Source organism: Pedobacter duraquae (genome assembly GCF_004362245.1).
Lineage (GTDB): Bacteria > Bacteroidota > Bacteroidia > Sphingobacteriales > Sphingobacteriaceae > Pedobacter > Pedobacter duraquae.
This window is the reverse complement of record NZ_SNWM01000003.1, coordinates 806,794-864,464: the sequence shown is the minus strand read 5'-3', so window position 1 is coordinate 864,464 and position 57,671 is coordinate 806,794. Positions and strand designations below refer to the sequence as shown.

The 57,671-nt window shown below is 41.3% G+C and carries 52 protein-coding genes (2 of these 52 only partly in view); 19 read left to right on the top strand and 33 right to left on the bottom strand.

The window, feature by feature from the left end; all coding sequences use genetic code 11:
- Positions 1-405, top strand: partial view of an energy-dependent translational throttle protein EttA gene (gene ettA, locus CLV32_RS15465; RefSeq protein WP_133557084.1) — the end only. 1,275 nt of this gene lie to the left of the window's left edge; only the last 405 of its 1,680 coding nucleotides appear in the window; the start codon falls outside the window, past its left edge; its stop codon occupies positions 403-405.
- Between the two features lie 16 nt (positions 406-421).
- Here the strand turns inward: ettA and CLV32_RS15460 are convergent, their stop codons facing one another.
- The 4 genes from CLV32_RS15460 to CLV32_RS15445 all read right to left on the bottom strand — a co-directional run bounded on the left by CLV32_RS15460 (position 422) and on the right by CLV32_RS15445 (position 4,940).
- On the bottom strand, positions 422-3,052 hold the full coding sequence (locus tag CLV32_RS15460) for a TonB-dependent receptor (RefSeq protein WP_133557082.1): 2,631 nt from the start codon (positions 3,050-3,052) through the stop codon (positions 422-424).
- 61 nt (positions 3,053-3,113) lie between these two features.
- The gene (locus CLV32_RS15455) at positions 3,114-3,368 is read right to left on the bottom strand and encodes a DUF1456 family protein (RefSeq protein WP_133557081.1); all 255 of its coding nucleotides are present in this window, start codon (positions 3,366-3,368) and stop codon (positions 3,114-3,116) included.
- Positions 3,369-3,370: 2 nt separating this feature from the next.
- Positions 3,371-4,675, bottom strand: a complete 1,305-nt coding sequence (locus CLV32_RS15450; RefSeq protein WP_133557079.1) for a DEAD/DEAH box helicase — start codon at positions 4,673-4,675, stop codon at positions 3,371-3,373.
- Positions 4,676-4,718: 43 nt separating this feature from the next.
- On the bottom strand, positions 4,719-4,940 hold the full coding sequence (locus CLV32_RS15445; RefSeq protein ID WP_133557077.1) for a hypothetical protein: 222 nt from the start codon (positions 4,938-4,940) through the stop codon (positions 4,719-4,721).
- A 79-nt stretch (positions 4,941-5,019) separates the two neighbouring features.
- Between CLV32_RS15445 and CLV32_RS15440 the strand changes: the two genes are divergently transcribed.
- A complete protein-coding gene (locus CLV32_RS15440; protein WP_133557075.1) occupies positions 5,020-6,801 on the top strand; it encodes a glycoside hydrolase family 15 protein in 1,782 nt (593 codons plus the stop codon).
- Here CLV32_RS15440 and CLV32_RS15435 read toward each other — a convergent pair.
- Positions 6,798-8,975: a bifunctional alpha,alpha-trehalose-phosphate synthase (UDP-forming)/trehalose-phosphatase gene (locus CLV32_RS15435; protein WP_133557073.1), complete on the bottom strand. Its 2,178-nt coding sequence runs from the start codon at positions 8,973-8,975 to the stop codon at positions 6,798-6,800. The two genes, CLV32_RS15440 and CLV32_RS15435, sit on opposite strands and share 4 nt — an antisense overlap.
- A gap of 205 nt (positions 8,976-9,180) precedes the next feature.
- Here CLV32_RS15435 and CLV32_RS15430 point away from each other — a divergent pair, with 205 nt between their 5' ends.
- A complete protein-coding gene (locus tag CLV32_RS15430) occupies positions 9,181-9,654 on the top strand; it encodes a ribonuclease H-like YkuK family protein (protein WP_133557196.1) in 474 nt (157 codons plus the stop codon).
- Between the two features lie 74 nt (positions 9,655-9,728).
- On the opposite strand, the gene CLV32_RS15425 is transcribed toward CLV32_RS15430, so the two are convergent.
- Positions 9,729-10,775, bottom strand: a complete 1,047-nt coding sequence (locus CLV32_RS15425; RefSeq protein WP_133557071.1) for an outer membrane beta-barrel protein — start codon at positions 10,773-10,775, stop codon at positions 9,729-9,731.
- Positions 10,776-10,816: 41 nt separating this feature from the next.
- Positions 10,817-12,196, bottom strand: a complete 1,380-nt coding sequence (locus tag CLV32_RS15420; RefSeq protein ID WP_133557069.1) for an ammonium transporter — start codon at positions 12,194-12,196, stop codon at positions 10,817-10,819.
- A gap of 271 nt (positions 12,197-12,467) precedes the next feature.
- On the opposite strand from CLV32_RS15420, the gene CLV32_RS15415 reads away from it, so the two are divergent.
- On the top strand, positions 12,468-12,950 hold the full coding sequence (locus tag CLV32_RS15415) for an SRPBCC family protein (RefSeq protein WP_133557067.1): 483 nt from the start codon (positions 12,468-12,470) through the stop codon (positions 12,948-12,950).
- Here CLV32_RS15415 and CLV32_RS15410 read toward each other — a convergent pair.
- Positions 12,929-13,885 (bottom strand): TIGR01212 family radical SAM protein, encoded by a 957-nt coding sequence (locus CLV32_RS15410; RefSeq protein WP_133557065.1) that lies wholly within the window; start codon positions 13,883-13,885, stop codon positions 12,929-12,931. The genes CLV32_RS15415 and CLV32_RS15410 overlap by 22 nt on opposite strands.
- Before the next feature lie 219 nt (positions 13,886-14,104).
- Between CLV32_RS15410 and CLV32_RS15405 the strand changes: the two genes are divergently transcribed.
- On the top strand, positions 14,105-14,509 hold the full coding sequence (locus CLV32_RS15405) for a redoxin domain-containing protein (RefSeq protein ID WP_243732330.1): 405 nt from the start codon (positions 14,105-14,107) through the stop codon (positions 14,507-14,509).
- A gap of 4 nt (positions 14,510-14,513) precedes the next feature.
- On the opposite strand, the gene CLV32_RS15400 is transcribed toward CLV32_RS15405, so the two are convergent.
- The gene (locus CLV32_RS15400; RefSeq protein WP_133557061.1) at positions 14,514-15,938 is read right to left on the bottom strand and encodes an APC family permease; all 1,425 of its coding nucleotides are present in this window, start codon (positions 15,936-15,938) and stop codon (positions 14,514-14,516) included.
- 169 nt (positions 15,939-16,107) lie between these two features.
- Here CLV32_RS15400 and CLV32_RS15395 point away from each other — a divergent pair, with 169 nt between their 5' ends.
- The 3 genes from CLV32_RS15395 (at position 16,108) to CLV32_RS15385 (ending at position 20,657) form a co-directional block, all read left to right on the top strand.
- Complete coding sequence (locus CLV32_RS15395; RefSeq protein WP_133557059.1) at positions 16,108-18,360, top strand: sodium-translocating pyrophosphatase; 2,253 nt, start codon at positions 16,108-16,110, stop codon at positions 18,358-18,360.
- 144 nt (positions 18,361-18,504) lie between these two features.
- Complete coding sequence (locus tag CLV32_RS15390) at positions 18,505-20,013, top strand: amino acid permease (RefSeq protein WP_133557057.1); 1,509 nt, start codon at positions 18,505-18,507, stop codon at positions 20,011-20,013.
- 77 nt (positions 20,014-20,090) lie between these two features.
- Positions 20,091-20,657, top strand: coding sequence for a MarC family protein (locus tag CLV32_RS15385; protein WP_133557055.1), 567 nt, complete (start codon positions 20,091-20,093; stop codon positions 20,655-20,657).
- Positions 20,658-20,659: 2 nt separating this feature from the next.
- Here the strand turns inward: CLV32_RS15385 and CLV32_RS15380 are convergent, their stop codons facing one another.
- From CLV32_RS15380 to CLV32_RS15360, 5 genes are read right to left on the bottom strand one after another with little or no spacing between them, the layout of a single operon-like run.
- Positions 20,660-21,823, bottom strand: coding sequence for an RsmB/NOP family class I SAM-dependent RNA methyltransferase (locus CLV32_RS15380; RefSeq protein WP_133557053.1), 1,164 nt, complete (start codon positions 21,821-21,823; stop codon positions 20,660-20,662).
- On the bottom strand, positions 21,820-23,052 hold the full coding sequence (locus CLV32_RS15375; RefSeq protein ID WP_243732329.1) for an ABC transporter substrate-binding protein: 1,233 nt from the start codon (positions 23,050-23,052) through the stop codon (positions 21,820-21,822). The genes CLV32_RS15380 and CLV32_RS15375 overlap by 4 nt, the downstream gene beginning before the upstream one ends.
- A complete protein-coding gene (gene guaA, locus CLV32_RS15370) occupies positions 23,009-24,538 on the bottom strand; it encodes a glutamine-hydrolyzing GMP synthase (RefSeq protein ID WP_133557051.1) in 1,530 nt (509 codons plus the stop codon). Before guaA ends, CLV32_RS15375 begins: the two co-directional genes overlap by 44 nt.
- 8 nt (positions 24,539-24,546) lie before the next feature.
- On the bottom strand, positions 24,547-24,966 hold the full coding sequence (locus CLV32_RS15365; protein ID WP_133557049.1) for a deoxycytidylate deaminase: 420 nt from the start codon (positions 24,964-24,966) through the stop codon (positions 24,547-24,549).
- 34 nt (positions 24,967-25,000) lie between these two features.
- The gene (locus tag CLV32_RS15360; protein ID WP_133557048.1) at positions 25,001-26,608 is read right to left on the bottom strand and encodes an MFS transporter; all 1,608 of its coding nucleotides are present in this window, start codon (positions 26,606-26,608) and stop codon (positions 25,001-25,003) included.
- 173 nt (positions 26,609-26,781) lie between these two features.
- Here CLV32_RS15360 and CLV32_RS15355 point away from each other — a divergent pair, with 173 nt between their 5' ends.
- Positions 26,782-27,414 carry a LysE family translocator gene (locus CLV32_RS15355; protein ID WP_133557046.1) on the top strand — a complete coding sequence of 211 codons (633 nt, stop codon included), beginning with the start codon at positions 26,782-26,784 and terminating at the stop codon, positions 27,412-27,414.
- Between the two features lie 71 nt (positions 27,415-27,485).
- Here the strand turns inward: CLV32_RS15355 and CLV32_RS15350 are convergent, their stop codons facing one another.
- The 14 genes from CLV32_RS15350 to ubiE form a co-directional block, all read right to left on the bottom strand.
- Positions 27,486-29,387 (bottom strand): amidophosphoribosyltransferase, encoded by a 1,902-nt coding sequence (locus CLV32_RS15350; RefSeq protein WP_133557044.1) that lies wholly within the window; start codon positions 29,385-29,387, stop codon positions 27,486-27,488.
- Positions 29,388-30,028: 641 nt separating this feature from the next.
- Entirely contained in the window at positions 30,029-30,850 is an 822-nt protein-coding gene (murI, locus tag CLV32_RS15345) for a glutamate racemase (RefSeq protein WP_133557042.1), read from the bottom strand.
- 62 nt (positions 30,851-30,912) lie between these two features.
- Positions 30,913-31,503: an OmpH family outer membrane protein gene (locus tag CLV32_RS15340; protein WP_133557040.1), complete on the bottom strand. Its 591-nt coding sequence runs from the start codon at positions 31,501-31,503 to the stop codon at positions 30,913-30,915.
- Positions 31,504-31,546: 43 nt separating this feature from the next.
- The gene (locus tag CLV32_RS15335; RefSeq protein ID WP_133557038.1) at positions 31,547-32,077 is read right to left on the bottom strand and encodes an OmpH family outer membrane protein; all 531 of its coding nucleotides are present in this window, start codon (positions 32,075-32,077) and stop codon (positions 31,547-31,549) included.
- Between the two features lie 18 nt (positions 32,078-32,095).
- Positions 32,096-34,636 carry a BamA/OMP85 family outer membrane protein gene (locus tag CLV32_RS15330; RefSeq protein WP_243732328.1) on the bottom strand — a complete coding sequence of 847 codons (2,541 nt, stop codon included), beginning with the start codon at positions 34,634-34,636 and terminating at the stop codon, positions 32,096-32,098.
- A 62-nt stretch (positions 34,637-34,698) separates the two neighbouring features.
- Entirely contained in the window at positions 34,699-35,439 is a 741-nt protein-coding gene (locus CLV32_RS15325) for an isoprenyl transferase (protein ID WP_133557036.1), read from the bottom strand.
- A gap of 126 nt (positions 35,440-35,565) precedes the next feature.
- Entirely contained in the window at positions 35,566-36,351 is a 786-nt protein-coding gene (gene porG, locus CLV32_RS15320) for a type IX secretion system protein PorG (protein WP_133557034.1), read from the bottom strand.
- A 1-nt stretch (position 36,352) separates the two neighbouring features.
- The gene (locus CLV32_RS15315) at positions 36,353-37,234 is read right to left on the bottom strand and encodes an NAD kinase (protein ID WP_133557032.1); all 882 of its coding nucleotides are present in this window, start codon (positions 37,232-37,234) and stop codon (positions 36,353-36,355) included.
- An 8-nt stretch (positions 37,235-37,242) separates the two neighbouring features.
- Positions 37,243-37,905, bottom strand: a complete 663-nt coding sequence (locus tag CLV32_RS15310) for a CBS domain-containing protein (RefSeq protein WP_133557030.1) — start codon at positions 37,903-37,905, stop codon at positions 37,243-37,245.
- On the bottom strand, positions 37,905-38,669 hold the full coding sequence (locus CLV32_RS15305; RefSeq protein ID WP_133557028.1) for an alpha/beta fold hydrolase: 765 nt from the start codon (positions 38,667-38,669) through the stop codon (positions 37,905-37,907). Before CLV32_RS15305 ends, CLV32_RS15310 begins: the two co-directional genes overlap by 1 nt.
- A 159-nt stretch (positions 38,670-38,828) precedes the next feature.
- Entirely contained in the window at positions 38,829-39,272 is a 444-nt protein-coding gene (locus tag CLV32_RS15300) for a GatB/YqeY domain-containing protein (RefSeq protein WP_133557026.1), read from the bottom strand.
- Positions 39,273-39,288: 16 nt separating this feature from the next.
- Positions 39,289-40,050 (bottom strand): SDR family NAD(P)-dependent oxidoreductase, encoded by a 762-nt coding sequence (locus CLV32_RS15295; RefSeq protein ID WP_133557024.1) that lies wholly within the window; start codon positions 40,048-40,050, stop codon positions 39,289-39,291.
- Positions 40,051-40,095: 45 nt separating this feature from the next.
- Positions 40,096-40,854: a type IX secretion/gliding motility protein PorT/SprT gene (porT, locus tag CLV32_RS15290; RefSeq protein WP_133557021.1), complete on the bottom strand. Its 759-nt coding sequence runs from the start codon at positions 40,852-40,854 to the stop codon at positions 40,096-40,098.
- Positions 40,851-41,582 (bottom strand): bifunctional demethylmenaquinone methyltransferase/2-methoxy-6-polyprenyl-1,4-benzoquinol methylase UbiE, encoded by a 732-nt coding sequence (gene ubiE / locus CLV32_RS15285; protein WP_133557020.1) that lies wholly within the window; start codon positions 41,580-41,582, stop codon positions 40,851-40,853. Before ubiE ends, porT begins: the two co-directional genes overlap by 4 nt.
- 52 nt (positions 41,583-41,634) lie before the next feature.
- Here ubiE and yihA point away from each other — a divergent pair, with 52 nt between their 5' ends.
- The 4 genes from yihA to CLV32_RS15265 are packed head-to-tail and all read left to right on the top strand — an operon-like array spanning position 41,635 to position 46,852.
- Positions 41,635-42,264, top strand: a complete 630-nt coding sequence (gene yihA / locus CLV32_RS15280; RefSeq protein WP_133557018.1) for a ribosome biogenesis GTP-binding protein YihA/YsxC — start codon at positions 41,635-41,637, stop codon at positions 42,262-42,264.
- A 5-nt stretch (positions 42,265-42,269) separates the two neighbouring features.
- Entirely contained in the window at positions 42,270-43,130 is an 861-nt protein-coding gene (locus CLV32_RS15275) for a UbiA-like polyprenyltransferase (protein ID WP_133557016.1), read from the top strand.
- A 9-nt stretch (positions 43,131-43,139) separates the two neighbouring features.
- On the top strand, positions 43,140-44,855 hold the full coding sequence (locus CLV32_RS15270; protein ID WP_133557014.1) for a M3 family oligoendopeptidase: 1,716 nt from the start codon (positions 43,140-43,142) through the stop codon (positions 44,853-44,855).
- A 50-nt stretch (positions 44,856-44,905) separates the two neighbouring features.
- Positions 44,906-46,852: an amino acid permease gene (locus tag CLV32_RS15265; protein ID WP_133557012.1), complete on the top strand. Its 1,947-nt coding sequence runs from the start codon at positions 44,906-44,908 to the stop codon at positions 46,850-46,852.
- Positions 46,853-47,065: 213 nt separating this feature from the next.
- Here the strand turns inward: CLV32_RS15265 and CLV32_RS15260 are convergent, their stop codons facing one another.
- Together CLV32_RS15260 and CLV32_RS15255 are read right to left on the bottom strand one after the other, a co-directional pair.
- Entirely contained in the window at positions 47,066-47,614 is a 549-nt protein-coding gene (locus CLV32_RS15260; protein ID WP_133557010.1) for an ORF6N domain-containing protein, read from the bottom strand.
- A 268-nt stretch (positions 47,615-47,882) separates the two neighbouring features.
- Positions 47,883-49,835, bottom strand: a complete 1,953-nt coding sequence (locus CLV32_RS15255) for a KUP/HAK/KT family potassium transporter (protein ID WP_133557008.1) — start codon at positions 49,833-49,835, stop codon at positions 47,883-47,885.
- A gap of 147 nt (positions 49,836-49,982) precedes the next feature.
- Here CLV32_RS15255 and CLV32_RS15250 point away from each other — a divergent pair, with 147 nt between their 5' ends.
- The 4 genes from CLV32_RS15250 (at position 49,983) to bcp (ending at position 53,369) form a co-directional block, all read left to right on the top strand.
- On the top strand, positions 49,983-50,483 hold the full coding sequence (locus CLV32_RS15250) for a T9SS type A sorting domain-containing protein (RefSeq protein WP_243732327.1): 501 nt from the start codon (positions 49,983-49,985) through the stop codon (positions 50,481-50,483).
- Positions 50,484-50,575: 92 nt separating this feature from the next.
- Complete coding sequence (locus tag CLV32_RS15245) at positions 50,576-51,187, top strand: fumarylacetoacetate hydrolase family protein (RefSeq protein WP_133557006.1); 612 nt, start codon at positions 50,576-50,578, stop codon at positions 51,185-51,187.
- A gap of 4 nt (positions 51,188-51,191) precedes the next feature.
- A complete protein-coding gene (locus CLV32_RS15240; protein WP_133557003.1) occupies positions 51,192-52,904 on the top strand; it encodes a M23 family metallopeptidase in 1,713 nt (570 codons plus the stop codon).
- A 6-nt stretch (positions 52,905-52,910) separates the two neighbouring features.
- The gene (bcp, locus tag CLV32_RS15235) at positions 52,911-53,369 is read left to right on the top strand and encodes a thioredoxin-dependent thiol peroxidase (RefSeq protein WP_133557001.1); all 459 of its coding nucleotides are present in this window, start codon (positions 52,911-52,913) and stop codon (positions 53,367-53,369) included.
- Here bcp and CLV32_RS15230 read toward each other — a convergent pair.
- The 3 genes from CLV32_RS15230 to CLV32_RS15220 are packed head-to-tail and all read right to left on the bottom strand — an operon-like array spanning position 53,341 to position 56,473.
- Positions 53,341-54,312 (bottom strand): PorP/SprF family type IX secretion system membrane protein, encoded by a 972-nt coding sequence (locus CLV32_RS15230; protein ID WP_133556999.1) that lies wholly within the window; start codon positions 54,310-54,312, stop codon positions 53,341-53,343. The genes bcp and CLV32_RS15230 overlap by 29 nt on opposite strands.
- A 2-nt stretch (positions 54,313-54,314) precedes the next feature.
- On the bottom strand, positions 54,315-55,514 hold the full coding sequence (locus CLV32_RS15225) for a gliding motility-associated C-terminal domain-containing protein (protein ID WP_133556997.1): 1,200 nt from the start codon (positions 55,512-55,514) through the stop codon (positions 54,315-54,317).
- Positions 55,514-56,473, bottom strand: coding sequence for a collagen-like protein (locus CLV32_RS15220; RefSeq protein WP_133556995.1), 960 nt, complete (start codon positions 56,471-56,473; stop codon positions 55,514-55,516). The genes CLV32_RS15225 and CLV32_RS15220 overlap by 1 nt, the downstream gene beginning before the upstream one ends.
- A gap of 197 nt (positions 56,474-56,670) precedes the next feature.
- Here CLV32_RS15220 and CLV32_RS15215 point away from each other — a divergent pair, with 197 nt between their 5' ends.
- Complete coding sequence (locus tag CLV32_RS15215; protein ID WP_262711524.1) at positions 56,671-57,537, top strand: transketolase; 867 nt, start codon at positions 56,671-56,673, stop codon at positions 57,535-57,537.
- A 10-nt stretch (positions 57,538-57,547) separates the two neighbouring features.
- On the top strand, positions 57,548-57,671 hold the 5' end (the start) of the coding sequence (locus tag CLV32_RS15210) for a transketolase family protein (RefSeq protein WP_133556990.1). 833 nt of this gene lie beyond the right edge of the window; only the first 124 of its 957 coding nucleotides appear in the window; it begins with the start codon at positions 57,548-57,550; its stop codon lies off the right edge, out of view.

Below are 57,671 nucleotides of genomic sequence, written 5' to 3'. Positions count from 1 at the left end.
AATAAAGCGGTGAGTGGAAGAGCCTATGTTTCTAAGTTTAACTTTAACGGCGGCGATCAGCAAAAGAAAGTTGGCGTATTATCAGGCGGAGAAAGGAACAGGGTTCATCTCGCAATCACGCTGAAAAAAGGCGCAAACGTTTTGCTTTTAGATGAGCCAACAAACGATATCGACGTAAACACGCTACGTGCACTCGAAGAAGCGCTTGAAAACTTTGGCGGTTGTGCAGTAGTAATCAGTCACGACAGGTGGTTCCTTGACCGTATCTGTACACACATTATTGCATTCGAAGGCAATTCGCAGGTATACTTCTTTGAAGGTAACTATAGTGATTACGAAGAAAATCGCAAGAAACGTCTTGGAGACAGCACGCCACACCGTTTAAAATATAAAAAACTGGCTTAAGCCACATTTGCAAATATTAACCTCCAAACTGCTGGAGGTTAATATTTAAACTTAGCTGCAAATACCTCGTAATCTGATTGTTCTTACTATCAATAATCGAGTTATCAGAAACGCTTCTGATCAGATAATTTCCTTGATTAAGAATATCATAAGCTTGTAGTTTGATCGTTCCCTGATCACGTTTAAGAAAGGATTTCTCCAAGCTCAAATTAATTAATAAAGGATTTTTCGCTTCAATAGAATATCCAATATTAATTCTCTTAAGCGCATCAAAACCCATTGCATAGCGCTTGCCTAAAAATGTTTTCATGCTCAGGTTGAATTCATAAACCTGAATATCCTTTAGCTCCCCGATTGCAAGCGAGTATCTGTTACTATAGTAATTATAACTTGCATCACCCGTCATGATCAGCTTCTTTTTATTCATCCTCAGTAGTACCGCCTGAGAAAAATTAAAGCCCTTATTTTGGTTTAAAATATAATCTGAGTAGGAAACAGTATTGGCAAATCCGACGTTCCCCCTAAACTCCAGGTTATACGTATTTTCTACAAAAGGCTGCGACCATGAATACAGCGTTTCAAAGCTGTATGCGCCATTCGCATTCAGAAAATTCGTTTCCTGCTTAAGACTATTCAGTGTATCCGTAACCAAGATCAGATTCGTAACCACCTGGTCTTTGATTACATTCGCATTTACACCCAGCATTAATGCCGCTCCTGTTTTTAAATCCGTCTTCTGATAGGATAGTCCTGCAGTGTGGGTAAATGTTGACCGTAAATTTGGATTTCCAACGATTACATTCTGAAGATTCCGCGTATTGGGCACTGGCTGAAGTTGCGTAAAATTAGGTGCGACATTATTTCCTGTATATACAAGACTCAGACTGGACTTCTCTGTCAGGATATAGCTGACATTCGCAACCGGTGCAACATTAAATCCCACATGACTGATTGTATTTCTCGGTTGTTCGTTTCTAACCGTTAAGATATTTGGCTGAGCAGTAATGCCAAGATTGTAGCTCACCGATTCAGAAGCAAACCTATAACTAGCGCCCAATAAATGCGCCGTGAACCTCGACGTATACATCGTACTCAACGAATCTACTACCCTTCCAACCCGGTACATCGTATTGACTCGGGTAAGCAGATCATTTGCATTTTCTTCCATATCGAAAGTATAGTATACATCCAGGCTTTTAGTCTTTGCACTATCTACCTTACCTCCTAATGGCTCAGAAAACCGGACCGTAGCACTTATATTTCTGGACCTGTTACGTGTATCTACCAACCTGTTCAATACAGAGTCTTTAACCGGAATACGATCATTATAATACACGATTTTACTTAGGAGATCTTCATCTGTATTATTGATCCCATTTTTAGCAGTAAATCCGACCGATAAATTTCTCCCCGGCTTATTAAGCCTGTAGGCATAGGCGAGGTTTCCACTGAAATTGGGTGTGTATAGTTTTGTCGCATTTCGGTTGGCTAAATCCTGTAAAATAACCCCAGTTTGTCGAGAAGTAGCATCGGAATTGCTATTACTATTCAAAAACGAACCAACTACAGAAGCCTGAAAATAACTTAACTTTCCAACCGACTGTAAGCTCCAGTTCAAGTTATGTTTATCGCTCGTTGTCAGTCTATCGTTAGCGTTGGTAGTCCTGATAATTCCCAGTGGGTTTACGGTTTCTATATAGTCCAGTTGCTTACTGTTATTTTTATTGTTGTCGTACGTGTAGCCCAAACTCGTTGTTAAACCTTCACTTATCTTATCTCTATAGTTGATTCCGGTAGCGATATTTCGATTAATACCTGCAGCGTTATTTGTACTGATTACATTTGCCTTAACGCCGATCTGTTTTTTCTCCCGCCAGATGTTGCCATTGGTCTGTAGGCCATAGCGTTCATTTGAACCCCCATTTATCGAGGTATTTCCGAAATTGCCCTTACCACGTCCTGGTTTTGTGACGAGGTTTAACATCTTCTGAGGTTCGCCGGTTTTAACGCCTGTAAAGTTGGCTTCATCGCCATAATCATTGATCACCTGAACCTTTGCAATCATATCTGCCGGCAACTGACTGATAAAATCTTTCACGTTACTGGTAAAGAAGTCTTCTCCGTTAATCCTAAGTTTGGTCATAACTTTCCCCATATTGAGTGCTCTTCCCTCCCGATCAATGGTCATTCCTGGCATTAGTCGCAGCAACTCGTCAACCCGGTCATTTTCCCGCACAGCAAATGCCGCCGCGTTATACTCTATCGTATCCTTCATCAATCGTATCGGAATAACCTGGGCTTTGATGACTACCTCCTTAAGGGTATGCGCATCCCGTTCCAAAGATAAGAGCGGCAAACTAATTGTACGCTGACCTAGATCGTAGATGAGTTCCCTGGTATACGGCAGATAGCCAAATGCATTAATTTCTAGAGTGATACGGATTGTTGAGATGCCGGAGAGATTAAATTTTCCCCTATCATCTGTAGAAGCATGCAAAGTATCTTCACCGGCAATTACCTTAATTGCGGCATTTGGGATAGGCCGCTTCAGGGAATCCTTCACCAGACCATTTATCCTGTTATTTACTTGCCCCGTAACGGAGCCAGCCAGAAAAAGGTTGAATAATAGGATCAGGTATACGCGCATAACAAACCTTGCTATGCGAACATACTGAAAAAAAAACTAAATATGATTACAGACCTACGGGTTATTCTGAATCTGAAGCTATATTTTTTTCCTTTGGAGGACGTGGACCGCGTTTGTAGATCACCAGGCCATTCAGGAAATTTCTCAGGATCTGATCGCCGCAAGGCTTAAAATTCGGATGGTCATCGCTCCTGAAAAAAGAACCAAGTTCACTTTTTGTAATCTTGAAATTAACCAACTCCATAATTTTGATAATATCATCATTGGTGAGCGCCAGTGCTACGCGTAGTTTTTTAAAAATATCGTTGTTACTCATAATTACATTGCGATTTCAATCTTAATCTTTTTATTCTTTATCCGTTCGTTCGCTAATTTGACAAGGACTTGTTTTACCATTTTCCTTTTGATGGCTACATAGCTACTGCTGTCTTTAACCTCGATAAGCCCCACATCTTCTTTTTGCAGCCCACCCTTTTTAAGGAGTAACCCTACGATATCGATCTTATTGATCTTATCTTTTTTACCAGAGGCAACGTAAAGTGTTTGCCATTCGCTATCCTTTGGCGGAGAGAACTTACCTGACAGCGACTCAGTCTCAATTTCGGTTTTCAGAAAGGGGTATTTTTCTTCATCTGTCATGATCAGATAAACGGTTCCACTTGCATTCATCCTTGCCGTGCGCCCATTTCTATGCAGGAAGGCATCTTCCGTATATGGCAACTGATAATGGATGATATACTCTACTTCCGGAATATCCAATCCCCGCGCAGCCAGATCGGTCGTTATTAATATTTTAATACTTCCATTTCTGAACTTTAATATGGCGCGTTCACGCTCATCCTGTTCCATTCCCCCATGAAAAATATCATGCGCAAGATCCTTATCAATAAGGAGATCACTAATCCGGTCTACAGTTTCCCTGTGGTTGCAGAAAATGAGCATTGTTTTACTGCCAATTTTGCAGATCAATTGAAATAAAACATTCAGTTTATCCTCTGCAGTAGAGGTCACTTTTTTAAGCTGCAGATTTGGAAGCACTTTAACATCTTTCAGAAAGTTCACTTCCACGGGCTGATTGATCCTAACAAAATCAGGGATTTCATCCATTGCGGTGGCGGAAGTAAGATACCTTTGTTTAAGTGATAATAGCTTATGGATGATATACGACATATCCTCCTGAAATCCGAATTCCAAAGCCTTATCAAATTCATCCAACACAAGATATTGGATTGTAGATTCATCAAAATTCTCGTGTCTGATATGATAAGCGAGTCTTCCGGGAGTACCGATAAGCACAGCAGGAGCCTGAGCCAGGTTATTCTTCTCGGTTTTAACAGCGTGTCCACCATAACAGCAGTTCACTTTAAAACCTGTAGACATCTGTTTGAACACCATTTCAATCTGAAGAGCCAACTCGCGTGAGGGCACCACGATCAGTGCTTGCACTCCTTTTGATGCGGGGTCAAGGTTCAATACCAGGGGCAGCAAAAACCCTAAGGTCTTCCCGGAGCCTGTCGGCGCAAGCAGCAGCACATCCTTTCCGGTTTGGGCGGCTTTAACTGATGCCTGCTGCATCGCATTTAATGCAGTAATATTGAGTTGATTCAGTATCTTTTCTAACATAAGCTGTAAAGATACGATTACATAAAGGATAAGGAAAGCCGGGCTATCCTATTCGGAGATATTTCTTTTTAAGTCGCCTGTAAGAATTATACAAGGTAACGTCAAGTTTAAGCAACATCTGTCCGCGTTTGCCCATCCAGGATGTCATATAGTGGTTAGCTGTTTGCACCGGCTGATACACATGTTCTTCCAGTAATTCGATATACTTCAAGTTCGAGCGGCTTTGCTGCATCAGGTTGAATTCGTTAATCAGTGCTGTATCCATGATTGCTTATATATTTATCAAACAACAAATGCATCCTGCTGTTGTTTTCCTATATCTAATATAACAAAATTTAATTTAAATGGATAGACATACCTATCAAACAGGGATTATAGGCAATTGCGCATTTTTAGCACATATCAATAAAAACACAAATGTTGACTGGTTATGCTGGCCGAGATTTGATAGTTCTTTTGTATTTGGAGGAATATTGGATCAGGAAAAAGGTGGCGAATACAGCATTCTGCCGGCAGGTTCATACACCTCTAAACAATACTATCAGGAGAACACCAATATATTATGCACAGAGATCAGTGATTCAGAAGGCGTTTACCGGATAACAGATTTCGCACCTAGGTTTCATCAATACGAACGTTATTTCAAACCACTGATGTTTATCAGAAAAATTGAAGTAATTAGCGGAAATCCACGGATTAAGGTTACCTGCCGTCCGGTACACCATTATGGAGAAGGAAACTTTAAGGGTAGCCGGGGCAGCAGCCACATTTTATATGAAGCCGGAACGGAAACAATTCAGCTGAGCACCAATATTTCGTTAAGTTACGTTCAGGAAGAAAAGTTCTTTGCACTCAATGAAACTAAATATCTGATCATGACTTACGGTTATAAACTGGAGGCGCCGATTGAAAGCACAGCAGAAAGGTTTTTATTAAGCACCAGACAGTATTGGAGAACCTGGATCAAACACTCTACGATTGCCGGTTTCTATCAACCACTCGTTATCCGCTCAGCCCTGGTATTGAAGATCCATCAATATGAAGATACGGGTGCAATTATAGCGGCCAGCACAACGAGCCTACCTGAATCACCAGGAAGCACACGAAACTGGGACTACAGATATTGTTGGATGCGCGATACCTACTACGTCATTACCGCGCTAAACCACATCGGTCATTTTGAGGAAATGGAGAAGTACTTTAATTATGTAACAGACATTTCCTTTAGGGACGATGAGCGTTATCAGCCATTGTTCGGCATCGCCGGCGAAAGGGTTTTGACGGAAAGAATCCTGACCAATATTAAGGGATACCAGGGAAATCAGCCGGTACGTGTTGGCAACCAGGCTTTTGAACACATCCAAAATGACATCTATGGCCAGGTATTGATTTCTATGCTCCCGTTGTACCACGACAGAAGATTCACGGTAGACGAGCGGCAGGATTCCAGCAGGTGGCTGGACTCCCTGCTTAGAAAAATCGAACATACAATAGACGAAAAGGATGCAGGAATCTGGGAGTTCAGAAATCTTGCCAACTTCCATTGCTACACTAATTTATTCCAGTGGGCCGGTGCAAACGCTGCTTTAAAAATGGCCATTACAATTGGTCATGAAGATTTTCAGAAGCGTGCACAGGCACTGATTGACAAGGCTGCCAAGCATATCGAAGATTGCTATGATCCGGAACGAAAAGTTTACAACCATGCTGTGGGTAGTGCACACCTCGATGCAAGCACACTGCAACTGATCCTGATGAATTATCTCGATCCAAATTCGCAGCGGGCAAAAGACCACCTAATAGCCTTGGAAACTGAATTAAAGGGCAAAAATGGACTATTCTACCGCTATAAACATGCTGATGATTTTGGTAAGCCAAAAACAACCTTTCTAATCTGCGCGTTTTGGTATGTAGAAGCCCTGGCATGTGTTGGCCGCATTGATGATGCAATCAGAGAATTCGAATCCCTCATTCAATACGGCAATCACCTGCAGCTATTCAGTGAGGATGTAGACGAAAATGATGGCAGTCAGTGGGGCAATTTCCCACAAGCTTACAGCCATGTGGGATTGATGAATGCCGCACATCGTATAGCCATCAAATTAGATCGCCCAATATTTATTTAGGATGTAAAACCTTTCAGCAGGGCGCGTACTTCGGCGGGATTCCGCAAATAGAATCGCGCAGCTGAAAGGTTACCTCCAACCTTCACGGTATAGGCAGTAGCAGGCAATGCTTTGAAAATGTCCTCATCAGTAACATCGTCACCGATAGCGAGGATAAAATCAGGCTCATTGTCGTGCATCCAGTTCAACGCTGCCTTACCTTTGTTTACTTCGATATTTTTAAATTCAAGGACTTTGTTCCCAGCCATTAACTGCAGACCTTTATCAGCAAGCATCATCCTTAGGTGATTCATAATTTCATTTGCCCGTAGTTCACCCAAACCTTTCTCAACTTTGCGGTAATGCCATACCAGCGAATAACTTTTATCTTCTATAAAAGAACCCGGAGTACGGTCAGTATAAGTTTCCAATACCGTTCGAACCTCCTGCTTCCATTTGTCGGTCAGCAAAGGCAGACTCTTCCACTCTTCACCATATTTCTTTTGCCAGGCACCATGCTCGGCAATCAGGTCAATCTTCATATTACCGAACCATTCTTCAAGGGTCTCATGTCTTCTGCCACTGATCACGATAACCTTATTAAGCGGGTCTGATATCAGGTCGCTCATGATTGTATACAGTTCTTCGTCGGGAGATACCCGGTCAATATTTGAATTGAAGCCTACCAGTGTGCCATCATAGTCCAAAAACAGATACCGCTCTGTTGCCTCATCATAATCCGATCTGATCACAGTCCTGACCGGCGCATTTACATATTTTGTGAGCAGGGATGCCTGCATCGTCTTTACCTCTTCCAATTTATCCATAAAATTTTTCACCCATAGGTGGATATTAAACTTCGTTACGTTACTACGCATATTTCGCATACGCACCTGCTGCTCTGCCAACGACATATTTAAGGCTTGTAGAATAGCCCGCATTGTTTCTCCTATATTATTTGGATTAACGATCAGGGCGTCATTAAGCTCTTTCGACGCTCCGGCCATTTCGCTTAAAATAAGCACACCGGTGTCGTTAGTACGGGAAGCTACATACTCTTTACTTACCAGGTTCATACCGTCGCGCATGGGGGTAACCAGACAGATATCTGCAGTACGGTAAAGCGCCGACAGTACTTCAATGGGGAACGAGCGATAAAAATAATGTACAGGGAGCCAGTTTAACGTCCTGTATCTGGCATTAATGTTTCCCACTAGCTGATCGATCTGCTCCTTCAGCTCCCGGTATTGTGGAACACTATCTCTCGAAGGAACAACAATCATGTATAATGCAATATGTCCCTGATATTTTGGATAATTTTGTAGCAGGAGTTCAAATGCCTGAAGACGCTGCAGAATCCCTTTACTATAATCAAGCCTGTCGATCGTAAGAATTACCTGCACCCCTGCCTGAGCCTCCTCAAAAGATTTAATATGCGTCTTGACTAACTCGTTGTCTTTAAATTTCTCAAATTTCTCATCGTCAATTCCCATAGGAAAGGCTTCGACCACAATCTGCCGCTCCTGATAAGTAACGATATTATCAGCATAATTTGCTGAAGACAACCGCGAGGCAGTGCTCAGAAAGTGTCGGACATCATCAAAAGTATGGAAGCCGATAAGATCAGCCCCAAACAAACCCGTAATCAGTTCTTCCCTCCAGGGAATAAGTCTAAAAATTTCATAAGAGGGGAAAGGGATGTGCTGAAAGAATCCAATCGTTACCTGCGGCTTACGCGTCCTGATGAGACAAGGAAGCAGTAATAACTGGTAGTCGTGCACCCAAACCGTATCTCCATTCTGGATATGACTATCCGCTATATCAGCAAATTTATCATTTACCTTTTTGTAAGCATCCCAGTAAGTTTGTTCGTAATTGGCATAGGTAATCATGTAGTGGAATACCGGCCATAATATTTCATTTGAAAAACCTTCGTAATAACCGTTGATCTCTTCGGCAGTCAAAAAAACCGGAATAAGGTTCAGCTGTGCCAGTTGTCTTGTTACTTCATCCTGCCTTTCTGGCGGCACATCTATACCAGGCCATCCGATCCAGATATTTTCACCTTTCTTGTAAATAGAGCCTAAGCCCGTTGCTAATCCACCTTCACTCGCACTCAACAGGTATTGTCCATCCTGTTCCACAATTTTTACGGGCAGCCGATTGGAAATAATAATCGTCTTACTTTTCATCATATGTTAAATAACTACCCGTTTTAGAGCTGTATTGTTTGTTTTTTTTGAAACATCTTCCTCAGAAGTACTTTTAAAGGATCTGCATGCGTGTTGACAAGTATCTGATTGTTAGGAAATAACTACATTTAAATAACATATATTTAACATAAAACCAGGTAAATTAGTTAAACCCCAAAAAAGGTTCTTTATGCTAAGAAATGAAGATATGACCTGGAAAAAATTTAGTGGCGAAGTGATCAACGCGCCCATCCTTCAAGAAGTGGAACAAGCCATTATCCGGGAAACCGAAAAAGGCTATCGTTTAAAAGTATGCATCGGTACAGATTCGCAAGTTAAAGGAAGCCTGACAGACTTTGCTACTGTCATAGTTTTAGTTAGAGAGCATCACGGGGGATTTATGTATATCCATCAGGAAAAGACACCGATAGTTATGAGCATCAAGGAACGTATGTTAGTAGAGGTTCAGAAATCCATAGAAACCGCTTATTCTATTTGCGATCTGCTGGATCTTTATGACGTAGATCTGGAAGTTCACGCTGATATAAACACCAACCCATCGTTCAAATCCAATAAAGCTTTGAACGAGGCAATGGGATATATTTTAAGTATGGGCTTTATCTTTAAGGCAAAACCTGAAGCATTTGCCAGCTCTACCTGCGCTGATAAAATGGTGCATTAATTACCGGATATTAAATTAAAAAAGCCGCCGGCAATTTGCCGGCGACTGATGAGTGGTTAGTATTTAGACGTGGTTTAAAAGGCATATACCGCAGCAAGAGAAAACTGAGATGCGCTCTTGGTCGGTGTTAAATTACTTTTCGTAAACATGGTTGAAGACCCGTTGTCAAAACGCACCTCAGGAATGAAAGTCAGTCCCCCCGCTTTTAGGTTCGCTGATAACGTAATGGCAGTTACGCTTTCACCTTTTACGAGCGGGGTTGTTCCAGTAGCTTTAATATCCTTTGCCGTAAAATATTCTGCTCTTACACCCATGGAGAATCCGGTAGTAAAAGCATTCTGAGCATACAAGGCGGCGCCTGTATATCCCCCATTGTTATTGGATACAGAATAATCTGCTGCGTTTAATCCTAACTTTACTTTTTCAGTAACCTGATAAGAAGTAGTCAGATCGAAGATTGATCCAGTTCCAGGAGCCCCGGCATTGCGGCCTGATAATACATTCAGATAAGCCGTCCAACCTTCGGCCGGTGCCAGCGCAAGTTGAGCACCAACATGAGAAACACCATTAAGATCTTTGTATACATTCCAATCGTCAAACAAACCGACCATTAAACTGACCTTTGGAGAAAACACGTAGTTTGCTTTAATCCCCGCATTCTGAAAAGGGCCGTTGGTGAATAAGTATGAAGTAGAGTAGTTATAGTTTCCTACCGGCGAAATCACCTCGTACCCAATAAATGTCCCCATATAACCGGCAGTCATACTGAACTTATCTGTAAAAGCATAAGTAGCATATAAATTCTGAATATGGAAAGAGTTATCATCCGTACCATCACCATTAGGAATAGACTGATACTGGCCTCTCGGTCCAAATGAAAGCTCACCTACAAAAGAGGCCTTGCCAGTCGTTTTCTTCACACCCAGGTCGATCATACCCAATGAAATGGAATTTTGATCATTAGCGAAACTAGTAGGTATATTAGCTTTCTTTTGAAAATCATATTTATAATAAGTATCTACAGAGCCGAAAATTACCAGTGGATCTTTAGGCGCTTCTTGAGCATAGGATATCGATCCGAAGGCGAGAGCCGACAGCGACAGCAGTGATTTCAATTTCATTTTTTTTGTTTTGAGGTGAGAATTTAGATGGTTTATGAGGGTTAAGTGGTTGGCAATTCAGTTTCCATTCCTGTTGATGCAACGATCAGCGTGCCTTGAAAATATTTTTCGTTGTGCTGACTTGAGTCCAGTCCTTCCTCTTCTTCTTCGGAAGTTACGCGGATTGGTTGGATCAGGTTGATCAACTTGAAGATGACGAAAGAAACAACAAAGCTGAATACAACGACAATCACTACACCTTTTAATTGCGTAATGAAAAAAGCAGGATTTCCATAGAATAAGCCGTCTACACCGGCAGGGTTTACTGTTTTAGTAGCAAAGACACCAGTCAAAAGCATTCCTACGATTCCACCTACACCATGACAAGGGAATACATCTAATGTATCATCAAGGCTTGTTTTAGATTTCCACATCACAGCTAGGTTAGAGACAATAGCTGCTACGAAACCGATAAAGATACTTGTTGGAATGGCTACAAAACCTGCTCCAGGTGTGATAGCCACCAGACCAACTACAGCACCGATACAAAAACCGAGTACAGAAGGTTTTTTACCTCTAAGTACATCGAAGAACATCCATGATAACCCAGCAGCACCTGCAGCAATATTTGTAGTAGCAAATGCAGATACAGCAAGAGCTCCTGATCCAAGTGCGGAACCTGCATTGAATCCGAACCAACCGAACCAAAGTAATCCAGTTCCGATCAAAACATAAGGAATGTTTGCAGGAGGTACTTCCTGATGATCAATATGTGATTTTCTACGTTTTAATACCAAAGCACCAGCAAGAGCAGCCATACCTGCGGAAATGTGCACTACAGTACCACCAGCAAAATCCAGAACACCCATTTTGAACAGGATTCCATCAGGATGCCAAGTCCAGTGTGCCAATGGAGAATAAACGAAAATGGCGAACAAGACGATAAAAAGGATATAAGAAGTAAAACGAATGCGTTCAGCTACGGCACCAACAACCAAACCTGGTGTAATGATCGCAAACATCAATTGAAATAAAGCAAAAAGTGTAAGGGGAATTGTAGGCGCCAGACTCCATGGAGCACCCGAATTCACATTCTGAAAAAACAAAAAGGTCTTTGGGTTTCCAATCAATCCATTGATACTTTCACCAAAAGCAAGACTAAAACTTACTGTTACCCACAGTACCGTAATTACCCCTGCAGCAACCACACTTTTAATCATGGTCGACAATACATTTTTACGGTGAACCATACCTCCATAAAAGAAGGCTAATCCTGGTGTCATCAAAAATACAAGTGCAGTAGCTACAAGTATCCAGGCCACATCAGCCGCGTTATACTTACCCTCATCGAAATTTGGTAAGAGCGGAATGAATAATGCTATTATTGCAATAATGGCGAGAATTGCAAATGGCGCAAACTGTTTAAATAGAATTTTGGTCATAAAGCTTAGTTTAATTGGTTAAATGGTTTGTAATTTGTAATATTTAAGCTAAACTTAAGTAAAAATTATATAAACAACAAGATTATTACATCATAAAATGGAAAGTTTATAAAAAATATACCGATTTAATAGATTATTTACATCAATTTTTAGCACAATTAACAATATCCAGCACCATAACCTCAAGCCAATTACAAAAAACATTAAATTATCGTGTATTTTTTAAAAAAATACTAAAAAAACAATTTATTCTGTTTTTTGTTTCTTGTTCATGAAGTCATATCACTTGGAATTTAACCAATTGCTTCCCATAACTTTAACCGAAGCCTGGTCATTCTTTAGCAACCCGCTTAACCTCCAAAAGATCACACCGAAAGAGATGGCTTTTACAGTAACTTCAAAAATGCCTGACCCGGTACAGATGTATCCTGGAATGATTATCACCTATAAGGTATCCCCTATGCTGGGCATCAAATTGGATTGGATGACTGAAATCACCCAGGTGGAAGAAGGGAAATACTTTATAGACGAACAACGCTTTGGCCCATACCGCTTCTGGCACCACCAGCATCATTTTACAGAAGTGCCAGACGGAGTAATGATGCACGATATATTAACCTATGGATTACCCATGGGGATATTTGGAAGAATAGCGAATAATTTGTTTGTAGCAGCAAAGCTGCAGGAGATTTTTAATTATCGTAAAAAGCAGGTAGAAATTTTATTTGGACATCAGGAAACAGGTACCGCATAAGCTGAACCCTGCACTACACCTCTCTTTTCGATCTCCTTATCTATATATGTCTGAATAGCAGATTTATTAAGCCCCCAGTTAGGTGCAATCAATAAATCCCAATCCGAAATTCCAAATAAGCGCTGAATTACAACATCCGGCCTCAGCAATGGGATTAATTTACAAAGCAAATCAGTGTATTCTTCAAGAGTAAATAACTTGAAAGGATTTTTCTTGTATTTAGCACCCATGATAGATCCTTCTACAATGTGCAGGTGATGGAATTTTACAAACTTAATTTGAGGGAAACGATTAATCTCATGTATATAGCCAAGCATCATTTCTTCGGTCTCCCAGGGAAATCCAAAAATAGTATGTACGCAAAGGTCAAGCTTACTGTTTTCAAGCAACTTTACTGCTTCAATAAATTCACCATGACTGCAGCCCCTATTAATCTGATCCAGGGTCTCGTCATAGATAGATTCCATTCCCATTTCAAGATCCACATCAAAGCGATCAGCATAACTTTCTAATAAAGCCACTTTCTCTGCATCAATACAATCAGGCCTAGTACCAACAGAAAAACCAACAACATCCCCTGGATTGATAGACAATGCCTCATCATACATCATCTTTAAATAATGTACCGGTGCGTATGTATTTGTGTTTGGTTGAAAATAAACAATAAACTTATCTGCTTTATAAAAGCCTTTGCCTCTTTCCATGCCTTGCTCAAGCTGTTCACGGATAGTAGGAAGCTTACGGGAAAGTTCAGGGGTAAATGAATCTACATTGCAATAGGTACACCCTCCATAACCTTTGGATCCATCTCTATTTGGACAGGTAAAACCGCCATCAACAATTACTTTAAACACGCGTTGCCCCTTATATTTTTCTTTAAGGTGTGTGCCGTAATTATTATACCCTTTTATGCCTAAATCTAGTGGAGTTCCCAAATTGTTATTTTTTTATGCAAAAATACAGTTTTTTAAAGGAATACAGAATAACAGAGAGAAAACGAGCCACGGCTAAAGTGGTAATTGTATAATATAGAATTACAATGACATAACGGAAGCCTAATATTCACGATATTCGCATTTATGAAGTATTTTATGCTATCCCTTTTTTTTGTGTTCGTGTCATTAAAAACGTTTGCACAACCACAAAGCCCAAAAATGCCAAGCTCTATTTTCTTTAAGGCTAATGGCGATGCTTTCTCTACGGATCAGATCCCGACAAATAAGAAATCAATGATTATCTTTTTTGATGCTACCTGCGAACATTGTCAACGCGTGGTTGCAAACTTCTCAAAAAAGAGCAAAGATCTTGCTAACATCAACTTATATTTTATCTCTCTTGACGAGTTCAGATCGATAGACTACTTCATGAAAACATTCGGAAAACCCTTTGTTGGCGCAAAAAACGTAACTGTTTTACGTGATGGCTATCAGGTATTCATCCCTTATTTCAAACCAAAACAATACCCTTCGCTATACTTATATGGTAAAGACAAAAACCTGATTTACTTTTCAAGTGATGAACGCGAAGTGCCTAAGTTCTTTACACTGATTAAACAGTAGGGCTTTACACCGTAGGCTCCTCAGTCGGTTTAGTCATGTAATATACTGGTATTCCTGCAAGCATAATGACCACACCCCATCCGCAGGTACTGGTCTTTGTGATCAGCAAACAGATGCATATTGCCGAAGCAATTACTATATAAAAGAAAGGCAGTACCGGATATCCGAAAGCTTTATATGGTCTTTCAGCATCTGGTCTTGTTTTGCGCAATTTGAAAATACCGTAGATCGTTAGTATATAGAATATAACTACGATGATCATTACATAGTCGAGCAGGTCTCCATACTTACCTGTTAAACACAAAGCTGACGCCCAGATACACTGGAACCATAGTGCCCATGCTGGCACACTCGACTTGTTCAGTATTGCTGCTTTCTTAAAAAACAGACCATCTTTAGCCATCGTATAGTAAACCCTGGCACCAGCCATAATCAAACCGTTATTACAGGCAAATGTCGAGATCATGATCATAACAGCGATAATCAGCGTCCCCGTATTACCAAAGATGTGCTGCGCTGCCACTACTGCTACACGATCAGATTTTGCAAAAGCAATTTCATTTAATGGCATTACCGCTAGGTACATCAGATTGGCAAGGATATAAATTACCGAAACGATAAAAGTTCCTAGAAACAAGCTTAACCCTACATTACGCTCAGGCTTTTTGATTTCTCCGGCAATAAATGTAACCCCATTCCATGCATCGCTAGAAAATAGCGACCCAACCATGGCAGCAGAAACAGCTGCTATCAGCGTGGTACCCCCAACAGAAACCCAGGAATCACTAACCTTGTTAAAAGATTTAAAGGTCCAGGCATCAGCCCAGTTTGCATTCCAAACCTCTGCTCTCGCACCAATGGTAAACCCAAAGATGATTAAACCAAATAGCGATAAAATCTTTATGATTGTTAAAAATGTCTGTAATAATTTACCGTCTTTAACACCACGGCTATTGATATAGGTAAGTAGAATAATAGTTACGATAGAAACTGCTTGCGCAGCGTTAAATTTAAAGGACCCCAACTCATACAAGACATTTTCATCACTGAGTGGCTCATATAAGTATGCCGCAAATTTCGAGAAAGCAACCCCTACCGCCGCAATTGTTCCTGTTTGGATTACTGCAAAGAAACTCCAACCATATAAAAATGCAAAAAGCTTGTTATAAGCTTCTTTAAGATATACATACTGTCCACCCGCTTTCGGAAACATCGCACTCAGCTCACCATAACTGACCGCAGCGATCATGGTAATCACAGCTGTTAATATCCAGATCAATGTAAGCCAACCCGCAGAGCCAACTTGCCTGGCAATATCAGAGCTTACAATAAAAATTCCCGAACCAATCATTGAGCCTACAACGAGCATTGTGCCGTCTAAAAGTCCGAGTTCTCTTTTAAATGTCTGGTCCTGATCTTCCTGTTTCATGCGTTACTTAGCGTTTAGTGTTTATGTTGTGCGGCTAATATATTTAAAAATACCGATATAAAAATAGGCTAAATACGGAGTAAGGCATTAAAAATTTGGTAATGTCATTAACTCGCTTATTTTTGTATATACCGGTTCGCCGGACAACCAAACCAAATATAAATCAACTATGGAGTTTTTACAAAACAACCTGATCTACATGATTCCGGTCTTCGGACTTATTGGAATCCTTTTCATGGCCATCCAGAGCGCCTGGGTGAGCAAACAAGATGCCGGAGACAAGAACATGACCGAGCTGGCGGGCTACATTGCCGATGGCGCAATGGCCTTTCTCAGAGCCGAATGGAAAGTCCTTACCTATTTCGTTATCCTTGCCGGCGCTTTGTTATGCTGGTCTGGTACGATGACCGGAACTGCCGACCATCCTATTCATTCCAGTCCAATTATCGCCATAGCTTTTTTGATGGGCGCAGTGTTCTCCGCATTTGCAGGATATCTGGGCATGCGCATCGCAACGAAAGCTAACGTTAGAACCACGCAAGCTGCCAGAACGAGTCTGGCTAAAGCGCTACAGGTTTCTTTTACAGGCGGTACCGTTATGGGATTTGGCGTTGCAGGTCTCGCTATTTTTGGCCTTGGCGGTTTATTCATCATTCTGTATTATGCCTTTGTTCCAGCAGGCTCATCCTCCGCAGGCATAGAGATGAAAAAGACAATCGAAGTGCTTGCAGGATTCTCCCTTGGTGCCGAGAGTATCGCGCTGTTTGCCAGAGTAGGTGGCGGTATTTATACAAAGGCTGCCGATGTGGGAGCCGATCTGGTGGGGAAAGTCGAAGCTGGCATTCCTGAGGATGATGTAAGAAACCCTGCAACTATTGCCGATAACGTTGGCGATAATGTTGGCGATGTTGCAGGTATGGGTGCCGATTTATTTGGATCTTATGTAGCAACAATTCTTGCAACGATGGTGCTTGGGCAGGAAATAGTATCTGTAGACCGCTTTGGCGGTATGGCTCCTATCCTGTTGCCTATGCTGATTGCAGGATTAGGACTCTTGTTTTCCATTGTCGCTTCCTGGTTTGTAAAAATCAGCAAGGAGACAGACAGTGTACAGAATGCGTTAAACTTTGGCAACTGGTTATCTATCATTTTAACTGCAGTGGCTTCTTACTTTGCGGTACATTGGATGCTTCCCGATACCATGTCAATCAGAGGATTTGAATTTACATCAGCAAATGTATTTTACGCCATCATTGTAGGCCTTGTTGTTGGGACCCTCATGAGTCTTATTACTGAATATTATACCGCGATGGGTAAAAGACCTGTACAATCCATTATCCATCAATCCTCCACCGGTCATGCTACTAATATTATCGGCGGCCTTTCTGTAGGGATGGAATCTACTGTACTTCCGATTCTAGTTTTGGCTGCAGGCATTTATGGTTCTTATTATTTTGCAGGATTTTATGGGGTAGCTATTGCTGCCGCAGGAATGATGGCTACAACAGCAATGCAACTGGCAATCGATGCATTTGGTCCGATTGCAGATAACGCAGGCGGAATTGCGGAAATGAGCGGACTCCCTAAAGAAGTGCGTGAACGCACCGATAACCTCGATGCTGTAGGTAATACCACGGCAGCCACAGGAAAAGGATTCGCTATTGCATCTGCAGCCCTGACCTCGCTGGCCTTATTTGCGGCTTTTGCAGGAATCTCCGGAATCTCGTCCATAGATATATATAAGGCAAATGTATTGGCTGGCTTATTTGTTGGCGGTATGATTCCATTTATCTTTTCATCCCTATGCATCTCGGCCGTAGGCCGTGCGGCCATGGCCATGGTTCAGGAAGTACGCAGGCAGTTCAGAGACATCCCGGGAATTATGGAGTACAAGGCCAAACCAGAATATGAAAAATGTGTCGCCATCTCTACCGAAGCCTCTATCCGCGAGATGATGCTGCCTGGAGCCATCGCTTTGATCGTACCTATTGTGGTAGGTTTCATCTTTGGCCCTGAAGTATTGGGTGGATTATTAGCAGGAGTTACTGTATCCGGAGTATTGATGGGCATCTTTCAATCCAATGCCGGCGGTGCCTGGGACAATGCCAAGAAGTCGTTTGAAAAAGGTGTGATGATTAATGGCACGATGGAATTCAAGGGTTCAGATGCGCATAAGGCTTCAGTAACAGGTGACACTGTAGGCGATCCCTTCAAGGATACTTCAGGACCTTCCATGAATATTCTCATTAAACTAATGTCTATAGTTTCTTTGATCATCGCACCACATATTGCCGTCGGCGTAATGACAACAACACAAACTGAGGTTAAAAAAGAGATTAAAATCATAAAAACCAAAGATGAAACGGGTATAGAACGTACAGATACGCTGATAAACAACACAGACAGCTTAAAAAACAGATAAATTGACTGATATTGTTACTGATAAAAGGGATTTCGACTGAAAATCCCTTTTATTTTTAAAGATATTTTAATTAGGTTTGGAGCTATATTACTCATAATCGAAACAAGACAATTTTATTGAAACAAACTAACTAAACCTTAAACTATGTTATTTAAAAAATCGATAGATGCCCTGATTAAGGAATCTACGGAAAGTGGAGAAGGCACGCTGAAGCGGACGCTGGGTGTAGGTAACTTAATTGCCCTGGGTATCGGAGCAATTATCGGGGCAGGCCTTTTCGTTAGAACCGCTGCTGCTGCTGCTGATCACTCTGGCCCTGCAGTAACACTTTCCTTCATCCTTGCAGCTGTAGGTTGTGCTTTAGCCGGCTTATGTTATGCAGAATTTGCTTCTATGATTCCTATCGCTGGAAGTGCTTATACCTACTCTTACGCCACAATGGGAGAAATGGTAGCCTGGATTATCGGTTGGGATTTGGTACTTGAATATGCAGTAGGTGCAGCCACCGTTGCTATTGCCTGGTCTGAATACCTCAATAAGCTCATAGAAAACTTCGGGGTCTCCATACCTTACCAATTTTGTCACTCACCATTCCAAACCTCACTAGATGGCGTTCAGGGGATTATCAATATTCCTGCGTTATTTATCGTTATCCTGTTAACTTTTGTCTTGATCAGAGGCACACAGGAATCAGCTACTTTAAATGGAATTATTGTTATCCTGAAAGTTGCAATCGTTATAGCCTTTATTGCAATCGGATGGGGTTATATGAATCCTGTTAACCATACGCCTTACATCCCTGTTAATGCAGGTGAAGTAGCATATGGAAAAGGTGAAATCGGCTTTATGGACTTCTTTACGCACGATTTCGGTAAGTTTGGCTGGTCGGGTATTATCGCTGGTGCAGGTGTAGTGTTCTTTGCGTTCATCGGTTTTGATGCGGTATCTACTGCCGCGCAGGAAGCTAAAAACCCAAGTAAAGATATGCCAATCGGTATCTTGGTGTCTTTAGCCATCTGTACTGTTTTATACGTATTGTTCGGACACGTATTAACTGGTGTAGCCAACTACAAAGAGTTTGCAACTGCTGGTAAAGAGGCATCAGTAGCTTATGCTATTGAAAACTATATGCACAGCTACCACTGGTTATCTGTACTGGTAACTGTAGCAATTCTTGCAGGTTTCTCTTCGGTAATCCTGGTGATGTTATTAGGCCAGTCACGCGTATTCTTTTCGATGTCTAAAGATGGTCTTGTACCAGCAGTATTCTCTGCAGTACACCCTAAGTTCCAGACGCCTTATAAATCTAATTTAATCTTCCTGGTATTTGTTGGGCTATTTGCAGCTTTTGTACCTGGAGAAGTTGTTGGTGATATGACCAGTATCGGAACATTGTTTGCTTTTGCATTGGTATGTGTGGGTGTATTGGTATTGCGTAAAACAGATCCTAACCGTGAGCGTCCATTCAAAACACCATTCATGCCAGTTGTTCCTATCCTGGGTGCATTGGTTTGCATACTGATGATGGTTGGTTTAGGTAAACACAACTGGGAGCGTTTGATCGTTTGGATGGCAATTGGTTTTGTTATCTATTTTGTCTACAGTCGTAAACACTCGAAAGTTAGAAAAGCACATAAAAACGGTACAGTTTAACCGTATCAACCTATAAATGAAGAGGCCATTCAAAAGATGGCCTCTTTTTTTTACCTTTGTGTTAAAACCCCGGCATTATGGAATTCAATCTGAGTCAGATCCTATCCACCACAATGGTATTATTCGCAATAATTGACATACTTGGTGCTATTCCTATCGTTATTGAGCTCCGTAAAAAAGCCGGTCATATCGAATCAGAAAAAGCCAGCATTGTAGCCACTATTCTGATGATCATTTTTCTCTTTGCTGGTGAGGCTTTATTAAAGGTCATCGGATTAGACGTAGAGTCTTTCGCCATTGCCGGATCTATTGTGATCTTCGCTATCGCGATGGAAATGGTACTTGGACTAACACTTTTTAAAGAAGAGGCCCCTGAAACAGTATCTATAGTTCCTCTGGCCTTCCCACTTATTGCTGGTGCAGGAACCATGACCACATTACTCTCCCTGAAAACAGAATACGCAAGTCAAAATATAGTTGTTGGTATCATCATTAACATGATGTTTGTTTATTTTGTATTGAAGAATACCAATAGACTAGAAAAACTATTTGGAAAAACAGGACTCAATATCCTGCGTAAAGCATTCGGTATTATCCTGCTGGCAATTGCGATCAAGCTATTCCGAAACAATACAGGCTTATAGGATCAGACTTTTATAAAGCGGGCTACAAACATGGTATCCGCTTTCTCGGTATACCCTTGAATCAGATCCATTTTCTCTAGCTTTAATCCAGCATTTGCCTCAAGAAAAGCGACTACTTCCTCGTTCTCAGCCTTGAAAACGGAACATGTAATGTAAATTAACGGCTTATCTTTTTTCAAATACTGTACAACATTCGATGCTATTGATTTTTGAAGCTTACTGAAATATTCAATCTTGAAGTCTTCAAAGAAGCTGAGCATCTCCGGTGTTCTGCCCCATGTACCCGATCCAGAGCATGGCGCATCCAGGATAATTCCATCAAACTCATAGTCGTGCAGATCGGCTTCATTATTTTGTAGCAGATCCAGAGCTTTCTTCTGATATTTCTTTAAACCAGCCTGATGAAAACGCTCGTCCAGATTATGAAGACTACTTTCACGCACATCACTCACCAGCAACTGTATCTTGGGCTGCAGCGAATGTAAAAGCAGAGATTTACCTCCGGATGCAGCACAGCAGTCCCACCAATAATCATATTGCTGAGGTTGGAAATAATCGCCTGTTTTTTGCGAAGATAGATCCTGCACCTGATAATGATAACCCTGAGGTAATAGCTGCTCCAGTTTCACTCCATTTGGCATAGCCAGCGTATGGCTACCAATACTTTTAACTTCAATTTCTTCAGCACTTAACATCTGATGGATATCCCTGATGGACTGCTCATCAGAACGGATAAAAAGATCCGGCTGGGTAAAAAAAGATTGGAGGAAAAGATCCTTATCTATCTTCTCAGAAATTTTAGCGTGCAATTTAAAGACATCACCAATTTTAAATGCAGGGAATAGATCCTCAATTAACGCAAGTTTAGCTGCCACGGGCAAGCCCACCTCTTCAGTCAGCGTAGGCAGCTTTTGTTCAGCAACAAGACTTAAAGTATCGTGACAAAGAAAGTCGGCCACCGCCAATCTCGTAACCGGATCCTCACCAATTAAAGCTTCACCTAATCTGAAGTAGCTGTAAAGATACCGGGATGCCCATCTACGGTCAGATGAGCCCATCTGTTTGTTTGCCTTATAATAAGTAACGAGAAAACGGTGTAAGGGAAGTTTACCATCGTAGTTCTTTAAAATCTGCTCAAATGTCCTGATCTGCTGGTCAACTCTCATTCAACGCTAATTAAGTCGTAATTTTTATATCTAAGTAACATCAGGTTTGTATTCAAATAGCCTGTATTTGCATCGTAAACAAAGGAGAAGTTGTTTTGCAACCCTTTATAACGCTCTCTGGTGATATTCCTGATATAGCCGGAGCCGTGTTTAGCAATCAATTTACCGAAATAACAGCCGATATCAAATCCTTTAAACGCATATTCACCAGGTTCAAATCCATAAGCCTTCCTGTATTTCTTGATGAATTCGATCACCTCCGGGCGTTTATAATCTACCCTGTAGGAAGTACTTACCGTTGTATTCAACAACTGTAGCTTATCTGTTGGATAGTTTTGCTTGACCCAGTCAGGATGACCAAACAGATCGGCATTCAACCCTGTACGTTGCATCTTCACCAATTTATTGAGTGTGGCTGTAACGAAATTTTTATCAGAAGAGCACAGCAGGATAATGTATTTCTTTCCCTTAACAAGCTTGGTTTCCAGTGTAAAAACTGAAGAATATTCCTGAACAGTGAATCTGTTGTTCCGTTGAGCCTGGAAATATTTTCTTAAAGGTGTGGCGAGTATTTCATCTGATTGTGATGCAGGATTGATCAGTACGACAATACTGTTTTCCCTGCTATAACTTCTTGAAATGAAATCTCCCATTTTCTTTGCATGAAGATCTATGTTATTAACAATGGATATCAGGAAAGGATTATTGAATTCTTCCGGCTGAGAGGCGGCCAAAGGAGAAACCATGGGAACCTGCTGACTTGTGCTGAATGATTTCATGAATTTCAAGCCTTCAGGAAAAACAGGACCAACGATCAGATTACTTTTATTTAGTTTTTTATTGTTGATCAATTCCTGAAGATGTCCGGTCTGATCCCTGGTATCATACACGTCCAGCTTAAAATTGAATCCACCAGCCGCCGCTGAGTCCAGCCCTATCTTGAAGCCCTGATAGAAGTCGATAGACAATGCCGACTGCTCTATTTCGGTTTTACTTATACCCCTAAGATTTATTGTATTCAGTTTGAAAGGAAGCAGCAAAGCGATCTCAGCTTCCGAAAATTTTGCTTGTGGAACTACAGCTGCCTTTTCCGTTTCGGGTGCATTCGTTTTCTTTTTGTCATCGGGCCTGATCTTCGGCGAACACGCCGCAAGCACTGTCCCGATGACAAGAAAGATCAAATATTTATTCCCACTCAATAGTAGCCGGAGGTTTGGAACTGATATCATATACAACGCGATTAATTCCTTTTACTTTATTGATGATTTCGTTAGAAATTTTAGCGAGTACAGGGTAAGGGAGGTGACACCAATCAGCGGTCATACCATCCACAGATTCAACAGCTCTCAGGCAGATCACATTCTCGTAGGTACGTTCATCACCCATTACACCAACGGATTGCACAGGAAGGAAAATTGCTCCGGCCTGCCAAACCTGATCATACAACCCGGCTTCCTTTAAATTGTTTATATAAATTGCATCGGCTTCCTGAAGTATAGCCACCTTTTCGGCGGTAACATCACCCAAAATACGGATAGCCAGACCTGGGCCCGGGAAAGGATGGCGACCAAGGATTACATCAGCAATACCAAGCGTTTTACCCACCCTGCGTACTTCATCTTTAAACAAAGTGTTTAGCGGCTCCACAATTTTAAGCTTCATGAAATCAGGCAAACCACCAACATTGTGGTGCGACTTGATCGTTGCAGAAGGACCTTTCACAGAAACAGACTCAATTACATCCGGATAGATTGTTCCCTGTGCAAGCCATACCACATCCTGTACTTCATGTGCAGCATCATCAAAAACCTCAATGAACACCCGGCCAATGGCCTTACGTTTCAATTCAGGATCTTTAATACCGGCAAGCTGACCTAAAAACCTTTCTTTGGCATCAACACCTTTGATGTTAAGTCCCATATGTTTGTACTGCTCTAAAACAGCTTCGTACTCATCCTTACGTAACAGTCCGTTATCAACAAAAATACAATGTAGATTTGTTCCAATCGCTTTATGAAGCAATACGGCAGCAACACTGGAATCCACACCTCCAGATAAACCAAGCACTACTTTATCATCACCAAGCTGACTTTTAAGGTTTGCAATCGTAGACTCTACAAATGCGTCGGCTGTCCAGTCTTGTTTACATCCGCAGATGTCGACCAAAAAGTTCTCCAACAACTGCTTACCATCAGTACTGTGAGTAACCTCCGGGTGGAACTGAATAGCATAAGTGTCGGTATCTTTCACCTGGAACGCTGCAACACGTACAGAATCTGTACTTGCAATGATCTCAAATGATTCAGGAACTTCAGTGATGGTATCGCCATGCGACATCCATACCTGAGATTCGGTTAATATATTTTTGAATAACTTATTCTGCTCAGATACATAGCCTAATTTTGCCCGTCCATACTCACGGGTTGAGGAAGGTTGTACATCACCGCCAGATTGTTGTGCGATGTATTGTGCACCGTAACAAACGGCAAGTACCGGGTATTTATCCATGAATAGTCCCAGGTCTACCTGTGGAGCATCTTCCTGACGAACTGAAAATGGACTACCCGAAAGGATCACACCTTTTACGTCTGAAGTAATTTCCGGAATATGATTAAAAGGATGAATTTCACAGTAAACGTTAAGTTCGCGGACTCTTCTGGCAATCAACTGAGTGTACTGGGATCCAAAATCGAGAATAATGATTTTTTCTAGCATGGACAAAGTTAATATTTATTAACCTCAACGCCGAATCTTTTTAAGAAATCAACACCTTCATCGCTGGCTAGTCCTTTATAGGCAGCATAGGAGTCTTTAAATATCACCAATTTGATGCCTGAGGAAAGGATCAACCGCGCACAGGCAATGCAGGGAGAGAGTGTACAATATAAAGTAGAACCTGCGATATTTGAGCCATTTCTAGTGGCATACAGGATCGCATTTTCCTCTGCATGTAAGGCCAGAGAGCAGCTCCCACGAGAGTCGCGCGCACAACCCGTATCCGGCCATTCCTCATCGCAGTTATGTGTGCCTGCCGGAGGGCCGTTGTATCCGATACTGATAATTCGGGTATCCTTTGTTAATACAGCACCAACCTGTGCCCGGACACAGTGTGACCGGGCAGCAAGATCTGACGCTAAATTCATATAAATATCTGTAAAACTTGGCTTAACGCGCATACTAGTGTCCACCTTCGGCGGCAATATCTTCTACGTTAATACCTTGGTTTCTTAACTCTGCACTTACTTTCCATGCAAAGAAAATCAAATAAGCAAATCCGATCAATGGAATGATGTAAGAGCCATGGATCCCGTGCGTATCCGCAAGCTTACCCTGGATCGGTGGAATGATGGCACCACCCAAAATCATCATGATCAGGAATGAAGACCCCTGACTGGTGTATTTCCCTAAGCCAGTGATAGACAAGGCAAAGATTGACGGCCACATAATAGAGCAGCACAAACCTCCACTGATAAACGCAAAAATCGCGATAGGGCCTGTTGTCAACAATCCAATAGCCATAGATAATACGCCAAGAACACCGAAGATCGCCAGTGTTTTTGCTGGTTTCTCCTGACCAATAAAGAATGCAACGATCATGATCGCAACAGAAACAGCATATACGTACAGGTTACCAACGTTAGTTCCGGTTAGGTGACTAACCAATAACACAACACCGAAAGCCACAAAAGGAACGATAACCGTCAGGATATTTTTAGTATTCTTCTTAAGGTTAAAAGCACTGATCGCTCCTGTCCAGCGGCCAATCATCATACTTCCCCAATATAACGAGATGTATTGTTTGATATCAGACTCGGCCAAACCACCAAAATCTTTTAGGTTAAGCAAGGTACCCAGGTTACTCTGGATAGTTACCTCTGTACCTACATAGATAAAGATCGCCAACATACCCAAAATTAATTGTGGGTATTTCATTGCTCCCCAGTGCGCAGGATTATCTTTTTTTGCAGTGTAAGCATATAATAACGACAAGATGATAATCGCCAATGACGAATAAATAAAGATTTGCTCATCAACGCCAGTCACTTTACTTAATGGACTTGCCGCAAGAATCATCAGGAAACCTAAGATCATCACTACGATAGGGCCATTTGATTTCGGACTTGATTCAATTTTCTCATTACTGGTTACATCAGGAAGTTTGGTAACTGCATAAAATATAGCAACAGCAAAAAACAGTCCCGCAAGGATATAGTATAAGTTATTGATCGACGTAATATCGACTACTTTGGCAACAGCATCATTGGCAGTTCCAAAAAGAACAACACTCACGATAACCGGCCCCATTAGTCCACCAAAGTTATTGATACCTCCGGCCAGATTTAAACGGTGTGTTCCGCTTTCCTCAGGGCCCAAAGCCACCACGAAAGGCTGCGCTGCAGTTTGCTGTAAAGAAAAACCTACAGCAATAACGAAGAATGAAACAAGGATAAAACCAAACGCTCCGGAATGTACTGCCGGAATCATCAATAAGGCACCCGCCGCAGAAATAACAAGTCCGGCGATAATCCCTTTTTTATAACCTATCTTATTCAGGATATCAACTTTACTTGCCTGCGAGGCGAAATAAAGAATCAGGGAACCGATAAAATATCCGCCATAAAAGGTATAATCGATGAGCTGGGATTCAAATTGTGTGAGGTGAAAATGCGTTTTACAAAAAGGTATGAATACCCCATTGGATGCCGCAACAAATCCCCAAAAGAAAAACACCGTAATGATGGAGTACAGTGCAGTCCCGTAATTTTTTTGTGCTTCTTGTTTCATATTTGGTTATAGAAAAGTTTTGTGGGATAAACATAAATAAAAATTATTGTTTACTAAAGTGTAATATTTACACACAGCCCGCGTTTGCCATGGGTATATGGATTTAAAACTGAGAAAACTCCGTTGAAATTATGTTTAAAATCGCATATTAGCGCAATATATACTTTAGATCAATGTTTGAAGCGATATTACAGGGGATTGGTGCAGGGATTTTATTTTCTTTTCTTACGGGGCCGGTTTTCTTTTCCATGATAAAAACCAGTATTGAAAAGGGCTTTAAAGCTGGCTTTTCATTGGCTATTGGTGTGATTTTCAGTGATATTATTTTCATCAGTGCAACCATTTTCAGTTCACAGTTTGTTAATTATAACTCCAAATACAATATGTATATTGGAATCATCGGCGGCCTTTTTCTTCTTGGCGTCGGTTTATATTACCTGATCAATAAGGTTAAAGTCAACTATGAGATCTCAGAAACCCTTAAGATTAAAAAAAGAGGTTATATTATTAAAGGATTTCTAATGTGCCTGCTCTCTCCTACTACATTAATGTTCTGGATTATGGTAGGTGGCATTGTATCCGTGCAATTGCACTATGAGATGACTGAGAAGGTTGTATTCTTCGTGATCGCCATGGCTACACAACTTTCAGTAGATGCTGTTAAAACATATTACGCAGCCAAACTGCGCTATAAGATCAAAGAAAAGACCATTCGAAACTTGAACCGCATTGCCGGAGGCGTCATCATCATATTTGCCATCAGGCTTTTCGTAGAAGTAGCCTTAAAATATTATAAACTGAAATAGAAATCCAGGTATAAAAAGAAAGCGCATTCCTGAATCAGGACTGCGCTTTCTTTTTATAAGGATCAGCTTAATTAATAAGCGCGTTGGTTATTTCCTTCTTTCCAGTTTACGAATGCTTTATTAACAACCTTATTTCCTCCCGGTGTCGGATAGTTACCAGAGAAATACCAGTCACCTTTATGGTTAGGGCAAGCAATATGTAAGTTGTCAAGTGTCTGATAGATGATCTCGACCTCAGCAACAGTATCAGCAGGTGTAATGATCTTGGTTATCTGTGCAGAAATCTCCTCTTGCTTAAACGGCCTGTAGATATCTTTAACATGATTAACGATCTCCTCTTTTGGCAACAACAGAGAAGCTTTACACTTTTCGTAAACCTCATCGATGATGTGAGATAATCCCCTTTCATGCAACAACTGGATTGCCGCTTCAAAAGCAACAAACTGTCCCATTTTAGACATATCGATACCATAACAATCTGGATATCTAATCTGCGGTGCAGAAGACACAATTACAATCTTTTTAGGATGTAAACGATCAATAATCTTAATGATACTTTGTTTTAATGTTGTACCACGAACAATAGAGTCGTCTACAGCAACCAAAGTATCTGTATGGTTCCTGATTACACCATACGTAGTGTCGTAAACGTGTGCAACCATATCAGAGCGATCTGCATCCTGAGTAATAAATGTACGCAACTTCACATCTTTAATCGCAAGTTTTTCAACTCGCGGCGCCATAGAAAGCAATTCATCCAATTGCTCGTCTGTAAGCGTTTCTTTATTATTAATCAGTGCATCCTTCTGTACTGACTTGATGTGTTTATGAACACCTTCTACCATGCCGTAAAAGGAAACTTCTGCAGTATTTGGTATAAAAGAGAATACAGTATTTTTAAGGTCACTATTTACTGATTTCAAAATTTGAGGGATCAACAGTCTTCCTAAATGTTTTCTTTCTTTATAGATCTCAGCGTCACTACCTCTTGAGAAATAAATACGCTCAAATGAACATGCACGTTTCTCTGTAGGCTCGCGGAAAACTTCCTGAGTTACTTTACCATTCTTTTTAACAATTAACGCATGACCAGGTTCGATCTCTTTAACATCTTTAAATGGAATATTGAAAGCTGTCTGAATAGCCGGCCGCTCCGAGGCAGCAACAACGATTTCATCATCTGCATAATAAAATGCAGGTCTGATACCAGCAGGGTCACGTAACACAAAAGCATCACCATTACCCACAATACCAGATATGGCATAACCACCATCCCAGGTTTTAGCTGATCTGCGCAATATATGACCAATGTTCAGGCCATCAGAAATTTTATGCGTGATCTCAACGTTGTCCAGACCCTCTTTTTTATAGGCATCAAATAGCTGTTGATTTTCATCATCCAGAAAATGACCAATCTTTTCAAGCACAGTAACGGTATCTGCCTGCTCTTTTGGATGCTGACCAAGTTCATACAACTGCTCCAATAATTCATCAACATTAGTCATGTTGAAGTTACCGGCAATAACCAGGTTACGTGTCATCCAGTTATTCTGACGAAGAAAAGGGTGACAGTTTTCAATGCTGTTCTGGCCATGGGTACCATAACGCAAGTGCCCTAGCAATACCTCGCCAATGAAGCTCACATTAGCTTTCAGCCACTCGGCATCCTGCATCAGTTCTGGCGTTTCATTCTGGATATTTACAAACTTATTTTGCACATAACCAAAAATATCGGCCACAGCATTTTGTGCCATCGACCGATATCTGCTGATGTACCGGTGTCCCGGCTTCACATCTAGTTTAATCGTTGCAATACCTGCGCCATCCTGGCCCCTGTTGTGTTGCTTCTCCATGAGAAGATACAACTTATTGAGTCCGTAAAGTGCTGTGCCGTATTTTTCCTGATAGAAAGAAAGAGGTTTGAGAAGACGAATGAAGGCGATCCCGCACTCGTGTTTAATCTGGTCACTCATGGTGTGTTGTTTGAGCGGCAAATTTACGCCTAATAAAAATCAGAACCTAGAAAGAAATAGACAATAATAACATGCTTAAATAATCTGACCGTCAATTTTCCGGCATGCATACACACCCCTGTGACTATCGTTTCAAAAACAGCTTTGCCCGTATCCGGGCAAAGCTGTTTAATTGGATCGTCCTGATCCCCGCTACTAACCAAAGTCGATCTATCTCCTGACATACATCAATACCTTTGATTACTTACACGGATAGGTGCTCATCAGCTCCGCATGCAATCCACCTATCCAATTTCCAATACGTCAAAGAACATGCCCGGAAGCGAAATCCCTTCGTCCTTTACTCCATGTCAATCCAGCCGATTAATCCGTACGGACGGTTGCTGCTTATTGACCGGTGTAAAGCCGCTTCCGTCATGATCTTTCCGCTTTCTTAGCGTGGTAACTCATTAATTGAGTAGTATAAGATAAGAAAATATATCGACAAAAACAAGGGCAAATAACAGATTATCTGATGTTTAATTGAATATCTTAAGGAAAAATTCCGTCGATCTAAGGCGATATTTTTAGACGAACCAACCGTAGCGAAACTAGTCATCAATTCATCACGTACGGAGTCATAAATTTCAAACGCGAGGCTGCTACAACTGCACCCGCACAGACTGAATTTCACTGCCAAAGAAAACCGATGCATGCGCATCAAACTTCGGCGCCGATCCTGAAGTAAAGAATTTCCGGTCGCCATTCTGCGTCAATCTTACTTCCATCTCCGGATGATTTTCAAGATACCCTTCTAAACTATCAGCAACAATATCACCCTGCACAACAATATTAACACCGACAGGCAGCGCTGCCTTAATTTTAGGCAATAACAATGGGTAATGGGTACAGGCCAGCAATACACAGTCTATACCAGGTTTATCATTCATTAGCGCCTCGATATATTCCTTTACAAAGTAATCTGCACCAGAGGTGGTATGTTCGTTATTTTCAATGATTGGTACCCACATTGGGCAACTTTGTTGTTTCACCGAAATCTCCGGGTGTAACTTCTCAATTTCCATTAAATAAGATTGAGACTCAATTGTACCTCTCGTACCGAGCACCCCAATCTCTTTGCTTCTGGTATACTGATCTATCACTTCTGCCGTAGGCCTGATTACACCCAGCACCCTGCGCCCGGGGTATTTAAAAGGAAGAATGTTTTGCTGTATGCTGCGTAAGGCTTTGGCAGAGGCCGTATTGCAGGCGAGGATAATTAACGGGCAACCCTGACCGAATAGCCATTCTACACATTCCAGCGTATACTGGTAAACAGTCTCAAAAGTATGGTCGCCATAAGGGGCCCTGGCATTGTCGCCAAAATAGATGTAGTCATACTGTGGCAACCGTTCTACAATGGATTTGTAGACCGTCAAGCCACCGTAACCAGAATCAAAAATACCTATGGGACCTTCAAGCATATGCAAAAAAAACGGGACCGGATGATATATCCGGTCCCGCAAATTTAAGTATTTTACTTTAACTATTTTTTTGGTGCAGCAGCAGGAGCTGTTGCTGGAACTGCCGAAGCAGCGATGCCTAATTTAGTTCTTACTGCAGCAGTGATATCATCACCACCTTCAGAGAACAACAAGTTGTTTCCATTTTGTTGTGCAGCGATATCGAAAACGTAAGCCAATCCTTTTTCTTTAGCAACAGATTTTACAGCTGCTTCGAATTTAGTGTTGATAGGTACGAAAAGATCACCTTGTTTCTGTGCAAATTCTTGTTGTGCTTTAACACCAGCATCATTGATTCTTTTTTTCAAATCTTCCAATTCAGCACCCATTTGGTCAAGTTCTTTACCAACTGCTTCTTTGTTTGCCTCACTGATGGTTTTTTGTTTCGCAACGGCAGCAGCATATTTAGTTTGGTACTCACCTTGCATTTTCTCAATCTCAGCAGTTTTGGTTTTGTTGAACGCTTCTAAAGTAGTTTGTGCAACTTTTGCCTCAGGCATCACCGCGAAAATTGCTTCAGAATTCAAATGACCGATCTTTTGTTGTGCATTCGCAATGTTAGCAGTGAAAAGTAGTCCGGCTGCTACAAAAATTGCGTTAATTAACTTTCTCATTTCTATTGTTCTTATTAGTTGTTTTTAAATTTATTTGTATGTTCTATTTTAAAATGGTTCCTGGTTTGTAACCTAGTCGGGTGATAATATCATTGCTGACATCATAACCCGTGCTTGCATAAATCATCATTGTTGACTCGCTACTTTTATCAAAGATAAAATCTATAAACTTAGCTTTAGAGAAATCTGCAATAACTTTAGAAACTTTTTCCTGAATGGGCTTCAAAAGCTTAGACCGGGTCTGAAACAGATCTCCATCCGGACCAAATTTTTGGCGTTGAAATTCTTTAGCTGCTTTTTCTTTTTCAATGATATCATTCTCTCTGCGCTTACGCATTTCATCTGTTAATAATACCTGATCTGCCTGGTAAGATTTGTACATCTTATCAAGCTCAGTAAAATTAACATCCACTTGTTTTTGCCATTGCTGAGAAAGTACGTCAAGTTGATTTTGTGCCGACTTATACTCAGGCATGTGCTTTAAAATATATTCAGAGTCCACATAAGCAAACTTCTGTGCAAAGGCACCAAGGCCTGTGAAGAGCAAAAAGCTGATTAAAATATATTTTTTCATCTGTGTAATTTAATGTTGTTAGTTAAATCCGCCCAATTGTTGTGCTATGCTAAAGTGGAACTGCCCTTTGTTAGCAGATGGATCTCCAGGGATAGCATCAAATCCATAACCGTAATCAATTCCAAGTAATCCAAATATCGGTAAAAATATTTTGGCACCAACACCTACTGAACGTCTAATGTTAAACGGATTGAAATCACTGAATCTGTTCCAGGTATTTCCACCCTCAGCAAAAGTTACTAAGAATGCTGTAGCAGATGGTGACGCGATAACAGGATACCTCATCTCCAATACATATTTGTTGAAGATCGGACTTCCTGAACTTTGTGCCTGACTTAAATTAGCCCCCACCGGCACTACCGAGTTATTAGAGTAACCACGCATTGCTATCAGCTCTGATCCCTGAAGGAAATCAAAACCTTGCATACCATCACCACCCAATTTGAAACGCTCGAAAGCCGACTGTCCTACTGCTGCATTATATGATCCCAAGAAACCGAATTGTGCCTGTGCTTTAAATACTAATTTTCCCGCTACTCTCTGGAACCACTGTGATTCAAATTTCCATTTGTGGTATTCCGTGAATCTATAACGTTGTTTATCCGATGCTATTGCATAGTTGGTATGATTCAATAAAGAATATGGTGGCGTAGCCTGAACAGTGAATTTAAAGAACGATCCTCCTGTAGGGAAAATTGGAGAATCCCTCGAATCCCTGCTTAACTCTTGAGTTAAGTTAAAGTTGTATGAAGTACCTGTTGAGAATAAATAACCAGGATAGTTTTCCAGAATATACTGATTCGCATTGATGGAGTGTGTTAACTGGAAATAGTTATCTGGCCATTTAAGCACCCGACCCAAACTTACAGTTACACCATTCAAACGAATAGATTGATTGCCACCCGTAGCAATCGGATATTTCTGTGAAGACGTAAAAGCACTCAAACCAAAACTAACTGGTTTTTTCCCACCAAGCCAAGGCTCAGAGAAAGAAAAACTGTAAGACTGATAGTATGAGCCGTTAGTCTGACCACGTAAACTTAACTTCTGACCATCACCTTTTGGTAATGGACGGTAAGCTTTAGGGTTGAACAGGTTTCTTAAAGAGAAGTTATTGAAGGTTAATCCTAACGTACCAATGATACGTCCACCACCAAAACCGCCAGAAAGTTCCACCTGATCGGAAGGTTTTTCCTCAACAGCGTATTCGATGTCTACTGTACCATCAGCAGGATTTGGTCTGGGCGTAGGCACAGTCTTAGATTCATCAAAATTACCCAACTGACCAATTTCTCTAACCGTACGGACTAATAATTCTTTAGAGAACTTATCACCTGGCTTAGTTCTGATCTGACGCATAACAACGCGGTCGTTTGTTATCGTATTTCCTTTAATCGTAATTCTGTTGTTCGTATATTGAGGCCCTTCATAGATGCGCATCTCAACGTCAACAGTATCACCATATATTTTAGTCTGGATAGGATCAACATTAAAAGTAAGATATCCATCGTTAAGATAAATACTTGAGACATCATCACTATTACCATTTCCCTTAAGTCGAGTTTCTAGTTTTGACTCACTAAAGATATTTCCCTTTTCGATACCTAAAACTTTCTCCAGGTAAGTTGTGCTATACTTAGCATTACCTGACCACGTGATATTTCCAAAGTAATATTTTTTACCTTCAAAAAGATCCATTTTTATACCAACCGCCTTATCACTGTATTGATAAACGCTATCTTTCAAAATCACCGCATCACGGTATCCTTTGTCGTGCATTTTCTCAACAAGCTTGAGCTTATCTTCTTCAAATTTTTCTTTGTTGAATTTACCCGATCCAAAAATCTTATAGAAAGCCTGTTGGTGTGTTTTTTTCAAAAACTTACGCAATTTGGCAGAAGAGAAGTCCTTATTGCCCGTAAATTTAATTTCATGGACCTTTACCTTTCGTCCCTTATCTATGATCACTTCGAGAATCTGACTATTCTCTGCGTTTGGATCAACCTTGGTTTTATAGTCTACTTTAGTAAAGAAGAAACCTTTATCTGACAGGTATTTAGTAACCGTTGCCGTAGTACTGTTATACAGGTTGTCGTTAATGATCGACTTTCCCGATTTTGCATTCAGCTTTTCAAGTATGTCTGTCTTCTGAGATTTGCTTACACCAACAAGTTCGAAAGAACTCAATCTCGGACGCTCAACCACCTCAATATCGAAAAAGACACTGTCCTCTACAATCTTTGTGATATTAATTTTGATATCATCAAACAAACCGTTTGACCAGAGTGTTTTAATAGCATTCGCGGTAGCATCACCCGGAAGAGTTACTGTTTCTCCTTTGATCAGTTTAGACAAAATGATAACAGTTTCTTTATCCAGATATTTGGTTCCTGTTAAGGTAGTTCCACCGATGATATATTCTTTAGGATTAAAATAATCAAGGTCAGTACCCGCTACTTTTAGTGAAGGCGCTGCCGGATTGGAAGGAGGACGGGTTATTTGTGCCATTGTTGGTAACCCGAACAATAGCAATAATATAAGTTGGTATATTCTTTTCATTTAATTCTAAAAAACGATGCTAAGTTAATTTAAACACATGTTAAAAAGTGTTAAAAGTAAAATTAGTTCAGTTGTTCACTAATCTTACCGAAGCGTCGTTCGCGCTTTTGATAGTCGACAATAGCCTCATAAAGATCCTCTGACCTGAAGTCGGGCCATAAAGTTTCAGTAAAATATAATTCGGTATAAGCCATTTGCCACAGCAGGAAATTACTCACTCTATGCTCGCCGCTCGTCCTGATCATCAGCTCCGGATCAGGCATATTTACCGTTGTTAATTGTGATGCAAATAAAGTTTCATTGATGTCTTCAACAGCAAGCTCATCGTTCTTAACCTTAGTGGCCAGTTTACGCGCAGCATCCAGAATTTCCCATTTTGCACTATAGCTTAAGGCAAGAGTTAGCGTACAGGCAGTGTTATCTGCAGTTTTAGCCATAGCACTGTTCAGATCGTCGATACACTTCTGTGGGAGAGATGCAATATCGCCGATGGCATGCAGTTTAATATTGTTTTTCGTTAATGTCTGGGTTTCCTGATTGATGGTAGAAATAAGTAATTCCATCAAAAAATTCACCTCCTCAATAGGTCTGTTCCAGTTTTCGGTAGAAAAGGCATAAACAGTAAGGTACTTGATACCCACCTCCACGCAACCTTCCATGATATCCTTAACAGACAGCACCCCACTCTCATGTCCGGAAGCCCGGAATTTACCCTGATTTTTGGCCCATCTCCCATTACCATCCATAATGATGGCAATATGCTCTGGCAACCTGGTTAAGTCAATTTGTTCTTTGAATCCCATCAATTTATATAAGAAGATACCTAATCTAAAAACGATTTTGGATCACAAAGGTATGAGATATGCATATAGTATCCAAATAGATATTACAATGCAGGCTATCAGCAGCATGGTAGATTACCAGCGAAACTAGAATTTATAACAATCATCACTCAAAAAGGCAAAAGACAAACCGACACTCATAAACATATAAGTATCGCGCTTCCTGTAATCGCCTCTTTGCGTCCCGGGGATGCCGATCCCCCTTATAGATGGATCTGATAAAGGATATCCCGTACGGAATGCATATACCGGCGGATCGGGATATTTTCCACTCACATCATCCAGGTAATCGGTATAAGCTGTGCGATAACCGACTTCTGCAAAAATACTGACATTATCATTTAACCGGTACTTCGCTCCAACACCGTAAGGAATGGTTAGTGCATAATCTCTATAGGTATTAGCCTGACCTTCAGTTCTGATGTCATACACTCTGTAAGTCTGACCTTCGTATTTTGCAGTCGGCTTAAACAAGACGCCCCCCACTCCTGAAAACAAGTAAGGTGAGAATTTCTTTGTGCCGCCTCCGGAAAAGTAATCCAAGAAATTGAAGTCGACCCGCAGCAGCACCTCATTAAGTGGTGTTCGGAAATTGATATTTCTTTCCCTGAATTGTGCATTGGAAGAATTCGCATCGTTAGCAGTAATAATACCCCTGGTATAGTGCAATCCCAAACCCCAGTAGCCGTCAAAGTTGGCCTTAACAAAAGCGCCCGCAGCTATACCACTAATTTTAACAGGGTTATCCTGATTCAGATCACCGATATATCCTGCCCCTCCACCGTGTACACCAACTTCCCATGTTTGTGCAGAAAGGCTGGTTGAAAAGGTGAGTAATAAAAAAAAACAAGGAAGGATCTTCAGTAGTCTCATGCTAATAGTTACGCGTATCGATACCCCATAGCAACTTATTTCTTAAGGTTGTTAAATAGGACTCGTTATTTAATCTAACCAGATTTACGTGAAAGCTGGCCTTATTCAGTTTAATTTTCACAGAACGATCAACAGTCTCAGTCCTTGAATCACAAGAAACTAAAAACTTGGTACTTCGCGCTTCTACCTCAAAGGTCAGCGTGGCATCATCAGGAACAATCAGCGGTCTTACGTTCAGGTTATGCGGTGCAATTGGAGTTATCACAAAGTTCTGAGAACTCGGCAATATAATCGGACCACCACAACTCAGCGAATATGCTGTTGATCCTGTTGGTGTAGCAATAATCAGGCCGTCAGCCCAGTATGAGTTAATAAATTCGTCATTCATGTAAGCATGAATGATCATCATTGCCGTATTATCCCTACGATGAATGGTAATGTCATTCAACGCAAAATTTGCATCACCAAAGAGATGGTGCTTGGATTCCAGGTTTAACAGGCTTCTTTTATCGATCGTAAATTCTCCATTCAGTAATGCCAGGATTGCATTCTTGATCTCATCCTTATTAATGCTCGCCAGGAAACCCAAACGACCAAAATTGATTCCGATCACAGGAATTCCTGAATCCCGCACAAGGGCCAGTGTATCCAGCAAGGTACCATCTCCACCCAAGCTGATCAACACATCAGCATGGTTAACCAGTTCTGCGTTATTGGTAAAGGTTTGTATTCCCGGAAATAGTCTCACTTTATCATCGATAAAGGTTTTGTATTTCTGGAAGATTATCGTATCGATTTTGTACTGTTCAAGAGCGTCGAAAACCTCTTGTACATAAGGTAGAACTGTGTTATTGAATTCTCTGCCGTAGATTGCAATTCTCATGAAGACTCTTAAACGTTTAAATAATTCATCAATGAATTGTATCGGTCTGTTGTGCCGTCGTCAGACGTTGTGTTGTTAAACACCGCCTTAACTTCGTAATCATACCGCTCAAACGACGCTATAATTCCTGACAGTTCAGTTTTATTGATTTTTAGCGTTACTTCCAGTTTTGTGGAATCCGGAAAGGCTTGTGTGTAGGACGATAGGATCTGTGCATTATCAGCCTCAACAATTTGCGCCATATGCGACAGCGAGTTGTTCCTGTTACCGATTTCCAGAACAATGACACCTCCTGGTTCCTTAACCGCGAAAATATCCGCAACATACTCCATCACGCTCTGTACCGAAATCATCCCCAGATAATTTTTCTGATAGTCCAATACGGGAACGATCGACAGCTGTAACTGATTGAATAACCTGATCACGTCATAAACATGCGCATCCCTGTAAACAAAGGGATTAAGTACGCTTAATGGTAAACTACCGATAGCAGCTGCCGGATCACGAACCTCAATCAGCTCGTCTTCGGTAAGCAAGCCCAGAAACTGCTCTTCATTTACGATAGGCATATGGAATAACTTGAACTCACTCATCCGTTCCAAAGCCTTCTGAACAGTGTCAGAGGTTTTTAAAGGCGGAATTATATTCGATATGAGTTCTTCAGCTATCATTATTTCAGTAGTATGCGTTGTAAAAATTTATCCAGGTATTCATTAAATTCAGCAGGACGCTCCATCATCGGCGCATGCCCACATTTATCCACCCAGTTAAGCTCAGAATTTGGAAGTAACTGATGAAACTCTTCAGCTACATCTGGAGGTGTTACCTTGTCCTGTTTTCCCCAAATTAAGGAAACCGGTATCGTGATCTTTGCCAGGTCTTTTGACATATTATGACGAATGGCCGATTTAGCCAATGCAAGGATACGAATTACCCTGGACCGCTCGTTTACGGACTTAAATACTTCGTCAACCAATTCCGGGGTGGCGGTAGCAGGATCGTAAAAAGTGAACTCTACCTTCTCACGGATATAGTCATAGCTCTCCCTGCGTGGGAAAGAACCACCAAAAGCGTTTTCATACAAACCAGAACTTCCGGTCAGCACAAGTGCCTTAACATATTCCTGGTGCGCAACTGTAAAAGCAAGTCCAACATGGCCACCCAGAGAATTCCCGATCAGAACAACCTGGTTCAACTTTTTGAACTTGATGAACTTGTATACGTATTTTGATAAACTTTTAACGCCCAAAGTAAGCAAGGGCAATTCATATATTGGTAAAATAGGAACCACTACATGATAGTGTTCCTTGAAGTAATCTATGGTGGGTTCCCAGTTACTCAATTCGCCCATGAGGCCATGAAGTAAAACCAGGGTTTCTCCTTTACCTGCTTCTGTATATCTGAACCCGTCTTCTTCTATTACCTCGTATTTCATTCGTGTGTTATATTTCAATTTTTAAAAGCTGCAGTTAATGAACCCATCTACCCGCTAAACCATCCTGATATTTCACTAAGTTAGAAGACAAAAGTTAAATCAAGGCATTTAATTCGATAATTTTCGGAAACATTCGAACTGCTATAAATGAAGCACAATTTATGCCAATTGCGTTTTTACAATTTCAGCAATAAGTTTTCCATCCGCTTTTCCAGCAAGCTCTTTATTGGCCAAACCCATAACTTTCCCCATATCCTTTACAGATGAGGCACCTGATTCAGTGATGATTTTAGCAATAATAGTTTCGACTTCTTCCTTTTCCATCTGCTTAGGTAGAAAATGATTGATCACCTCTATTTCTTCTTCTTCAATAACTGCCAGGTCTGCTCTACCTTGCTGCGTGTAAATATCAGCGGACTCCCTACGCTGTTTGATCAGCTTTTGCAAGATCTTCAATTCAGCTTCTTCAGTAACCTCTTCAGATCCCTTCTCCGTCCTTGCCAGCAACAATGCCGCCTTAATTGCACGTAGACCGCGAAGTTTAGCCTGATTTTTGGCTAACATAGCCTGTTTTATTTCCTGATCAATTGTATTTGAAATCATATCTTTTTGGTATTAATTAATCTTTTTGAGTAATAGTGGCAGTTGCCTGCGCAGCAGGCATAATCAGCATGTCGTTAATGTTAACATGAGCAGGTCTGCTTACCGCGAACCAAATAGCATCAGCAATATCCTGTGCCAGCAAAGGCTCAAATCCCTTATAGACATTCTTGGCGCGCTCTTCATCTCCTTTAAAGCGTACGATAGAAAATTCCGTTTCTACCATACCGGGATGAATTGCTGTAACTTTAATATGGTGCGGCAAAAGGTCTACACGCATTCCTTTATTTAATGCATCAACTGCATGTTTTGTTGCACAGTATACGTTTCCATTTGGATAAACTTCTTTACCGGCAATTGAGCCAATATTGATAATATGTCCAGACTTATATGGAATCATCCAATTGGAGACAATTTTGGTTACATACAAGAGTCCTTTTACATTGGTATCGATCATCACATCCCAATCATCAGTATCTCCTTTGTCTATCGGATCTAAACCCTGACTAAGGCCGGCATTGTTGACCAACACATCCACTTTCTTCCACTCGGTTGGCAAACCCTCCAAAATAGCAGTTAATTGCTCCTTGTTCCTCACATCAGCAACCAATGGTTGTATGTCGATAGCATATTTATCTTCCAGATGACGAGAAATTTCTCCGAGTAATTGCGTTCTTCTTGCTACAAGAATCAATTGATAGCCTTGCTGCGCAAACAAATGTGCGCATGCTTTGCCGATGCCTGATGTAGCGCCTGTGATTAATGCGATTTTAGAATTCATGATCTTTAATATTGGTCAAAGCTAGGAAATTTCCCAACGGCCGCATCATTCGAAGTATAAACTGAATGTCACATGACGCAACATCAGCTTATCAAGAGGAACAGAATAGGGATTTGTCGCGTCCGAAGTAAGAATGCTCTTGAAAGATTGTGACCATTTCAACTCCGGCGACATCTTGAAATACTCGAAATACAAGTCGAAACCTATACCCGCCTCATAGGAAATAAAGTTCTTCTTATTACTTAATAGCTTTTCCAAAACCGGAACCCCGGCATTACTTGTTTTTTTCTTCGAGGCGATATCCATAGAATACTTCGCTCCTGCCAAAACATACGCCCTGAAATTGTTTCGCCTGTCGGACTTTAATTTCACATCCAAAGGGAAGTCTACCATGGTCGACTGTACCTTTTGTTCCATCACAGAAAATGCTTTATTGTATACCGCAGGAGTAGTGTACTCATAAGTTAACAACCTATCGTTGAAAACCAACGAAGGTGTAAATCTCAAGTCGCTATGTTCATTGATTCTTTTATTCACCACGAAGCCAATTCCAAACCCTGGTGAAGTCTTCGAAGATATCGAACTTAACTGATCGGTAACCGGAGCCGCGTTAGCAGGCCCGGTTGGATCTATAAATTGCTGCCTCCAGTTCGCTTGCTTCAATATTTTATATTCAGAAGAAATGTATTGAAAGGTAAAACCAAAATGTATATCACTCTCATCTACCCCGCCGCCCCAGTTCTGAGCATCGGCAGTATAACAGGCAGTTGATAATAATATCAGGATGATTAATCTTTTGATCATTTTATTCCAGTATATATCGCACTAATGCCAAACGTCAGGCTGACATGTTTGGTTTGCTTAAATCCAACTTTCTCCATCAATGTTGTGAAAGATTTACCATCAGGAAAAGCCGCTACAGATTCAGGAAGATAGGTATAAGCTTTAGCATCTTTCGAAAATAATCGTCCAAAAAATGGTGTAATATGTTTAAAGTAGAAGTTATACGTCTGTTTAATCGGAAAATGTTGTGGCTTCGAAAACTCAAGAATTACAATTTTACCACCCGGCTTCAATACTCTTAACATATCCGACAGCCCCTTCTCTAGATTTTCATAATTCCGAACACCATAGGCTACAGTTATTGCGTCGAAATGGTTATCGTCAAAAAGCAACTTTTCTGAATCTCCGATATGGACGGAAAAAGTATCCTGAAGGTTACGTTCCAGAATCTTCTTCCTTGCAACGCCCAACATGCCTTCAGAAATATCTACACCGATAATTTTTTCAGGCTGTAAGATCTTTATCGCCTCAAAAGCGAAATCACCAGTACCGGTAGCCACATCGAGCATAATCCGCGGCTTAACAGACTTCAGTTCCTTAATTGCTTTTTTACGCCACAGGATATCAATCCCCAGGGAAAGAAAATGATTCAAAAAATCATAAGTACCTGAAATATTGTTGAACATCTCGGCTACCTGCTCTTTCTTGGTAGCGGTTTCAGATTGGTAGGGGGTTATATTTTCATTCATGCTTCCCGACAAAGATAAGTATTGTTGAAAACTAATTTTCTACCTTTGTCAAATGATTATAAAATCAGCAACATTTATTTGCAGCAATACTAAGGTTTCGGCCTTACCGGTTGCCAATATGCCCGAATACGCTTTTATTGGCCGATCTAACGTTGGCAAATCCTCATTGATAAATATGCTTGTCAACCAACATGGTCTGGCAAAAACCTCCCAGCGCCCCGGCAAAACGCAATTGATCAACCATTTTCTGATTAACGAACAATGGTACATTGTGGATTTACCTGGCTATGGTTACGCTAAAGTATCCAAAAGCAGCAGGGAGAAATGGGAGAAATTTATCCGCAACTATATCACCAAACGCGAAAGTCTGCAGTGTGTGTTCGTGTTGATCGATAGCCGACTTGAACCTCAAAAGATTGATCTTGAGTTTTGCTGCTGGATGGGCGAGGTACAAATTCCTTTCGCCCTGGTATTTACTAAAGCCGATAAACAATCGGCACCAAAAACAGACCAGAACGTTGCAGCCTTCAAAAAAGCCCTTAAAGGCTGGTTTGAAGAGATACCTCCAACATTTGTTACCTCTGCAGAAAAGGGAGCGGGCAGAGATGCCGTCCTTAATTTCATCACTGAGGTAAACCTTGATTTTGCCATGCCAGACTTAACTCCGGTAGAAGAAGATTAATCGTTATGAAAAAGTACTTTTCCCTTGTGCTTTTTGCACATTCTATATTTGCATTACCCTTTGCCCTCATCGGATTTTTCTTAGGCGTTACCACTACAACTAATCCTTTTCAGTGGCATCTGTTTGCCTTGGTCATCCTATGCATGGTCTTCGCCCGTAACTCAGCAATGGCCTTTAACAGGTATCTGGACCGTAATATAGACAGCAAAAATCCACGCACTACTATGCGCGATATTCCGGCAGGAAGAATCACGCCTACTCAGGCCTTAACATTTGTTATGATCAACTGCATTCTATTTGTCGCAACAACTGCCTTTATCAACCCGCTTTGTTTATACCTATCGCCGGTTGCCTTGTTTGTGATCCTTTTTTACAGTTACACCAAACGCTTTACTGCCCTTTGCCATCTGGTCTTGGGCCTGGGATTATCCCTTGCCCCAATTGGCGCGTATATAGCAGTTACAGGTCAGTTTAGCCTGGTTCCTGTACTCTATTCCTTCGCCGTATTATTTTGGGTAAGTGGATTCGACATCATTTATGCCCTGCAGGATGAAGATTTTGACCGCGCAGAACATCTGCACTCTATTCCGGCCGCTTTAGGCATCAAAAATGCCCTACGCTTGTCTGTTGTGCTGCATGTATGTTCAGCCTTATGTGTAATTATTCCTTTATTCTATGTTTCTTTCGGCTGGTTTTATGACGCCGGAGTGTTGTTTTTCTGCGCTATGCTTGTCTACCAGCATCTCCTCGTCAAACCTACAGACCTGAGCAAGGTAAACCGGGCATTTATGACAACCAACGGATATGCATCCGTAATTTTCGCTGTTTGCTTCCTGGCAGATGCTTTTATAAGAACTCATTTTTAATTCAAAAACATGATCGATCTAATCATACCTAAAAAAACTAGAACATATGTTCCCCAAAATCTCGAAATCAAATGGGAAAATCTGGAGCCATTGTTTAATGAATTGCTTCAGAGAACTATCCTGACCATCGAAGAACTGGAACTTTGGTTAAAAGACAAAAGTGAACTGGAAGCTGCACTGGAGGAGGATTTTGCGTGGAGATATATCCGCATGAGCTGTGACACGGCAAACGAAAAGCTGGTTGAAGATTTCCAGTATTTTGCTAATGAAATCGATCCAAAGATCTCTCCTTTAGCTAACCAACTGAACAAAAAACTGATCGCTAATGAATTGAGTGAGCAATTGGACGAGCAGAAATATTTTGTTTACCTGCGCGCCATCCGTAAAGGACTGGAAATCTACAGGGAAGAAAACATTGAGCTTTTCACTAAACTGCAGGTTGCTCAGCAAAAGTATCAGGCCACAACCGGCGCAATGAGCGTCCATATTAACGAGCAGGAATACACCCTGGAGCAAGCCGCCAATTTCTTGAAAGATGTAAGCAGGGAAACCAGACAAAATGCCTGGGAAATCATTCTACAACGCAGACTCGTCGATAAAGACGATTTAAATATCCTGTTTGATGAACTGATCACCATGCGTCATCAGGTTGCACTCAATGCAGGTTTCGAGAATTTCAGAGACTATATGTTCCAGGCGTTGGGCAGATTTGACTACACGCCGCACGATTGCTACAAATTCCACGAGGCTATAGAAAAAGAAGTTGTACCCATTTTAAAGGAACAGGCACAAAAACGGGCTGAAGCTTTAAAGCTGGAAGTTCTTAAGCCATGGGATATGGAGGTGAGTACCACAGGCAAACCGGCGTTAAAGCCTTTTCAAAACGGAGCTGAACTTATTGATAAAACTATCGCATGTTTTAATGCTATTGACCCTAAACTGGGGCAGATGCTACAAACCATGAAAGCAAATAACCTGTTCGATGTAGAAAGCAGAAAAGGAAAAGCTCCCGGAGGCTATAACTACCCTTTGGCAGAAACCGGCGCGCCGTTTATTTTCATGAATTCTGCCAATTCCCTGCGCGACCTTACAACGATGGTGCACGAAGGAGGCCATGCGGTACATACTTTCTTAACGGCCAATCTGGAACTCAATGATTTCAAACATTGCCCTTCTGAAGTTGCCGAATTAGCATCGATGAGTATGGAGCTGATATCTATGGATTACTGGGATGTTTACTTCGACAACGAGGCAGACCTCATCCGTGCAAAAAGAGAACAACTTACCGATGTGCTTAAAACACTCCCATGGGTGGCCGTGATCGACCAGTTTCAACATTGGATTTACACCAACCCAGGACATAACGCGGCAGATCGTGAAACAGCCTTTAAACAAATCTATGAGCGTTTTGGTGCCGGATTTACAAATTGGGAAGAACTGGATCAGGAATTCGGAAATTTGTGGCAGAAACAATTACACCTCTTTGAAGTACCTTTCTACTATATTGAGTATGCTATTGCACAATTGGGTGCTATTGCCATCTATAAAAATTATAAAGAAAACCCACAACAGGCGATTAAACAGTATTTGGATGCCCTATCTCTTGGATATACACAGCCAATGAACGAAATCTACGAAACAGCGGGTATCAAATTTGATTTTACCCAAGGATATGTGGAAGAACTCGCTACTTTTATCAAAAATGAACTAGCCAAATTGGATTAGTTAAGAGTAAATGTATAAGTTTGAATAAATAACCGCGCCAATAACTGACTATGTTTGAAAAACTGCTAAGAAAGAAATCCATTACCAAAATATTAGAAGATGCAGAAAAGGGGTACGGAGACCACGGAAGTGCCCTGCATAAAACTCTTGGTGTAAGGGATCTTACAGCGTTTGGTATCGCAGCCATCATTGGCGCAGGTATTTTTAGCACGATTGGTAAGGCAAGTGCCGACGGTGGACCGGCGGTTATCTTTCTTTTTATCTTCACCGCCCTGGCGTGTAGTTTCGCTGCATTTGCCTATGCAGAGTTCGCTTCTATGGTTCCGGTTTCCGGAAGCGCCTATACCTACTCCTATGTAGCCTTTGGGGAATTGGTAGCCTGGATTATTGGCTGGTCACTGATCATGGAATATGCCATCGGTAATATTACTGTCGCCATTTCCTGGTCTGATTATTTCACCAGTCTCCTCTCCTCCATACATATACCCGCCCTTGGCATCACAGGAATTCATCTTCCTGATTGGATGACAATGGATTATCTTAGTGCATTTAATGGTCATAAACATGCCGAAGCATTAGTTAATGCGGGCAAGAACTTTACCGATCTTGATGAGTCTGTACGTATTGCCAGCAATGCATGGAATACTGCCCCACGTATTGGAAACTTCCACCTTGTTGCAGATTTGCCGGCCTTAGGAATTATTATATTCATTACATGGCTGGTGTATCGGGGCATGAAGGAATCTAAAAATGCAAGTAACGCCATGGTTGTGGTTAAACTAGCGGTAATCCTGCTCGTGTTGGCCGTTGGCGTTTTCTATGTAGATACTAAAAACTGGAATCCTTTTGCCCCTAATGGTGTTAGCGGCGTGTTGAAAGGCGTATCTGCAGTATTCTTTGCCTATATCGGTTTCGACGCAATCTCTACTACAGCCGAAGAATGTAAGAACCCTCAAAGAGATCTTCCACGTGGTATGATGTGGGCAATTATCATTTGTACTATTTTATACGTAGCCATTGCACTTGTGTTAACGGGGATCGTAAACTACAGTCTCCTAGCCGTAGGTGATCCACTTGCTTTTGTGTTCGATCATATCGATCTGAAACTGATGAGTGGTATTATTGCTGTGAGTGCCGTATTTGCTATGGCCAGCGTACTGCTCGTTTTCCAGCTTGGTCAGCCGAGAATCTGGATGAGTATGAGCAGAGACGGGTTGTTGCCTAAAGCCTTTTCAAAAATCCACCCCAAGTACCATACGCCTTCTTTTGCAACTATAGTAGTTGGCTTTGTTGTCGCAGTTCCCTCTTTGTTCATGAACCTGACTATCGTGACCGACTTATGTTCTATCGGAACCTTATTTGCGTTTGTATTGGTATGTGCCGGTGTTTTGGTGTTACAAGAGAAAAAAGACATTCCACGCAAGTTTAAAATCCCTTATGTGAATTCAAAGTTTGTGGTTCCACCGATACTGGCGATTTTATTGATTGTGGCTTTTACAATGTACCGTAAAGAAACAAGCAGTTTTATATTGAACAGTGCAAAAATACAGGATCCTGTTACCCTGGTAACATCGCTTGATAGTTCAGAACTGGCATCAGTGCAAAGTCAGATCAAACAGCTGGAAAACAAACCTGCATTGATAGAGAAAAATATCGATACAGAAGCTTACCTGGCTAAACTAGATGCTGCACAATACCAAAACTTTGTAGACAACGCCTCTATTTCTGCAGATAAAAAATATGATTCAGGATGGAGTCTTTTTAAACATAAAATCCCAATGTGGATCTTCTTATTCATCTGCTGCGTAATTACCTGGTACTGCATCAAGAAAGACCTTTCGTTGATCCCTGTACTTGGATTACTGAGTTGTCTATACATGATGTGTGAGCTTGGTATCTCCAACTGGATAGGTTTTGGGATCTGGTTAGTGATTGGATTGGTAGTATATTTCTTATACGGCTTTAAACACAGCAAGTTAAATCAACAGGTTGGCTAATGTTACAAACCCCACATCGGGGAAAATAATACCCAATTAAACTATCAATCCATTATTTTAGAATATTTTTTAAAATTTATTCTACAATTCGAGAATTTAATTCTACATTAGTGGGGTGATAACGAAATCACAAATTGAATTGCCCTCCTAATTATCCCTATAATAATGTTTAGTGCGAGACTAAACATAAAGGCTCCTCCCCGGAGCCTTTTTTTATGCCAGAAAATCTGGTTTAAAACCAATTCTTACCCGCGGTGGGTTAGGTTCATCCCGTTTCTCCAGTAGCTCGTCCAAACAATTAAAAACAACCTCTAAATTTTTGTCTTGATGATCCAGGTGATTTTTTATTTTCTCAATCTCCAAACGGATCTCGGTAGTGTCGGCAAGCATCCGTCTGGTTTGCGTAAATACCCGCATAACCATAATGTTTACAGCAATAGCTCTATCACTTTTGAGCAGACCAGAAAGCATGGCCACACCCTGCTCGGTAAAAGCATATGGAAGCTTACGGGTTCCTCCCCAACTTGATGTTCCAAAATGGAACATCAAGTTTTCAAACTCACTATTTGTAAGCTGAAACATAAAATCATCCGCAGGAAAACGCTTGATGTTTCGGCCTACCGCCTTGTTTAAATCGCGCGTCTGCACTTCGTACATTGCCGCCAGGTCTTTATCTAGCATAACTTTTACACCCCGGATATGGTAAATTTTATTCAAAACTAGATCATCTGAAATTGGGTGATTTTTATCGAGTTCTGTCATTTTAATATTGTGTTTTTCAAATCACGTATTTAGACAGCTATTTTAATGCATTTTTTTTTAGACACAGGGTAAGATAATCTGTATAGCTATATACGGAAAAGACAAAGAGGAACCTAATTTTGTATGAGTCCATAGTGAGTCCATAGTCAGTCCATAATGAGTCCATAAAAAAGGCGAAAAACATGGACCCATTGCGGAGACAGTATGCACTCAGTATTGATGCACATGCCAGTTGCCTGGAGCCAGATATGAAATAAGCTTAAAGTTATTAAATTGGGAGTCTGTTCAGTTCTATATCGTCGGTTGAAACGAAGATCAATGGGACTTTCTCTACATCAACATAACTGGAATCCAAACCAAAACTTCGTTCTTCAGAAATGCTTAGTTTTTTCAACACAAAATACCAGGTCATGATGGTACGCTCGTAGAAGTTAAGCGAATTGAACCTCGATAGATGTTTCTCTAACAGAATAAACCTGAAGTCGCCTGCTATCTTATGCTTCTTAAGGCTTGTATATTGGCTGGTAATATCTACTTCTCCATTTTTAACGAGATTCTCGACAACTTTCCTAAACAATAGGTTGATCCTTTGCTCTACCCTGAAACCCAATCTAAAATCTATCCTGATCAACTTGCCGGGGATGAGAAATTCAACCTTGTAATCTCTTGTGAATGGCTGATCAACTACATCCACATGCACCAACCAATAGACATCAGCACGCTTAGGTTCCTTCTGCAGGATGGAGTAAATAATCTTGGATTCGATTTCGGTTTTAAAGTTGGCACTTGTAAGGTACACCAATTGAGATGAATATTTGGCGACGGACTCATCCTCGCTCAACTCTTCGAGCAGCTCGTAATAGTCATCGATTTCGACATACTTCACAAAACGATTTTTGATTTTACGGGCAACAAACCAACCCCACATTACAGTGAAGAGCGCAGATCCGATTAGCAGCGTTACAAAGCCCCCATGGAAGAACTTCGTCATATTCCCAGCAAGGAACGAAAGCTCTAACAGACCATATACGATCAGAAAGATGATGATTAAATATCCTGGGACCTTCTTAGCCTGCATAAAAAACGCAACTAATATGGTTGTGGCCAAAAACGTCAGGTTAATTGCTAATCCATACGCCCCCTCCATATTAATGGACTTCCTGAACAACAACACTACTCCAATGCAGCCGGCACAAAGGATCCAGTTGATTGATGGCACATAGATTTGTCCCTTGTGATTACTCGGATAAGTGATTGCTACTTTAGGCCATAGGTTTAGTCTTACAGCTTCAGATATTAGGGTAAAAGATCCTGTAATCATTGCCTGACTCGCTATAATGGCCGCCATAGTAGCTAGCGCCACCATAGAGAGCAGATATGCTTCCGGCACTATTTCATAAAAGGGATTTAATTTATCGTTATATTCCGGATGGTTGAGCAACCATACTCCTTGTCCGAGGTAATTCAAAATCAATGTCGCTTTAACAAAAATCCAACTCACCCGGATGTTTTGTCGGCCGCAATGACCAAGATCCGAGTAGAGCGCTTCGGCACCAGTAGTACATAAAAAAACGCCCCCTAAAATGACAAGTGCCATCGGATTTGTAGCAATCAGATGTATTGCATAGTAAGGATTAAGCGCTTTCAAAATAGTGAAATCTTCAACTATATACCGAAGTCCGAGTACACCTAAGGCCGCAAACCAGATCAACATAATCGGCCCGAACAGCTTACCAACCAAACTGGTCCCAAATTGCTGAATAATAAAAAGCACCAGGATGATAGCAAGCACAATGGGAATTACATGCACCCAGGGAAATTTGAACTGTAAACCCTCTATTGCTGTTGTGACTGTAATACTCGGTGTAATAATACCATCTGCAAGCAAAGCACATCCACCAATTACTGCAGGAACAACCAACCACTTCGCTTTTTTACGAACCAAAGAATACAAGGAAAAGATTCCCCCCTCTCCATTATTATCCGCCCGTAATGTAATCAGCACATACTTGATCGTGGTTTGAAGTGTAAGCGTCCAGATAATACAAGACAAAGCACCAAGCACCACCATCGGTGTAATCTGCTGTCCGTTGCTATGAACCGTATTAAAAATCGCTCTTAAAGTATATAATGGTGAGGTTCCAATATCTCCGTAAACAATACCCAGACTGATAAGCAATCCGGCAGTAGATAATTTCTGAATATTTGTACTATCTGACACGTAATAATTATAAAGTCAATGATTTAAGCGTTACTGATTCGCAAATTAAGAATTTTACGATTGTTAAATATTGTTAAATATTCAATTAGTGAACAATTCGTGATTTTATTTGTTTTATTATTTCTATTTTTGAGGTAATTACAAAGAATGACTATAACATCTACAAAAACGCTTCTTCTTCGATTTACCTGCATCTTATGCTTGGGTATATTGTGCAATGTGAGTGTTTTTGGTCAGAAGGCAGATAGTGTTAACTATATCACGCGCTCCAGAAAAGCTAAACCTGCCGTTATTAAACCAAATCTACCGGTTTACCGTCCACTTGGTTTCATTCCTTTCAACAGTGTTATTTTCTCCAAAACGCCTGTTGCAGCAAAGCCCGAAAAGAACCTTACTTTCCTTAAAGTGTTTCCAAGCCCTGTTGATGATCAAATCAGTATTGTCTATAAGCTGGAACGCGAAAGCACAGTATCCATTAAAATTATGGACTTACTGGGCAATGAAGTAGTAAGTCTGGCCAACGAGCGCTCGGCAGCGGGTGAGCAAACAAAAACATACACGATTCCTAATCGCCTGAGCAGTGGAATTTATTTCGTCAGGATTGTTGCTGGAGCAGAAACATCAGTAAAACGTATCTCCGTTTTATAAGTTCCTTTTGTTTCTTACTTTTGGCAGCAGGTGTTCATCGTGATCTGCCATCAAATAAAGCTTATTATCTGTATACATAAATCCATTTTTTAATGAAGATCATCGCTATTGGCCGCAACTATGCCGCGCATGCTAAAGAATTAAACAATCCCGTACCTACTGTTCCGGTAATCTTTATGAAACCAGATACTGCGGTTTTGAAAGACAACAAACCTTTTTACATTCCCGACTTCTCCAACGATATCCATTATGAACTTGAAGTGGTTTTGAAAATCTCTAAAGAGGGAAAACACATTCAGGAAAAATTTGCACATAACTATTACGAAGAAATTGGCTTAGGTATTGATTTTACTGCTCGGGATCTACAAAGTATACATAAGGAAAAAGGATTGCCCTGGGAACTTGCAAAGGCCTTTGACAATTCTGCAGCGGTAAGTAACTTCGTTCCGAAGGGAAGTTTAGGCGACCTTAAAGCACTTACCTTTGAATTAAAGGTAAATCAGGAAAGCAGACAAAACGGTAACACCGAAAATATCCTATTTTCTTTTGAACAGATTATCGCATTTGTTTCTCAGTACATCACCTTAAAAAAAGGCGATCTTATTTTTACCGGAACACCAGAAGGTGTTGGTCAGGTGCACCAGGGAGATCGTTTGGAGGCATGGCTTAAAGGGGAACAATTGTTAAACTTCGAGATTAAATAATAGCATGCGCAAAACCCTTGTTGTAATCTATTTTTCTCTCTTCGTTTCCGTTCAATTATATGCCCAGCAAATATTTAGCACCAATAAATATCCACTGGTAGATTTCAGGCCACCACTTGACATTACACCCCCAGCCCTTGCAGGCTCGTTTGGTGAATTGCGTGCCAATCACTTTCATTCTGGTATGGACTTCAGGACCAACCAGCGCGAAGGATATCCTGTATACGCAATTGCTGATGGCTATATTTCAAGAATCCGTATCCAGAACAGCGGGTTTGGCAATGCATTATACATTAACCATCCGAATGGGTTCACCTCGGTGTACGGACATCTTCAACGTTACAATGGAAAATTGACCTCACTCGCTAAAAGCATCCAATACGCTAAAAAATCATTTGAGATTGACGAGTTTCCCGGCGCAGACGCAGTACCTGTTCATAAAGGTGATTTAATTGCTTATTCCGGAAATACAGGAAGCTCTGGCGGCCCGCATTTACATTTTGAGATCAGGGATACGAAAACAGAAGCGACGATAAATCCGCAACTTTTCGGCATCAGCATTCCCGATAATATACCTCCTGTGATTTCGGGATTATTTGTTTATAAGCTTAACCAGGCTCCATTTAATGAATTTACTAAAAAACAAGCATTGGCCTTATCCGGTGGTGGCGGCAAATATACGGTAACCAATACCGTCACCTTAGGTGGTGAAGTTGGATTTGGTATTATAGCTACCGATCGGCACACTGGGCTATCAGGAACAAATGGTGTTTATGCGATTGTTTTAGAGATAGATGGAAAAACGGTGTTTACATCAGCAGTTGAGCGTTTTCTTTTTGAAAACAGTAAGGCTATCAATGCACATATCGACTATCCCGAGTTCATGAATTCCCGCAGAAATATCCAGAAAAGCTTTGTAGATCCGGGTAATCCACTTCAAATCTACAGCAACCTGGTAAATAACGGCAGGATCTCCTTTACCGATGGTAAAACACATGAAATTCTGTATACTATAACCGATTTGAAAGGTAACAAAAGTACTGTTAGCTTCACTGTACAAGCAGAGCTCAATCCAACTATTCCTGAAATGACTGCGCCTGAAGGAACAATATTGTTTCCGTTTAATAAACTTAACAATTACGCTACCGACAATGTAAAAGTTGTTGTTCCTGTAGGATCACTTTATAACGATCTTAATTTCTCCTATAAGGAGATTCCACACCCAGGAGCGTGGTCTGCAGATCATAAAGTTCAAAATGGACTAACGCCCTTGCATACCGGATTTGAACTGTGGATCAAACCGAGTCGTGATATGGGCGCATTAGCAGAAAAGGCATTGATCGTAAATGCAAATGGTGGTTCGCAAGGTGGCAATTTTAGCGACGGGTATGTAAAGGCTACTCCCAGAAATTTTGGAACCTTTCACATCACAGTAGACACTACAGCTCCAGTTATAGTGCCAACAAACATCACCGAAGGTAAAAGCATGAAAGGCCTGGGCAAGATGACTTTCAAAATCAGAGATAATTTGTCTGGAATAAAAAGCTTTAACGGCTATATTGATGGGCGATGGGTGCTCATGGAGTTTGATGCAAAAACAGCTACCTTGTGGCATACATTTGATGATACTACCGCAGCGGGCAAACATGTGCTTGAGCTAATCGTTACTGATATGAAGGACAACACCAAGAACTTAAAAATAAACTTTTCAAGATAAGCAGATATGACTGAACTTACAGCAGGAATGAAAGCTCCTGATTTTACCGCAAATGATCAAAATGGAAATACGGTAACGCTTGACCAGTTTAAAGGTCAGAAAGTGATTCTGTATTTTTATCCCAAAGACAATACACCGGGCTGCACTGCCGAGGCTTGTGATTTCAGGGACAATTACAATGGTTTAGTAGCAAAAGGAATTGTAGTGCTTGGGGTAAGTGTAGATGATGAAGCGTCTCACCAGAAATTTGTTAACAAGTTTAACCTGCCATTCTCGCTATTAGCTGATACAGATCATAACATCGTGAATGCTTACGGCGTTTGGGTGGAGAAAAACATGTACCGTAAAAAATATATGGGCATTGCCAGGTCTACATTTATTATTGATGAAAAGGGAACAATTGCCCATATCATCACTAAGGTGGACACCAAAAATGCTACTGCACAGGTTTTGGACTTTTTATAGTTCCCCAGCCACTTCTGCGACCCAATATAAAACCCAGAGAAATCTCGTGGGTGCCGCTCGACAGTGCATTTAATTGTGAAAGGGAATAATCGTAGGCGTAGCCCAGATTAATCTGCTTGGCGAAAAACACCGATACCATAGCAATCAATGCGTTTTGCTGTGCACGGGCATTGCCCTGGTCTACTTTATTCCATACGTTAACACCCATGCGGTAAGAAGCACCAAGTGTGAGCTGTTCTTTTATTGTAAACAAGGCATTGAAATCTAGATTCCCCATCCCTGATGGATCATCTCTCAGCATAACGGAGGGCTTAAATTTGAGTTGTTCGGTCTTACCGAAAATACCGCCTGCCGTTAAAAAGAAATGGGTATATGGCAGAATAACCGTCTTGGAATTTGCGCTGCCATTGAGCACATGGGTAAGTAGATTGGTAACCGAAAAGCCGGCAAAAAAACCAGGACTGGTATAATACACTCCGGCTCTTGCATCAGGTGTAAAGTAAATCTCTTTCCTAAGAAAATTTGGATCGGAGATATCATCTACCACGGCATCGTTTCCATTGAGCATATATTGCGTGAGCCCAACGCCGAGCCCCATACTCAATCTTGATTTCGGTCCTGTGATTAATCTGTACGCGTAATTCATAAAGACTCCTGTCTGATTTTCGAGACCAGCTTTATCATTGAGAAATGAAATTCCAAGACCTATTTTTTTAGCTTTACCAAAGGCCCCGTCAACTAATGCCGACTGGGTTGTAGGTGCACCCGTTATTCCTGTCCATTGGTTACGGCTCAGAAAATTCATATTCAAAGTTTCTGTGCTTCCCGCATATGCAGGATTAATAAGCAACTGGTTAAATAAATATTGGCTGTAAATGGCATCCTGCTGCGCAAAGAGCGCCGCTGGAAACAGACATAACATCACCATCAAAAATCTCTTCATGTCTATCGTTTTACCATAGTTATAAACCCTTTAAAGGTTTTATTGACGCCATCGATCTTAGCCCTCAACACATAATAGAAGGTTCCCGAAGATTGGGTTCCCCCATCCCAAGACTTTGCCTTGGAGTAAGATTCTGCACTATAAACCCTGTTTCCTGAACGGTCAAAGATCTGGAGGTCGTTATCAGGATAAGCATCAATATTTTTGATCTCCCAGGTATCGTTCTTACCATCACCATCAGGAGAAAAAGCATTAAAAAATGTAAACGGATTAGCCGCGTTGATACCGTTCGCCAGGGTTATGGGATTCAGCAATACGCCCAAAGCAGATGTATTAAATGCGAATACCTGGTCAAGGCCAGATCCAAAGGCACCTGTAAGCTGTCTTGCCTGCCCGGCTTTTTCCCAGATTCTATTATCAATCCATCTGGCAACCATATTGAACCGTCCATCTGTGCTGTTTCCGTATAAAGAAACTTCAGATGCACTTGTTCCTGACGGCTGATTCAGCGTGTAATAATATTTGTCGTTAATATTTTGTAGCTCGTCACGTTTGAGTTGCCTGTTATAGCCATCACGATCCGGACTATGGTTTTCGAGTGATACGCCAAAAATATTAGACTGGTTATCCGCAGGCTGGATGGTAACTGGCGCATACCTGCTGCCATCTGCGGCACCTAAAGGATAAAGATACTCATCCGCGAGGTTTGTCCGCCTCAGCAACAGTCCTTGCCCTTCGGTAACAACATAGCCACCATTTCTGGTTAACGCCGTTATTTCCGGATTCAACAGGGAGAGTGTATTTTTCTGGGTGATAATCTTTTTACTATCCAATACTAGAGATCGTCTGGCTTCGGTATTTACATAGAGGGTAGCTATTCCGGGATTTATAAAAATGAGTGATGGGAATTGCGTAGTTCCTGGCCCTTCTATCCGTATGTCTGTTCCAGTGAAGCGGGCATTCCCCAGGCTGGCTACATTGAATACCGGGCCAAGCGGATCGTTATTGGTCCAATTCTGGCTAACTGTAAAATCACCATTGAGAAAAACAGATCCAGTTTGATGGATATAATTGTCCTGAACATTTAACAGTGCACCGGTACTCACGTAGATAATCTGCCCGTTATTAACCAACTGCGCTGCTGCCAGCTGCGCCGACATCAGACCCGGAATCAAAGCCAGTATATGAAGCCACCTTTTCATTACTCAACCCCAGCTATATAAAACGTAGTAGCAGGCAGATCGATGGTTCCAGCGGAAACATTCGTAAATTTAACCTGAACGGTACCTACCGCTGTTACTCTTGAGGAAGCAATAATCAGCCCGTCAGGAAGATCTGAACTTGTAGAAATCATGAGTACCGTTGTGGTGCCTATATTAGGAATAGTGAAATTCTGTGTAAGCGTAGTCCCGGCAGGTATTGCTGGCAAATCGGCTAGTACACCCTGGTTATAAACTCTGGATATCTGCGAGCCGTTAACGCCGATACGCACTTTACCATCAGTAAAAAGACGAATACCTTCGTTTCTAAAAGCAGCAAGCACCAGTTCTTTTTGATCAGTTGTACCTATAAAATTTTGTCCTGTCGCTGTTCCGGGGTTAGTTGTTCCCCCGGTCCCGGAAGCACCATTACCTACTTTTAGCCATGCATTGCTGTCTCCCGATGCACCTTGCGGCCCTACAGGGCCTTGTGGACCAGCGGGTCCTACCGGCCCTTGGATACCCTGAGGACCTTGTGGACCTACCTCTCCCTGAGCACCCTGAGTACCTCCGCCAGTACTGGCATCTCCAGGATCTCCTTTTGGCCCCTGAATGCCGGGATCTCCTTTATCACCTTTGTCGCCCTTATCCCCTTTTTCTGCTCCTGTACCGCTGCCAATATCGATCCAATTGGTTCCCTGCCAGTAGTTAAAGCGGTTAGAGGTTGTATTATAAATCATCATCCCGTTGATATCGGCATTTGCCGTACCGTCTGGCTGCAGGGTATTTCGCTGAACTAAAGTTAGTCTGGGAATGAGTAATCCTTTGGTATTTGAGCTCACATCAAGAACTGCTTTAGCATTTGGCGTCTGTGTTCCGATACCTACATTTCCGGTCTGGGCGTAGGCGGTACCGAGTCCTGTAAGCAGGATTAGTGTACAAAATAGGGTAGATAGCTTCATGGCGAGCATGGTAACAGAATAAAACAATAGAATCTCAAATATAATTTTTAAATTTCCAGTCCACCAAGAATAAATGGCCTTTTTGCCGTAATCGTAGGTAAATTTGCCTTTTGAGGCGCCTTATCTACTTTCTAGCAAATCACTGGAATTTTTTCAGGACACATAACAGCTTAAACACTTAAAAAGTTAACTTTACCATATTAACCAATGCCAACTTAATGAAACATACAATTAAAGAATTAGAAGATATCGCTACTCAGGTAAGAAGAGATATCGTAAGGATGGTACATGGCTGTCAGTCAGGACATCCCGGGGGTTCCCTGGGCTGCGCCGATTTTATGACCGCCCTTTATTTCGAAGTATTAACCCACAATGCTGACTTCAACATGGATGGAACCGGAGAAGATCTGTTTTTCCTGTCCAATGGTCACATTTCTCCGGTTTGGTACAGTGTGCTAGCGCGCACAGGCTATTTTGAGGTAGCAGAACTGGCAACATTCAGAAAGCTGGGTGCTCGCTTGCAAGGCCACCCAACAACACATGAGCATCTTCCAGGAGTTCGGATTGCTTCCGGATCATTAGGTCAGGGTTTATCGGTAGCGATAGGCGCGGCATTAGCAAAGAAATTAAACAAAGAGCATACAACGATTTACACGCTGCATGGCGATGGTGAGCTTCAGGAAGGTCAGAACTGGGAGGCAATTATGTTTGCTTCACACAATAAAGTAGATAACCTGATTGCCAGTATCGACTACAACGGTCAGCAGATCGATGGCCCTACCGAGAAAATCTTATCTCTGGAAAGCCTGCAGGCCAAGTTTGAAGCTTTTGGATGGCATGTAATTACGTCTGACGGAAACAACATGGAAGATATCCTTAAGGCTTTACACTATGCAAAATCCTTAACTGGAAAAGGTAAGCCTATTTTAAACCTGATGAGCACCCAAATGGGATTTGGTGTTGACTATATGGTTGGTTCGCACAAGTGGCATGGAACTGCTCCGAACGATCAGCAACTGGAATCAGCACTGAATCAGTTAACAAGTACATTGGCAGATTACTAATTATAAAGACGTGAAGAAGTATACATATACAGAAAAAAAAGACACCAGATCTGGTTTTGGTGCAGGTTTACATGAAGCGGGAAAACGCAATGAAAATGTTGTTGCCCTTTGTGCAGATTTAAAAGGTTCTTTAA

Coding starts and splice junctions, on each gene's coding strand:
- CLV32_RS15460 (WP_133557082.1), bottom strand. CDS start 3,052: ATGCGCGTATACCTGATCCTATTATTCAACCTTTTTCTGGCTGGCTCC.
- CLV32_RS15455 (WP_133557081.1), bottom strand. CDS start 3,368: ATGAGTAACAACGATATTTTTAAAAAACTACGCGTAGCACTGGCGCTC.
- CLV32_RS15450 (WP_133557079.1), bottom strand. CDS start 4,675: ATGTTAGAAAAGATACTGAATCAACTCAATATTACTGCATTAAATGCG.
- CLV32_RS15445 (WP_133557077.1), bottom strand. CDS start 4,940: ATGGATACAGCACTGATTAACGAATTCAACCTGATGCAGCAAAGCCGC.
- CLV32_RS15440 (WP_133557075.1), top strand. CDS start 5,020: ATGGATAGACATACCTATCAAACAGGGATTATAGGCAATTGCGCATTT.
- CLV32_RS15435 (WP_133557073.1), bottom strand. CDS start 8,975: ATGATGAAAAGTAAGACGATTATTATTTCCAATCGGCTGCCCGTAAAA.
- CLV32_RS15430 (WP_133557196.1), top strand. CDS start 9,181: ATGACCTGGAAAAAATTTAGTGGCGAAGTGATCAACGCGCCCATCCTT.
- CLV32_RS15425 (WP_133557071.1), bottom strand. CDS start 10,775: ATGAAATTGAAATCACTGCTGTCGCTGTCGGCTCTCGCCTTCGGATCG.
- CLV32_RS15420 (WP_133557069.1), bottom strand. CDS start 12,196: ATGACCAAAATTCTATTTAAACAGTTTGCGCCATTTGCAATTCTCGCC.
- CLV32_RS15415 (WP_133557067.1), top strand. CDS start 12,468: ATGAAGTCATATCACTTGGAATTTAACCAATTGCTTCCCATAACTTTA.
- CLV32_RS15405 (WP_243732330.1), top strand. CDS start 14,105: ATGCCAAGCTCTATTTTCTTTAAGGCTAATGGCGATGCTTTCTCTACG.
- CLV32_RS15400 (WP_133557061.1), bottom strand. CDS start 15,938: ATGAAACAGGAAGATCAGGACCAGACATTTAAAAGAGAACTCGGACTT.
- CLV32_RS15395 (WP_133557059.1), top strand. CDS start 16,108: ATGGAGTTTTTACAAAACAACCTGATCTACATGATTCCGGTCTTCGGA.
- CLV32_RS15390 (WP_133557057.1), top strand. CDS start 18,505: ATGTTATTTAAAAAATCGATAGATGCCCTGATTAAGGAATCTACGGAA.
- CLV32_RS15385 (WP_133557055.1), top strand. CDS start 20,091: ATGGAATTCAATCTGAGTCAGATCCTATCCACCACAATGGTATTATTC.
- CLV32_RS15380 (WP_133557053.1), bottom strand. CDS start 21,823: ATGAGAGTTGACCAGCAGATCAGGACATTTGAGCAGATTTTAAAGAAC.
- CLV32_RS15375 (WP_243732329.1), bottom strand. CDS start 23,052: ATGATATCAGTTCCAAACCTCCGGCTACTATTGAGTGGGAATAAATAT.
- guaA (WP_133557051.1), bottom strand. CDS start 24,538: ATGCTAGAAAAAATCATTATTCTCGATTTTGGATCCCAGTACACTCAG.
- CLV32_RS15365 (WP_133557049.1), bottom strand. CDS start 24,966: ATGAATTTAGCGTCAGATCTTGCTGCCCGGTCACACTGTGTCCGGGCA.
- CLV32_RS15360 (WP_133557048.1), bottom strand. CDS start 26,608: ATGAAACAAGAAGCACAAAAAAATTACGGGACTGCACTGTACTCCATC.
- CLV32_RS15355 (WP_133557046.1), top strand. CDS start 26,782: ATGTTTGAAGCGATATTACAGGGGATTGGTGCAGGGATTTTATTTTCT.
- CLV32_RS15350 (WP_133557044.1), bottom strand. CDS start 29,387: ATGAGTGACCAGATTAAACACGAGTGCGGGATCGCCTTCATTCGTCTT.
- murI (WP_133557042.1), bottom strand. CDS start 30,850: ATGCTTGAAGGTCCCATAGGTATTTTTGATTCTGGTTACGGTGGCTTG.
- CLV32_RS15340 (WP_133557040.1), bottom strand. CDS start 31,503: ATGAGAAAGTTAATTAACGCAATTTTTGTAGCAGCCGGACTACTTTTC.
- CLV32_RS15335 (WP_133557038.1), bottom strand. CDS start 32,077: ATGAAAAAATATATTTTAATCAGCTTTTTGCTCTTCACAGGCCTTGGT.
- CLV32_RS15330 (WP_243732328.1), bottom strand. CDS start 34,636: ATGAAAAGAATATACCAACTTATATTATTGCTATTGTTCGGGTTACCA.
- CLV32_RS15325 (WP_133557036.1), bottom strand. CDS start 35,439: ATGGGATTCAAAGAACAAATTGACTTAACCAGGTTGCCAGAGCATATT.
- porG (WP_133557034.1), bottom strand. CDS start 36,351: ATGAGACTACTGAAGATCCTTCCTTGTTTTTTTTTATTACTCACCTTT.
- CLV32_RS15315 (WP_133557032.1), bottom strand. CDS start 37,234: ATGAGAATTGCAATCTACGGCAGAGAATTCAATAACACAGTTCTACCT.
- CLV32_RS15310 (WP_133557030.1), bottom strand. CDS start 37,905: ATGATAGCTGAAGAACTCATATCGAATATAATTCCGCCTTTAAAAACC.
- CLV32_RS15305 (WP_133557028.1), bottom strand. CDS start 38,669: ATGAAATACGAGGTAATAGAAGAAGACGGGTTCAGATATACAGAAGCA.
- CLV32_RS15300 (WP_133557026.1), bottom strand. CDS start 39,272: ATGATTTCAAATACAATTGATCAGGAAATAAAACAGGCTATGTTAGCC.
- CLV32_RS15295 (WP_133557024.1), bottom strand. CDS start 40,050: ATGAATTCTAAAATCGCATTAATCACAGGCGCTACATCAGGCATCGGC.
- porT (WP_133557021.1), bottom strand. CDS start 40,854: ATGATCAAAAGATTAATCATCCTGATATTATTATCAACTGCCTGTTAT.
- ubiE (WP_133557020.1), bottom strand. CDS start 41,582: ATGAATGAAAATATAACCCCCTACCAATCTGAAACCGCTACCAAGAAA.
- yihA (WP_133557018.1), top strand. CDS start 41,635: ATGATTATAAAATCAGCAACATTTATTTGCAGCAATACTAAGGTTTCG.
- CLV32_RS15275 (WP_133557016.1), top strand. CDS start 42,270: ATGAAAAAGTACTTTTCCCTTGTGCTTTTTGCACATTCTATATTTGCA.
- CLV32_RS15270 (WP_133557014.1), top strand. CDS start 43,140: ATGATCGATCTAATCATACCTAAAAAAACTAGAACATATGTTCCCCAA.
- CLV32_RS15265 (WP_133557012.1), top strand. CDS start 44,906: ATGTTTGAAAAACTGCTAAGAAAGAAATCCATTACCAAAATATTAGAA.
- CLV32_RS15260 (WP_133557010.1), bottom strand. CDS start 47,614: ATGACAGAACTCGATAAAAATCACCCAATTTCAGATGATCTAGTTTTG.
- CLV32_RS15250 (WP_243732327.1), top strand. CDS start 49,983: ATGACTATAACATCTACAAAAACGCTTCTTCTTCGATTTACCTGCATC.
- CLV32_RS15245 (WP_133557006.1), top strand. CDS start 50,576: ATGAAGATCATCGCTATTGGCCGCAACTATGCCGCGCATGCTAAAGAA.
- CLV32_RS15240 (WP_133557003.1), top strand. CDS start 51,192: ATGCGCAAAACCCTTGTTGTAATCTATTTTTCTCTCTTCGTTTCCGTT.
- bcp (WP_133557001.1), top strand. CDS start 52,911: ATGACTGAACTTACAGCAGGAATGAAAGCTCCTGATTTTACCGCAAAT.
- CLV32_RS15230 (WP_133556999.1), bottom strand. CDS start 54,312: ATGAAGAGATTTTTGATGGTGATGTTATGTCTGTTTCCAGCGGCGCTC.
- CLV32_RS15225 (WP_133556997.1), bottom strand. CDS start 55,514: ATGAAAAGGTGGCTTCATATACTGGCTTTGATTCCGGGTCTGATGTCG.
- CLV32_RS15220 (WP_133556995.1), bottom strand. CDS start 56,473: ATGAAGCTATCTACCCTATTTTGTACACTAATCCTGCTTACAGGACTC.